Annotated in this window: 49 protein-coding genes and 1 pseudogene (2 of these 50 cut by a window edge); 19 read left to right on the forward strand and 31 right to left on the reverse strand. The window is 37.0% G+C overall.

Features of this window, described 5'->3' with window-relative positions:
* The 3 genes in view from LC457_RS11180 to LC457_RS11190 are tightly spaced (at most 22 nt apart) and all read left to right on the forward strand, a layout consistent with a single transcriptional unit that may run on beyond the window.
* Positions 1-268 carry the 3' portion of a sugar MFS transporter gene (locus LC457_RS11180; RefSeq protein ID WP_223599907.1) on the forward strand. 962 nt of this gene lie to the left of the window's left edge, so 268 of the gene's 1230 nt are visible here — the last part of the coding sequence; the start codon falls outside the window, past its left edge; it ends in the stop codon at positions 266-268.
* A 2-nt stretch (positions 269-270) separates the two neighbouring features.
* The gene (locus tag LC457_RS11185; protein WP_223599908.1) at positions 271-1752 is read left to right on the forward strand and encodes a trehalase family glycosidase; all 1482 of its coding nucleotides are present in this window, start codon (positions 271-273) and stop codon (positions 1750-1752) included.
* 22 nt (positions 1753-1774) lie between these two features.
* Positions 1775-4204 carry a TonB-dependent receptor gene (locus LC457_RS11190; protein WP_223599909.1) on the forward strand — a complete coding sequence of 810 codons (2430 nt, stop codon included), beginning with the start codon at positions 1775-1777 and terminating at the stop codon, positions 4202-4204.
* Positions 4205-4365: 161 nt separating this feature from the next.
* Here LC457_RS11190 and LC457_RS11195 read toward each other — a convergent pair whose 3' ends face one another.
* Complete coding sequence (locus LC457_RS11195) at positions 4366-5004, reverse strand: MBL fold metallo-hydrolase (RefSeq protein ID WP_223600108.1); 639 nt, start codon at positions 5002-5004, stop codon at positions 4366-4368.
* A gap of 70 nt (positions 5005-5074) precedes the next feature.
* Between LC457_RS11195 and LC457_RS11200 the strand changes: the two genes are divergently transcribed.
* Together LC457_RS11200 and LC457_RS11205 are read left to right on the forward strand one after the other, a co-directional pair.
* Positions 5075-6295, forward strand: coding sequence for a DUF5103 domain-containing protein (locus LC457_RS11200; RefSeq protein ID WP_223599910.1), 1221 nt, complete (start codon positions 5075-5077; stop codon positions 6293-6295).
* Between the two features lie 363 nt (positions 6296-6658).
* Complete coding sequence (locus tag LC457_RS11205) at positions 6659-8617, forward strand: M4 family metallopeptidase (RefSeq protein WP_223599911.1); 1959 nt, start codon at positions 6659-6661, stop codon at positions 8615-8617.
* Between the two features lie 82 nt (positions 8618-8699).
* Here the strand turns inward: LC457_RS11205 and hemH are convergent, their stop codons facing one another.
* From hemH to LC457_RS11220, 3 genes are read right to left on the reverse strand one after another with little or no spacing between them, the layout of a single operon-like run.
* Complete coding sequence (gene hemH / locus LC457_RS11210) at positions 8700-9728, reverse strand: ferrochelatase (RefSeq protein WP_047425872.1); 1029 nt, start codon at positions 9726-9728, stop codon at positions 8700-8702.
* Between the two features lie 15 nt (positions 9729-9743).
* Positions 9744-10271: an NADPH-dependent FMN reductase gene (locus LC457_RS11215; RefSeq protein ID WP_223599912.1), complete on the reverse strand. Its 528-nt coding sequence runs from the start codon at positions 10269-10271 to the stop codon at positions 9744-9746.
* A 12-nt stretch (positions 10272-10283) separates the two neighbouring features.
* Positions 10284-11162, reverse strand: coding sequence for a NifU family protein (locus LC457_RS11220; RefSeq protein WP_223599913.1), 879 nt, complete (start codon positions 11160-11162; stop codon positions 10284-10286).
* A 167-nt stretch (positions 11163-11329) separates the two neighbouring features.
* On the opposite strand from LC457_RS11220, the gene LC457_RS11225 reads away from it, so the two are divergent.
* A complete protein-coding gene (locus tag LC457_RS11225) occupies positions 11330-11866 on the forward strand; it encodes a gamma carbonic anhydrase family protein (protein ID WP_047378983.1) in 537 nt (178 codons plus the stop codon).
* Positions 11867-12042: 176 nt separating this feature from the next.
* On the opposite strand, the gene LC457_RS11230 is transcribed toward LC457_RS11225, so the two are convergent.
* Positions 12043-12495: a hypothetical protein gene (locus tag LC457_RS11230; protein WP_223599914.1), complete on the reverse strand. Its 453-nt coding sequence runs from the start codon at positions 12493-12495 to the stop codon at positions 12043-12045.
* An 82-nt stretch (positions 12496-12577) separates the two neighbouring features.
* Between LC457_RS11230 and LC457_RS11235 the strand changes: the two genes are divergently transcribed.
* Entirely contained in the window at positions 12578-14704 is a 2127-nt protein-coding gene (locus LC457_RS11235; RefSeq protein ID WP_223599915.1) for a helix-turn-helix domain-containing protein, read from the forward strand.
* A 34-nt stretch (positions 14705-14738) separates the two neighbouring features.
* Here LC457_RS11235 and LC457_RS11240 read toward each other — a convergent pair whose 3' ends face one another.
* Positions 14739-15587, reverse strand: coding sequence for a M12 family metallopeptidase (locus tag LC457_RS11240; protein WP_223599916.1), 849 nt, complete (start codon positions 15585-15587; stop codon positions 14739-14741).
* A gap of 264 nt (positions 15588-15851) precedes the next feature.
* Here LC457_RS11240 and LC457_RS11245 point away from each other — a divergent pair, with 264 nt between their 5' ends.
* A complete protein-coding gene (locus LC457_RS11245; protein WP_223599917.1) occupies positions 15852-16856 on the forward strand; it encodes an LLM class flavin-dependent oxidoreductase in 1005 nt (334 codons plus the stop codon).
* Positions 16857-16924: 68 nt separating this feature from the next.
* Entirely contained in the window at positions 16925-18046 is a 1122-nt protein-coding gene (gene ribB, locus LC457_RS11250; protein WP_223599918.1) for a 3,4-dihydroxy-2-butanone-4-phosphate synthase, read from the forward strand.
* Positions 18047-18208: 162 nt separating this feature from the next.
* On the opposite strand, the gene fmt is transcribed toward ribB, so the two are convergent.
* From fmt to folK, 6 genes are all read right to left on the reverse strand, one after another.
* Entirely contained in the window at positions 18209-19156 is a 948-nt protein-coding gene (gene fmt / locus LC457_RS11255) for a methionyl-tRNA formyltransferase (RefSeq protein ID WP_223599919.1), read from the reverse strand.
* Positions 19157-19290: 134 nt separating this feature from the next.
* Positions 19291-21198, reverse strand: a complete 1908-nt coding sequence (locus tag LC457_RS11260) for an ATP-dependent DNA helicase RecQ (RefSeq protein ID WP_223599920.1) — start codon at positions 21196-21198, stop codon at positions 19291-19293.
* 76 nt (positions 21199-21274) lie between these two features.
* Positions 21275-22714 carry an OmpA family protein gene (locus LC457_RS11265; protein WP_223599921.1) on the reverse strand — a complete coding sequence of 480 codons (1440 nt, stop codon included), beginning with the start codon at positions 22712-22714 and terminating at the stop codon, positions 21275-21277.
* Positions 22715-22925: 211 nt separating this feature from the next.
* Positions 22926-24452 carry an OmpA family protein gene (locus LC457_RS11270; protein WP_223599922.1) on the reverse strand — a complete coding sequence of 509 codons (1527 nt, stop codon included), beginning with the start codon at positions 24450-24452 and terminating at the stop codon, positions 22926-22928.
* 49 nt (positions 24453-24501) lie between these two features.
* Complete coding sequence (locus LC457_RS11275) at positions 24502-25617, reverse strand: OmpA family protein (protein ID WP_223599923.1); 1116 nt, start codon at positions 25615-25617, stop codon at positions 24502-24504.
* Positions 25618-25634: 17 nt separating this feature from the next.
* The gene (gene folK / locus LC457_RS11280; protein ID WP_047425898.1) at positions 25635-26051 is read right to left on the reverse strand and encodes a 2-amino-4-hydroxy-6-hydroxymethyldihydropteridine diphosphokinase; all 417 of its coding nucleotides are present in this window, start codon (positions 26049-26051) and stop codon (positions 25635-25637) included.
* A gap of 20 nt (positions 26052-26071) precedes the next feature.
* On the opposite strand from folK, the gene sppA reads away from it, so the two are divergent.
* On the forward strand, positions 26072-27829 hold the full coding sequence (gene sppA / locus LC457_RS11285; protein WP_223599924.1) for a signal peptide peptidase SppA: 1758 nt from the start codon (positions 26072-26074) through the stop codon (positions 27827-27829).
* A gap of 76 nt (positions 27830-27905) precedes the next feature.
* Here the strand turns inward: sppA and LC457_RS11290 are convergent, their stop codons facing one another.
* From LC457_RS11290 to rpmB, 6 genes are all read right to left on the reverse strand, one after another.
* Entirely contained in the window at positions 27906-28166 is a 261-nt protein-coding gene (locus LC457_RS11290) for a GlsB/YeaQ/YmgE family stress response membrane protein (protein WP_050019846.1), read from the reverse strand.
* Positions 28167-28238: 72 nt separating this feature from the next.
* Positions 28239-29192, reverse strand: coding sequence for a signal recognition particle-docking protein FtsY (ftsY, locus tag LC457_RS11295; protein WP_047425904.1), 954 nt, complete (start codon positions 29190-29192; stop codon positions 28239-28241).
* Positions 29193-29207: 15 nt separating this feature from the next.
* The gene (locus tag LC457_RS11300) at positions 29208-29675 is read right to left on the reverse strand and encodes a RidA family protein (protein WP_223599925.1); all 468 of its coding nucleotides are present in this window, start codon (positions 29673-29675) and stop codon (positions 29208-29210) included.
* Between the two features lie 89 nt (positions 29676-29764).
* The gene (locus LC457_RS11305; protein WP_002976755.1) at positions 29765-29917 is read right to left on the reverse strand and encodes a DUF4295 domain-containing protein; all 153 of its coding nucleotides are present in this window, start codon (positions 29915-29917) and stop codon (positions 29765-29767) included.
* A 20-nt stretch (positions 29918-29937) separates the two neighbouring features.
* Positions 29938-30120, reverse strand: coding sequence for a 50S ribosomal protein L33 (gene rpmG, locus LC457_RS11310; protein WP_027373683.1), 183 nt, complete (start codon positions 30118-30120; stop codon positions 29938-29940).
* Positions 30121-30126: 6 nt separating this feature from the next.
* Complete coding sequence (rpmB, locus tag LC457_RS11315) at positions 30127-30369, reverse strand: 50S ribosomal protein L28 (protein WP_002976757.1); 243 nt, start codon at positions 30367-30369, stop codon at positions 30127-30129.
* 243 nt (positions 30370-30612) lie between these two features.
* On the opposite strand from rpmB, the gene LC457_RS11320 reads away from it, so the two are divergent.
* Complete coding sequence (locus LC457_RS11320) at positions 30613-32322, forward strand: T9SS type A sorting domain-containing protein (protein WP_223599926.1); 1710 nt, start codon at positions 30613-30615, stop codon at positions 32320-32322.
* 139 nt (positions 32323-32461) lie between these two features.
* Here LC457_RS11320 and lnt read toward each other — a convergent pair whose 3' ends face one another.
* Entirely contained in the window at positions 32462-34096 is a 1635-nt protein-coding gene (gene lnt / locus LC457_RS11325; RefSeq protein WP_223599927.1) for an apolipoprotein N-acyltransferase, read from the reverse strand.
* 56 nt (positions 34097-34152) lie between these two features.
* Between lnt and LC457_RS11330 the strand changes: the two genes are divergently transcribed.
* Positions 34153-34566, forward strand: a complete 414-nt coding sequence (locus tag LC457_RS11330) for a VanZ family protein (protein ID WP_223599928.1) — start codon at positions 34153-34155, stop codon at positions 34564-34566.
* Here the strand turns inward: LC457_RS11330 and proC are convergent.
* The 4 genes from proC to LC457_RS11350 all read right to left on the reverse strand — a co-directional run bounded on the left by proC (position 34556) and on the right by LC457_RS11350 (position 38605).
* Positions 34556-35359 (reverse strand): pyrroline-5-carboxylate reductase, encoded by an 804-nt coding sequence (gene proC / locus LC457_RS11335; protein ID WP_223599929.1) that lies wholly within the window; start codon positions 35357-35359, stop codon positions 34556-34558. The two genes, LC457_RS11330 and proC, sit on opposite strands and share 11 nt — an antisense overlap.
* A gap of 528 nt (positions 35360-35887) precedes the next feature.
* Positions 35888-36907, reverse strand: a complete 1020-nt coding sequence (gene murB, locus LC457_RS11340; RefSeq protein ID WP_223600109.1) for a UDP-N-acetylmuramate dehydrogenase — start codon at positions 36905-36907, stop codon at positions 35888-35890.
* On the reverse strand, positions 36904-37389 hold the full coding sequence (locus LC457_RS11345; protein ID WP_223599930.1) for a hypothetical protein: 486 nt from the start codon (positions 37387-37389) through the stop codon (positions 36904-36906). Before LC457_RS11345 ends, murB begins: the two co-directional genes overlap by 4 nt.
* 10 nt (positions 37390-37399) lie before the next feature.
* On the reverse strand, positions 37400-38605 hold the full coding sequence (locus tag LC457_RS11350; RefSeq protein ID WP_223599931.1) for a pyridoxal phosphate-dependent aminotransferase: 1206 nt from the start codon (positions 38603-38605) through the stop codon (positions 37400-37402).
* 226 nt (positions 38606-38831) lie between these two features.
* Here LC457_RS11350 and LC457_RS11355 point away from each other — a divergent pair, with 226 nt between their 5' ends.
* The 4 genes from LC457_RS11355 (at position 38832) to LC457_RS11370 (ending at position 44564) form a co-directional block, all read left to right on the forward strand.
* Positions 38832-41324: a GEVED domain-containing protein gene (locus LC457_RS11355; RefSeq protein WP_223599932.1), complete on the forward strand. Its 2493-nt coding sequence runs from the start codon at positions 38832-38834 to the stop codon at positions 41322-41324.
* Between the two features lie 143 nt (positions 41325-41467).
* Entirely contained in the window at positions 41468-42652 is a 1185-nt protein-coding gene (locus tag LC457_RS11360) for a hypothetical protein (RefSeq protein WP_223599933.1), read from the forward strand.
* Between the two features lie 10 nt (positions 42653-42662).
* Positions 42663-44084, forward strand: coding sequence for a hypothetical protein (locus LC457_RS11365; RefSeq protein ID WP_223599934.1), 1422 nt, complete (start codon positions 42663-42665; stop codon positions 44082-44084).
* Between the two features lie 24 nt (positions 44085-44108).
* Complete coding sequence (locus LC457_RS11370; RefSeq protein ID WP_223599935.1) at positions 44109-44564, forward strand: DUF1801 domain-containing protein; 456 nt, start codon at positions 44109-44111, stop codon at positions 44562-44564.
* A 298-nt stretch (positions 44565-44862) separates the two neighbouring features.
* Here LC457_RS11370 and LC457_RS11375 read toward each other — a convergent pair whose 3' ends face one another.
* From LC457_RS11375 to LC457_RS11390, 4 genes and pseudogenes are all read right to left on the reverse strand, one after another.
* A complete protein-coding gene (locus tag LC457_RS11375; RefSeq protein ID WP_223599936.1) occupies positions 44863-46128 on the reverse strand; it encodes a TolC family protein in 1266 nt (421 codons plus the stop codon).
* Positions 46118-49213 carry an efflux RND transporter permease subunit gene (locus LC457_RS11380; protein ID WP_223599937.1) on the reverse strand — a complete coding sequence of 1032 codons (3096 nt, stop codon included), beginning with the start codon at positions 49211-49213 and terminating at the stop codon, positions 46118-46120. Before LC457_RS11380 ends, LC457_RS11375 begins: the two co-directional genes overlap by 11 nt.
* A gap of 26 nt (positions 49214-49239) precedes the next feature.
* A complete protein-coding gene (locus tag LC457_RS11385) occupies positions 49240-50340 on the reverse strand; it encodes an efflux RND transporter periplasmic adaptor subunit (protein WP_223599938.1) in 1101 nt (366 codons plus the stop codon).
* 106 nt (positions 50341-50446) lie between these two features.
* Positions 50447-50827 (reverse strand): annotated as a pseudogene (locus LC457_RS11390) (MgtC/SapB family protein); the annotation flags it as partial.
* 404 nt (positions 50828-51231) lie between these two features.
* Here LC457_RS11390 and LC457_RS11395 point away from each other — a divergent pair.
* Entirely contained in the window at positions 51232-52083 is an 852-nt protein-coding gene (locus LC457_RS11395; protein ID WP_223599940.1) for a DMT family transporter, read from the forward strand.
* Positions 52084-52171: 88 nt separating this feature from the next.
* Here the strand turns inward: LC457_RS11395 and LC457_RS11400 are convergent, their stop codons facing one another.
* The gene (locus tag LC457_RS11400) at positions 52172-53533 is read right to left on the reverse strand and encodes an ATP-binding protein (protein WP_223599941.1); all 1362 of its coding nucleotides are present in this window, start codon (positions 53531-53533) and stop codon (positions 52172-52174) included.
* Between the two features lie 24 nt (positions 53534-53557).
* Positions 53558-54262: a response regulator transcription factor gene (locus LC457_RS11405; RefSeq protein WP_223599942.1), complete on the reverse strand. Its 705-nt coding sequence runs from the start codon at positions 54260-54262 to the stop codon at positions 53558-53560.
* A 101-nt stretch (positions 54263-54363) separates the two neighbouring features.
* Between LC457_RS11405 and LC457_RS11410 the strand changes: the two genes are divergently transcribed.
* A complete protein-coding gene (locus LC457_RS11410; RefSeq protein WP_223599943.1) occupies positions 54364-55032 on the forward strand; it encodes a YiiX/YebB-like N1pC/P60 family cysteine hydrolase in 669 nt (222 codons plus the stop codon).
* 157 nt (positions 55033-55189) lie between these two features.
* Positions 55190-55501, forward strand: a complete 312-nt coding sequence (locus tag LC457_RS11415; RefSeq protein WP_047378941.1) for an NIL domain-containing protein — start codon at positions 55190-55192, stop codon at positions 55499-55501.
* Between the two features lie 222 nt (positions 55502-55723).
* Here LC457_RS11415 and murA read toward each other — a convergent pair whose 3' ends face one another.
* Together murA and LC457_RS11425 are read right to left on the reverse strand one after the other, a co-directional pair.
* Complete coding sequence (gene murA / locus LC457_RS11420; protein WP_223599944.1) at positions 55724-57031, reverse strand: UDP-N-acetylglucosamine 1-carboxyvinyltransferase; 1308 nt, start codon at positions 57029-57031, stop codon at positions 55724-55726.
* Positions 57031-57671: the 3' portion of a DUF4290 domain-containing protein gene (locus LC457_RS11425; RefSeq protein ID WP_149833446.1), read on the reverse strand. 31 nt of this gene lie beyond the right edge of the window; only the last 641 of its 672 coding nucleotides appear in the window; the start codon falls outside the window, past its right edge — the gene reads right to left on this strand; it ends in the stop codon at positions 57031-57033. The genes murA and LC457_RS11425 overlap by 1 nt, the downstream gene beginning before the upstream one ends.

The following is a 57671-nucleotide window of genomic DNA, read 5'->3' on the forward strand; positions in this document are numbered from 1 at the left end:
TCCCTTGATGGGAGGTTTGCTGGCACCGATCTATCCAAGCATTAATTCTGTGATTCTGGCATCAATCCCGAAATATTTACACAGTGCCATGTCAGGATTGATTGTTGTTTTCTCAGCAATCGGAGGAACTATAGGTTCTATCATTACCGGTTTTGTGTTTCAGGAGTTTAGTGGTCAGCAGGCATTTTATCTGTCTTTGATTCCGCTTTCATTACTGATCACTTCGGCAGTTTTCATGAATAAATTAAAAATTAATCCTAAAAAATAACAATGAGTAATCAGCTTTACATAAACGAAATTCAAAGTCTGTTTGATGAGGTGCAGAGATCTGAAATTTTTGAAGATCAGAAAATGATGACAGATGCAGTTCCCCTGTTTCCTGTTGCAAAGATTAATGAAGATTATGAACAATTAAAAAATACAGAAGGTTTTGATCTGAAAGATTTTGTGATGACCCATTTTGACTTTTTAGGGGCCAGAGTTTCGGTGCAGAGAGAAGATCATCTTCCTATCAAAGAACATATTGAAAAATTATGGGATGAATTGACGCGTATAGCCGATAAAGAAAAGGGAACTCTTTTAAAATTACCGAAACCCTATATCGTTCCGGGAGGTCGTTTTAACGAGTTTTTCTATTGGGACAGCTATTTTATTATGCTGGGATTAAAAGCTTCCGGCAGAATAGAAATGATGGAAAATATTATTGAAAACTGTTCTTACCTGATTCAAAATGTAGGATTTGTCCCGAATGCCAGCAGAACTCATTTTCTGAGCAGATCACAGCCTCCTTATTTTTCATTAATGCTGGATCTTCTTTTTGAAACAACGCGTGACGAAGAAGTTTATACAAAATACCATGATACTTTAGAAAAAGAATATGCTTTCTGGATGAATGGTGAAGAATGGCTGGAAAATAATTCCAGTGTAAAAAGAGTGGTTAAAACAATAGACGGAGATATTCTGAACCGCTATTACGATGCAGAAAATGCACCACGTCCCGAAAGTTATCTGATTGATATTGAGGATCATGAAAAAACTTCGGGAGATGAATTTTATAGAAATATAAGAAGCGCCTGTGAATCAGGCTGGGATTTTTCCAGCAGATGGTTTGCAGACGGAGAAAATATACAGACGATAGAAACGCTGAACTTAGCACAGGTTGATTTAAACTGCCTTTTATGGCATTTGGAAATGACTTTGGCAAAATCTTCAGCGCATCAGAATCTGAGTGAAAAAGAAAATTATTTTTCAGAAAGAGCAGCAAGCCGAAGACAGATGATCAATAAATATTTCTGGGATGGAAATACTAACAATTATAAAGATTATCACACTAAAAAAAACACAAAAACACCGTCTGAACATATTGCTGCTCTTTACCCTTTATTCCTGGGAATGGCAGATCAGGAACAGGCAGAGGCGGTTGCAAAAGCTATAGCTGAAAAATTTCTTTACAAAGGCGGGTTGGTTACCACCACTAAAAATTCGGGCCAGCAATGGGATCTTCCCAATGCATGGGCTCCTTATCAGTGGCTGGGCTTTAAAGCAATGAAAAATTATGGCTTTGATGAACTGGCAGAACAAATTAAAAATAATTGGTGTTCCAATGTAGAAAGAGTCTACAAAAACACCGGAAAACTAATGGAGAAATACAATGCATTAGACACAGAAACAATAGCAGGCGGCGGGGAATACCCTAATCAGGATGGATTTGGTTGGACCAATGGAGTGTATTTACAATTACAACAAAACTGAAACTAACAATAAAAATAAGGCTATGAAAAAAAAATCAATCTTTTTAATCGCCGCAACAGCTACGTTATATTTTAATAATGCTTATGCCCAGGAAACTCCGCAGGATTCTGCAAAAATTTCCTCTATCGATCAGATTGTCATCACAGGAAATTCAAATCCGAAGAAAAAAATAGAATCCAGTACAGCGATTTCCACATTCAGTTCCAAAGAAATCCAGAAGCAGAACCCCATTAGTGCCGCTGCTTTATTGCAAAGAGTTCCCGGATTTGCGGTGGAAACTTCAGGAGGTGAAGTAGGAAATAACCTTTTTGCAAGAGGAATTCCTTCCGCAGGAGCTTACGAGTTTGTGCAGGTACAGGAAGATGGTCTTCCGGTTTTTGAAGACGGAGCCCTTCAGTTTGCCAATGCGGATAACTTTTTTCGTGTAGATAATTCGGTCAACCGTATGGAAGCTTTGAGAGGGGGATCGGGATCCATTTTTGCAACCAATTCTCCCGGCGGGTTGATCAACTTTATCACCAGAGAAGGAACCAATGATTTCAGAGGTACGGCAAAATTGGAGACAAGTACATATGGATTGATGCGTACTGACGTGAATGTGGGTGGAGCTTTGGTTCAGGATAAATTGTTTTTTAATGTAGGAGGTTTTTACAGAACAGATGACGGGATCAGAAAAACAGGCTTCAAAGCTAATAATGGAGGACAAATCAGGATGAATCTGAAATACGTCTTTGATAAAGGCTACGTAAAAGTGTATTATAAAAAACTGGATGACAGAAATACATTCTTCCTTCCTATTCCTTTGGTACAAAACGGTAACAAGCTGAAAGGATTCCAGAATTTTGATCCTAATTATGGAACATATAGTTACAGAGCAATCAGCCAGCTGAATATCCCACAGGCAGGAGGCGGATTTTTCAACAGAAATCTTGAAGACGGAATTCATCCGAAAGTAGATGCACTGGGAGCTGAGTTTAAATATGATCTTGGAAATAATTTCAGCGTTTTAAATAAGACCAGATACACCAATATCAATATGAATTATACAGGGATTTTCCCTGCAGGAGGTCCACAAACAATGGCAGAATATGCTAAAAGTAACGGAATTGCCGGCAACAATTATCAGTATTCATTGGTGAGCAATGGAGCTGTAGTTAATCCTGAATATGTACAGAAACTGGGATTCTGGGCCATTGACAAGCAAATGAATAACTTCGTTAATGATCTTCAGTTCAATTATAAATTTGACAAGGGAAATGTTACTGCAGGTTTTTATAAATCCAACTGGAAATCCCGTCAATACTGGAATTGGAGTAATATCCTGACTACTGCTACAGACAGACCGGAATTATTGAATCTGGTAGATACTTCTTTAAGCCCTTCAGATGTTGGATATTCCAAAACATATAACGGAGTTGCCAATATGACATTTTTGCAGAGAGATACTCAGACTCAGGGAAGCTTGAATGATCTTTATGTAAACCTTGATTATAATATTACCGATGCTTTAAGTGTAAATGGAGGTCTTCGCTACAGCCATGATTATTATAAAGGAAATTTTGCCAATACAACCTCTTCCAATTTAAATAATTCAGGGTTAACAACGGATGGAACTCATGGTTTCGATACTACAACTGCTGATGATAATATGAGCGTTTTAGGAAACAAATACACATACTGGAATTATAATGTTGATAAAGTATCTTTCACGGTTGCGGCTAATTATAAAATCAACAGAGAGAATGCAGTGTATGCTCGTTTTTCTAACGGTTTCAGATCTCCGAATGAAGAAGCATATTACAATTATTTCTCCAATCCGAACCCTGATAAACCTTTAAAATCTGTAACAACCAATCAGTTGGAAGTAGGATATAAATATTACTCTCGTACTTTTGATGTAGCAGTGATTCCGTTCTATTCTACCTTGAAGAACCTTTCATTTACAGATGTTTTCTCTGATGGTACATCAGAAAATACATTCGCCAATACAGAAAACTATGGAGTTGAATTGGAAGGTTTCGCCCGTTTATTCAACAATACTTTAGAAGTAACATTCAACGGGACCATTCAGAGTCCAAAATATAAAAACCTTGAGGCCGGAAGCGTTCTTGAAGGAAATGTAGTAAGAAGAATGCCTAAGTTTTTCTTCAATATTTCACCGGCAGTCAATATTACAAAATCATGGAGAGCATATGCAAGCATGAATTACTATGGAAAACGTTTCCAGGATGAGAAGAATATGCAGACATTACCTTCATTCACCGAATTTGGAGCAGGAATGTCTTACCAACTAGGAAAAATACGTTTTGCCGTGGACGGAACCAATATCTTTAATACAATCGGAATCACAGAAGGTGACCCAAGAGCAGGTTCTCCAAACGGAGACGGAATCATTATGGCCAGACCTATTATGGGAGCTGCAGCCAGAGCTTCCATTATATTAGATTTCTAAACTCTATTTCTTTATAACAATGAAAAACCGTCGGAAGATTTTCTGACGGTTTTGTATTTTTATGTTCTCTCACAGATTAAGAGGTATTTGGCAGAATTAAGTTTGAATCCAGACACTTGCAAAGTTCTCAAACCCTCAAACCTTCCAACTCTGAAACTCTCTTACTTCAAAAACGGATTGTACTGCTTCTCAAAACCAATCGAAGTAGGATTTCCATGTCCTGAGAAAACCTGAGTATCATTATCTAAAACGAAAAGCTTTGATTTAATACCATCAATCAGCTGTTCATAATTCCCTTTATAAAGGTCAGTTCTTCCGATACTGCCTTCAAAAAGAACATCTCCTGAGATCATGAATTTCTGATTTTCGTGATGATAAACAACACTTCCCGGAGAATGTCCCGGAACATGATAAATTTTAAACTTTTCTCCATCCAGATCCAGTTCATCTCCTTCCTTAATATATTCTACATCTACTTTTACAGGATCTACCTGCATTCCGAATCTCATTCCGCTTGCCTGAAGCATATCCAGAACCTCCTGATCTTCCTGATGCATTACTACAGGTACTTTGAACGTATCAAAAGCCCATTGAAGCCCCAATACATGATCAATATGTGCGTGAGTCAAAAGAATTTTCTGAATTTTCAGTCCGTTTTCTGAAATGAAACTCTCAATAGCCTGAGTTTCCTGCCCTTTCATATTTCCCGGATCAATTAACCATGCATTTTTATTCCCGTTATAAATGATGTAAGTGTTTTCGCTCGCAAAGTTGAATACGAAACCTTGAATCTGAAGCATATCTGAATATTTTTTATTCAAAAATACGATATTATTAAGAAAATGGCTATTTTTCGTTATCTTCGTCATAATGAAAACTTTGCGAATACTCTTACTTACTTTGAGCGGACTGGTTTTTGGACAAAATATCCAAAGTGTTCAGCTGTTCAATCCTCAGACCAATGATGAAACCCCGGTAATCAGGATTGGTGAACAATTAGTTCTGGGCTTTGATGATCTTACCAACGGCAGCCAGATCTATAGATACACATTCAAACATTATGACAGAAACTGGAACGATGATAATCTGTTTTTTACAGAATTTGCTACCGGAAGTATGAACGCGCTTCTGGATCAGTTTCAGTATTCTTTCAATACCTTGCAGGCTTATACGCACTATAAACTTGTTTTTCCGAATGATAAAATCCAGTTGAAAATTTCCGGGAATTATGAACTGATTGTTTACAAAGATTCTGCAGATCAGCCTCTTTTCAAAAAAAGATTTTACCTGGTAGAAGATGCAACAGCTGTAGGGTTAAATATTTCAAGGTTTGCAGATGCTAAAAATCCCAATCTTAACCAGAGGGTAGAAGTGAATGTTACTCCGAAAGGAGGAGATATTTCCTCCAATGTCAATTCAATCACAATGAATGTGATGCAGAATAACAACCCGAATATGGTGATTTCTAATCTGAAGCCAAGCAGTGTTTTAGGAAATCAGGTGCTTTTCCAACAGATGAATCTTACCTTTCCCGGAGACAATGAGTTTTATTATTTCGATAATAAAAATATGAATATGGCGGCGGATATGGTGCGTGCAACCGAAATAAAAGATGATGTTAACCAGACCTATCTTCATCCGGTATGGGCGTTTCCTTTAAATTATCAATACCAGCCGGATGTCAACGGAGCATGGTATTACAGAAGAAATGATTTAGGCAGAGAAAGAGATGCAGAAAGAGAAGCTGATTACTCATGGGTACATTTCTATCTGGAATCGGATCCTGTGGATAAAGAGATTTATGTTTTAGGAGGATTTAATAATTATAAGCCAACTAAAGAAAATCAAATGCAGTATGATGCTGCTACGAAGCAGTATGTGGCTAAGATATTCCTGAAGCAGGGTTTTTATAACTACGTTTTAGTAACCAAAGAAGGAAATGGAGCGTTGAATTTTGGTGAGGTAAACGGTAATTTCTGGCAGACAGAAAACCTTTACCAGGCATTTCTTTATTATGCACCATTCGGAAGAAATTATGACGGGTTGATGGGTTATGGTGAATTCAGAACTCCAATAGCGAATAAACGGTAATGATTTGAGATCATTATTATTTTAAAATATTCTTATAAAATAGGACTGTCTTTTAAGATGGTCCTTATTTTTTATCCATTATTAAAAGAATTAAATCTTTCCGGGCTTTAATTATTACTAATTTATAAAATATAATGCACTGAATAGTGAAAAAAAATAATTCACAAAATTTTGATTTTTGTTAAATATATTAATGTAAAATCTATATTGCGGAAAAATTATCTTTAAATAATTATCTTTGTTTTAAAATCATTATTGTGTTTTCTTTATTGATTTATAAAATCAATTAGGTTTTTGACACTTTAATTATTGTTTTATTGCGAAAAGTTTATACATTCGTCATCACAATCAACCAATATTATTATGAAAACGAAATTTATCTTAGTGGCAAGCGTTGCCGCCTGCTCTTTTGTTTTTGGGCAAAACACACCATCAAAATTAAATCCGGGTAAAAGTGGATTACATGCAGATTTTATGAGATTTGATAAAAATGCACCTGCATTTCAAGGGAGTCCTGTTTTATTTGATGAAACTTCACAGAGACTTTCTCCTGGGCAAGCACTTAAACTGGGCTTGGAAAAAGATGCGCTGGGTTTTGAAACTCATAGATTCCAACAGACCGTTAATGATATTCCTGTAGAATACGGAATGATGGCGGTACAAACAAAAGGCGGTAAAATAGTAGGGCAATCAGGAAAATGGGTTCTTCAGCTTCCAAAAGGACTTGAGAAGAAAACCAATATTTCTGAAAGTATCGCTCTGCAGAGTGCTTTATCATTCGTTGGGGCAGAATCCTACAAATGGCAGAATAAAGAAGAGGAAGATTTTCTTAAAAAAGAATCCAATAATCCCAATGCAAGCTTTGCTCCTAAAGGTGAACTGGTATATTATTCAGATCCTACCGATGAAAAGCTGAATGATTTAACTTTAGCTTATAAATTTGATATTTACTCAGAAAAGCCATTAAGCAGACAATATGTTTTTGTAGATGCTAAAAATGGAAAAGTTTTGGGAACAGACGCTATTATCCACGAAGTGAATACTCCAGGAACAGCAACTACAGGATATAGCGGAAGCCGCAGTATTGTAGCTGATTCTTATAACGGAAGCTACAGATTAAGAGAGACCGGCAGAAATGCGGGTACAGCGGTAGAAACATACAATCTTAAAAAAGGTACTAGTTATTCTGCAGCAGTAGATTTTACAGATACAGATAATGTATGGAATAATGTAAATACCAACAAAGATCAATATGCTACAGACGCCCATTGGGGAGCAGAAATGACTGTTGATTATTTATATACAAAATTTGGAAGAAAGAGTATTGACAATAATAATTTTGCAATAAAATCTTATGTTCATTACTCTACCAATTATTTCAATGCATTTTGGGATGGCTCCAGAATGACCTATGGTGACGGAAGTTCCACAACTAACGGAGGAAAACCATTAACAGCTATTGATGTTTGTGGTCATGAAATTACCCACGGGATGACTTCCAAAACGGCAAACCTTGTGTATCAAAGAGAGCCGGGAGCATTAAATGAAGGTTTTTCTGATATTTTCGGAAATTCAATAGAACGTTGGGCAAGACCAACACAGGCAAGCTGGACATTAGGAGAAGATTTCAATTATGTCATCAGAGATATGTCTAACCCTAATGCTTACCGTCAGCCGGATACTTATAAAGGTACCTACTGGAAAGATGCTACAACTACAGGATGTGCAGTGCCGGGACAGACAACCAATGATTATTGCGGTGTTCATACCAATTCGGGAGTCCTTAACTTCTGGTACTATTTATTGGTAACAGGAGGTTCAGGTACAAATGATAACGGTTTTGCTTATAATGTTTCCGGAATCGGACTGGATAAAGCAGGTGCTATTGCTTACAGAACATTAACGACTTACCTGACTTCATCATCCAACTATGCGAACACAAGAACTTATTCTCTTCAGGCAGCAGCAGATCTATACGGAGCTGGAAGCAATGAAGTGACACAGGTTACCAATGCATGGAACGCAGTAGGTGTAGGAGGCGGAACTTCTGCGGCAGGACTTGTTGCAGCAACTTCAAATGTTTCAGCTTATACCATCAGCCCAAATCCTGCAACTGACAGATTCACTGTGAATTTTGAAGGTAAAGCCGGAAAAGGAATTGTAGAATTGGTAAGCCTTACAGGTAAGAAAGAGATTTCTGAAAAAGTTGATATTACAGAAGGTGCCAATAAACTGAACATCCAGCTTCCTTCCAATATACTTCCTGGGGTATACATTGTAATGGTAAACGGACAGAAAGCAGGAAACTTGATTAAAAAATAAACACCAAATTTAATTTTAATATATTTAGCAAAATGGCCACAAGAATTACTTGTGGCCATTTGTATATTTTGAATGAAGTAAATTATACCAAATAAAAATCATTCAGTTTTTCCTCACAAAGGATTTTTACGACTTCAATCCATCGGTCCTCATCATTCAGACATGGGATATAATGGAAATTTTCTCCGCCTCCATGCATAAACTGTTCTTTTCCTTCTACAGAAATTTCTTCCAGGGTTTCAAGACAGTCAGAAACGAATGCAGGACACACTATGGCCAGATTTTTTATCCCTTTTTTACCAATTGTTTCCAACGTTTCGTCGGTATAAGGTTCAATCCATTTATCTTTTCCTAATCTTGACTGGAAAGAAACGATTGTTTTTTCTTTAGGTAAATTCAGTTTCTCAATGACACGCTGTGTTGTGTTATAACATTGATGGCGATAACAGAACTGATGGCTCGGATTATCATCTCTGGAACAGCAGTCATTAAGATTGCAGGTTTTGGTAGGATCTGTCTTATAAATATGTCTTTCCGGAACTCCGTGATAAGAAAACTGCAGGGCATCAAAATTTTCAGGAAGTTTCTCCTTAATACTTTCTGCCAGACAGTTGATATAAATATCCCTGTTGTAAAAAGGCTGAATATAATTGATCTTTACTTTTGGAAACTTCTTTTTTCTTACTTCTTCTGCCTTTTCAATTACCGTTTCCGTAGTACTCATGGCATATTGAGGATATAAAGGGAAAAGAACGATCTCCGTGATTCCCTGATCTACCAGTTTCTGAATACCGGTTTCAATGCTGGGTTCAGCATATCTCATTCCTATTTCCACGGGAACATCTACCAGTTTCTGAAGTTTTTTCTGAATTTTTTCAGTGATGACAATCAGTGGTGAACCTTCATCTGTCCAAACCGTTTTATAGGCTTCAGCAGACTTGGCAGGTCTTGTTTTCAGGATGATTCCCTGTACAAGAAGAGCACGAAAGATCCAACGGTAATCAATTACTCTTTCATCCATCAAAAATTCATCAAGATATTCCTTTACGTCGTTTACAGAGGTTGATCTCGGTGATCCGAGGTTGACCAGTAAAATTCCTTTATTATTCAATATTCTAATTTTTAATTATGAAACAGACGTTGTAAAATCTGCTACTAATTTTGATACTTTAGCAAAGGTATTACTTTCCAGTAAGCCATTGCTGTCAAATTTGCCTTTTATCCCCTTTATTAATGCCTGATGTTTATCATCTGTTGTTGCTCCAAGAGTATTTAAAATCATCAATAACTCTTCATGGCCTTTTTCTCCACTGGCTGATGCGGTAATCACTGCAACCGGCTTATCAGAAAAGATCGTTGTAGAAACACACCATTCCAACATATTTTTTAATCTGCCGGGAATACTGAAAATATATTCCGGAGTGGAAAATATAACACCTGCTGAGTTCTTAATATCCTCTCTGATCTTCAGAACTTCAGCCGGAATATTCTCATCCGTTATTGCAGTATCAAAATAGGGAAGAACAGCAAGATTATCATACATCAGAAAATCTGTATTTTCTATCTTTTCCAGAACCTGCTCCATCAGTTTCTGATTGCTGGAGTTCTCCGAAGCACTTCCAATAATAACGACAATTTTCTTTTGGGGAGGCATTTTAAAACTGAATTATCCGTTTACAGCTTCTACTTTTTCTACCAGATTCGGAACGAATTGTTTTAAAATATTTTCAATTCCGTTTTTCAAAGTAGCCGTAGAACTAGGGCAGCCTGAACAAGCTCCCTGTAAAAGCATTTTTGCAGTTTTACTCTCCTGGTCATATTCCATCAATGAAATTTTTCCACCGTCATTTTCTACTGCAGGCGCTACATATTCATTTAGAATATCAGAAATTTTCTGCTCATCTTCCGTATAATCTCTGTTGATGATCTTTTCAACAGGGTTTTCATGTTTCTGAGGTTCTATTTTAGAAATTTCACCTCCGTTTTGAAGATACTCGGCAATAAGCGCACGAACAGTCATCATCATCTGGTGCCATTCTACAGAATTGTCTCTGGTAACCGCTACAAAATTATCAGAAATGAAAACTTCTTTTGTAAATTCAAATTCTTTAAAGATTGCCTGTGCCAAAGGAACTTCCTCAGCAGCTTCAATTGATTTTACTTCCACGAAACCTTCCATTAGCAATTTGTTTGAAACAAATTTCATTACATTAGGATTCGGAGTCATTTCAGCATAGATCTGATACATTTCTTTTTTCTTCTGAAGATAAATTCTTGGGTTGGCCAATAATTCATCCTCAATCACGTTTTTCAGACTTTCAGCTACATGTTCCCATTCTATGGTATCCTGTTTTGCTACAGCTACAAAATTAGCCGTAATGAAAATTCTTTCCACAAACGGATAATTGAAAAGCTCCTGTGCTAAAGGAATTTCTGAAATATCTGAAGTTCTGTCCAACTCTAAAGACCCCGGAATGAGATTGTAATCTGCAACAAATTTCATTACTTTCGGGTTTTCGGTAGGTTCTATAAGTACGGTACGCATTTTTTCGTTAAATTTGAGATACAAAAATACGCATTAGAAGTTAGAAGCTGAGAATTGAGAGTTAGATTTTTGCTATCGCTGTAATTTAGAAGTTAGATACCACAAATTATAAGGCAGAAGATAACTATTTTCAATTGGGCATATTTTCAAATTTTCAAATTAATATTATGGCACTTATAAAAGAACTTTTAGGAAAAGCACCACAGATCGGAGAGAACACTTTTTTAGCAGAAACCGCTACTATTATTGGTGATGTTACGATGGGAAGAGACTGCAGCGTTTGGTATAATGCTGTGATCAGAGGCGATGTTCACTATATCAAAATGGGTGACAAGGTAAATGTTCAGGATAATGCAATGCTGCATTGTACCTATCAGAAACATCCGCTGAATATCGGAAATAATGTTTCTATCGGACATAACGCAATTGTTCATGGGTGTACCATTAAAGATAATGTTCTGATCGGAATGGGAGCTATTGTAATGGATGACTGTTTGGTGGAAGAAAATTCTATTGTAGGAGCAGGTTCTGTAGTAACTCAGGGTACTCATATCAAATCCGGAGAAGTATGGGGCGGAGTTCCAGCAAAAAAAATCAAAGATATTAATGCACAGTTATTGGAAGGAGAAGTAAACAGAATTGCCGATAACTATGTCAAATATTCCTCATGGTATAAAGAGAATGTAAAAGATCATCAATTTTAGGTTGTCAAGTGAAGAGTGAATCGTCAATCCGCTGCGCTTGTCAATTATTTTTGGCAGTAAAAAATTCACTATTCACTTGCGAAGCACAATTCACCATTGATCTATTTAAAATAAATATAAAAGCTCTGTCGCAGGACAGAGCTTTTTCGATTTGATATAGAACCTTTGTTTTATTGTTAGTTATTATCAGGCGTGATCAGTCTGATTTTTCCATGAATACATTTCAAAGAGGTAGGAGGTGTGATGACTACACAGTCCGACATGATATTATATTTTTCATTAAAAGTTTTTACTTTATCCGTGTAATCATTCACTCTCTGTAAGAAGGCTGCTTCTATTTTCTTTGGATAAGCAATATATTGCTGAGGTCCGCCACAGGATTTTGCTCCCATGGGTGCAAACGCCCATTCACTGGCATCCGTACATTTTTCTCCGGACACTTCAGACTCAATAGAGGCTTTTAATCTATCCAGCTGTGCCTGCTCATACTTCTGGCTGTCTTCATCAGCAGGTCTGTCTGCGATATCTACAGGAAGATTGGTATTGGTATTTTTTGAGGTATTACAGGAAACCAGAGTTAATGTAGTACTTAATACTATCACCGGGAAATAGAAGAATATTTTTTTCACAATAAACTTTTTTCTTTTTAAGAATTTTCAAAACTTATGCCAAGGTAAGAAATTCAAATTCATTTCCGTATTTTTGACAACGATGAACAATCATTTTTTTGACTTAATAGAATATACGAACAGAAGTGTTTTTCTGACCGGGAAAGCCGGAACAGGGAAAACGACATTTCTCAATGATTTTGTAAGACGTACAAAGAAAAAACATATTGTAGTAGCACCCACGGGAATTGCTGCGATCAATGCGGGAGGCGTTACCATTCATTCCATGTTTGGGCTGCCGTTGAGAACTTTTCTTCCTACGACAGAAAGAATAGACACTAGTTTGGCTAATAATATTGCCGATCTGATGCCTCATTTCAAATACCGTAAAGATAAACTTAAGCTTCTGAGAGAAGTTGAGATCATTATCATTGATGAGGTTTCAATGTTGAGAGCTGATGTTCTGGATATGATGGATTTTTCTTTGAGATTTATCAGAAGGAATAATCAAAGATTCGGAGGGGTGCAGATGCTCTTCATTGGAGATTTGTTTCAGCTTCCGCCTGTGGTAAGGGATGAGCATATTCTGAAAATGTATTACAATTCACCTTTCTTTTTTGACAGCCATGCCATTAAGGAAATCCCGATTGTTACCATTGAACTGACAAAAGTTTACAGACAGTCTGATCAGGGATTTCTTTCGATTCTGAATGCTATCCGGGACGGTGATGTGGATAATATAGATTTTAACCACCTCAATGAAAGATACGATCCTGATTTTGACATGGGGAAAGAATCTTACGTATATCTGTGCTCTCACAATAAAATGGCTGATGAAATCAATCTGGAAAAACTGGCGGAGATCAAGGTAGATCCTCAGATTTATGAAGCTAAACTTGTAGGTGATTTTAAAGAAAACCAGTTTCCAAACGAACAGTTTTTAGAATTGAAAATCGGAGCACAGATCATGTTTATCCGAAATGATATTTCCGGAGAAAAGAAATATTTCAATGGGAAATTAGGAGAGATCATTGGATTGGATGAAAATGAAATTCGTGTTGCTCTGGATGGAAGTGAAAATGAAATTGTAGTTAAAAGAGAAACCTGGGAGCAGAAAAAATATTTCCTTGATACCGATAAAAATATCCAGGAAGAAGTATTGGGAAGTTTTGAACAGTTTCCGATAAAACTCGCCTGGGCTGTTACCATCCATAAAAGTCAGGGACTTACATTTGATAAAGTAATCATTGATGCCGGGAAAAGTTTCACGGCAGGTCAGGTATATGTGGCTTTATCCCGTTGCAGAACACTGGAAGGAATTGTTTTAAAATCAAAAATTACCCCTGAAGTTATTTTCAAGGATAACAGGATTTTACATTTTCATACCGATACTATTGCCAACGATCATGTGGAAGCTATTCTGAATCAGGAGAAATATGACTACAGCATCAGAAAAGTGCTTCGTACCCTTGACTGCACATGGTTTTTAAAAGAAGTAGAAGAGTGGAATAACCTTTCAATTGTTACCAAGAATATAGATCATGCCAAGACTAAGCAGCTTTATCTTCAGTTGAAACATGAAGCGGTAAATCTTGGGAAAATCTTTGAAAAGCTGGAACGAATCATTTTCCAGAAAGTCAATAATTTTATTGAGCAAAAAGAAGACTGGTCCGAAATTGAAAGTAAATCAAAAGGTGCCGTTAATTTCTTCTTTACAGAAACCAGAAATAAAATTTTCGATCCTCTGAAAGAATTTTATGCTGAAATAAAAGGAGCAAAAGGTTTAAAACAATATAACGAGGAATTCAAGAACTGGCTGGAAGATATTGAAGAATACCTGAATAGTTTAAGAGAAATTTATCTTCTGGAAACTAAACTTTTAGATGAAAAGAATGATAAAGAGATCAACCTGAAAATAGCTAAAGTTCCATCTCAGGTTTTAACGTTCCAGTTGTTTGAACAGGGAAAAACTATCGGTGAAATTGCTTTGGAAAGAGGTTTGGTAAAAGAAACAGTTATCGGACATCTTGCCAAATTTGCAGAACAGGGATTGCTGGATATCTCAAGAGTCATCACTTCAGATAAAATAAAGGCTTTTGAAGATGAATTCTACAAAAATCCGCACGAAACCCTCACAGAGTGGAAAAGTGCGCTTCCTAGTCATTTTGAATTCAATGAAATCAGGATTCTGATCAATCATTATAACTATAAAAAAGAAAAGAACTCATAAGAGTTCTTTTTTTATTTACACATGTTCCTGAAAATTAAGGATACATTGTGTTGATCGTATTAATATCTCCTGTTGTAAAACTGGTTCTGTTATACGTAAAGTTTGAATTATCCGCTCTTGTGATGGTTGGCAGTCCATTTTTAGAATAAGAAGTCGGCCAGTACATCATCACAGAATTAATATTAAAAGGGCCAATGTCCGTTCCTGAATTATAGATATTGAAATTATAAGACTGCCCGCTCTGGATATTGTTCCACAGGATTTTTACATATTGATCCCTGTCTTTACGGGTATGCTCATGATAAAGTCCTACTGTATGTCCCATTTCATGAATTACCGACCCTACAGAAATATACTGGTCCAGAGATACGGTTTGTTTTCCTCCCTGATAACCGATATGTGCCCAGCCATCCGATCCCGATGAACTTCCAAAAATAAATTCAACATAATTAGACTGATTGGTGCGGTAGATCCACTGAGTATTGGTTTTGTTGTTGTACTCGCTGATTGCAGAATTGATTTTATTGACATTGATAGAACCCATGTTACTGGCAATGGTGTAATAAATTTTACCGTTTGGCCATCTTGAAAAACTAGCGCCGCCCTTATTGGCTTCACTACCTTCTGCCAGTTGTTTGTCGGACAAAACAATATCTCCCTGGAAAAAATTCATTCCGTTTTTTCTTTCATAAGTGATTTCCTGACCATTCAATTGTCCTTTTTTAACGTTTTCAACATTGAAAGCATTGGTTTGAGCTTCTGAAGTGATTTCTTCATTATTTTTAGTACACGATGCTAGAACTGCAGTCATAATAATGCTCATAAGGACAGTTCTTTTTGGGAATATTTTCTGCGAAAAAAGCCCATTGGTTTTTTTGTTCATATTAAAGTTTTTTTAATGATTTGGTATACGAATATAATAAATATTTCTCTTTTTATTGAATTATTGTTGTTAAAGTATATAGATTTTAGTAAAGTATTTATTCAAAAATCATATAACTAAAATCAACTAAAGAAAATTTTAATTCCAATAGTTTTTCCCTGAATTAACCGATCGGTTTTATTAATTACAAAAAGTAACTAATGCAGTTTTTATGTTTTAAATTTGTATGGTTTTTTCAGATCAAAGAAAAATTAACATCTCAATATGAAAAATTTTGAAATTTCTGTTTTAGATCTTGCGCCGGTAAAGCAAGGCAAAAGCATTCACGATACTTTTCAGGACAGCTTATCATTAGCGAACCATGCTGAAAATTTAAACTATAAAAGATTCTGGCTGGCAGAACATCACAATATGGAAAGTATTGCGAGCTCTGCTACTTCAGTTCTGATCGGTTTTATTGCCAACGGAACGAAGACAATCAGAGTGGGATCTGGCGGTGTTATGCTTCCGAACCACAGCTCTCTGATTATTGCAGAGCAGTTCGGTACTTTGGAGTCACTTTTTCCTGGAAGAATAGATCTTGGGGTTGGAAGAGCGCCAGGAACTGACGGATTGACAGCTCAAGCTTTAGGAAGAAATCCTGCTATTATTAATGAACAGTTTCCAAGACAGATTCTGGAACTTCAGCGTTATTTTTCTAAGGAAAATTCAGATGCCATGGTTCGTGCTATTCCCGGAGAAGGGCTGGATATTCCCATTTATATTCTTGGATCAAGTACAGACAGCGCATGGCTGGCTGCGGAACTGGGCTTACCTTATGCATTTGCAGGGCATTTTGCTCCGGAGCAGATGGAAATGGCTTTTAAAATATACAGAGAACATTTTGAGCCTTCAAAATATCTGGATAAACCTTATATTATTGCCTGTGTAAACGGTGTCGCAGCAGAAACGTCTGAGGAAGCACATAAAATCTCTACTACTTTATTCCAGGCGTTCATCAATATTGTAAGAAACGACAGAAAGCCTTTCGCTCCACCTGTTGATGATATGGACGAAATCTGGTCACCAATGGAAAAATCCATGGTTCTGCAGAAACTGAGATATACTTTTATCGGAGATCAGGTTGAAGTTCAGGAAAAGCTTAAAAATTTCCAGGAAAAATTCCAGGTGGATGAACTGATGATCAACTCCCATATCTACGACCATCAGAAAAGATTGAGATCTTACGAAATTTTCAGAGAGGCAGCGAACTCTTTATCCGAAGCGTAATAAACCCTTCATAATTAATTGGCAGATGCTTATTTTTATGAGTATCTTTGCAAAAATAAAAAGTAAAAATGTCCGATATTAAATTAAATACTATTCCAGAGGCTATTGAAGACCTTAAAAATGGTAAAATAATCATAGTAGTAGATGATGAAGACAGAGAAAATGAAGGAGATTTTCTTTGCGCAGCAGAGTTGACAACACCGGAAATTATCAATTTTATGGCTCTTCACGGAAGAGGGCTTATTTGTATGCCGCTTCCTGAAAAAAGATGTGATGAGCTTGGGCTTGAAGTGATGGTAAGCAGAAGCAGCGATCCTAAAGAAACTGCTTTTACCGTATCGGTTGACCTTTTAGGAAACGGAACATCTACCGGAATTTCTGCAGGAGACAGAGCAAAAACAATTTTGGCACTGATGGATGAAAAATCCAAACCTACAGACTTTATGAGACCTGGCCACATTTTCCCGCTTCGTGCAAGAAAAGGAGGAGTATTGAAAAGAGCCGGACATACTGAAGCTGCTATCGATCTTACGAATTTAGCAGGGCTAAAAGAAGGTGGAGTAATCTGTGAGATCATGAATGAGGATGGTACTATGTCCCGTCTGCCTGAACTTCATGCATTCGCTCAGAAACACGATATGAAGATTGTTTCTATTGAAGATCTGATCCATTATCAGCTTAAAAAAGGTAACCTGGTTGAAAGACTTGAAGAGAAAAAAGTGAAAACGCACTACGGTGAGTTTGATTTTTATGCTTTCAGAGAAACTTCTAATGACCAGATCCACTTTGCATTGACAAAAGGAGCATGGACTGTAGATGAGCCTGTTTTGGTAAGAGTACAGTCTTCAGATTCTTATTTTGATGTACTGACAAGATTGAACAACGGTGAAAAACCATTGCTGGAAAAAGTAACCGGTATGGTAAATGAAGCTGGAAAAGGAGCAATCATTTTTATCAATAACGTTTCTAACTCTGAAAATACATTGAGAAAACTTCAGCAGTTCCTGAACTATCAGGACGGTCAGGAGCAGCATCCTACTTTAGCGTACAATTACAGAGATTATGGAATTGGAACGCAGATCTTAAAGAATTTAGGAATCAATAAGTTCAAAGTAATCACTCAAAACCCTAATATCAAACCTCAGGTTGGAGGATATGATGTAGAGGTTACCGAGATGGTTCAACTATAATAAATTGAATAGTTAACGATAAGTTTTGACTGTTTACAATATAAAAGGTTTAGGATTTCCTAAGCCTTTTTTAATGATATAAAATTTTAAAAGGCACAAAAGTTTATTTTTTTAAATACTTTTGTGCCTTTTATATATTGTAAGATAATCTGAATCCTATTCTTAGTTTAATGTGATTCCATCAAAATTCCTGAAACCATTTAAGAAATCCTTTACTGTCATTCTTTTTTTACCTTCCAGCTGAAGTTCCAGAGGATAATAAATTCCGTCCTGAGTATAGATTTTAAATTCATTTTTGGAAATATCTAAAGTTCCTGCCGGTTTTCCATGGTCAGAAAGTTCAAATTTACCACCGAATATCTTTAATCCTTTTTCTTCGTTTTCAATTTTTAAAGTTGTGAAAGCTGCAGGATAGGGAGACATTCCCAGAATAAACTGATGAATGGTTTTTGAAGACTGATCCCACTTGATTCTGGTATCTTCCTTGAAAATTTTATAAGCATTTTTAGGATGTTCTACCTGTGGCTGAGGTTTTTCTTCAATAGAGTTTTCAGCAAGACCATCCAATGTTTTCACTACGAGTTTTGAACCCATTTCCATCAGTCTGTCATGAAGGCTTCCTGCATTTTCGTCAGGTAAAATTTCTATTTCCTGCTGAAGGAGAATATTACCTTCATCAATTTTTTCATTGATAAAGAAAGTTGTTGCTCCTGATTTTTCTTCACCGTTGATTACTGCATAATTGATGGGAGCAGCGCCTCTGTAATCCGGAAGTAAAGATGCATGAAGATTGAAGGTACCCATTTTAGGCATTTCAAAAAGAACTTTAGGCATCATTCTGAAAGCTACTACCACAAAAACATCGGCGTCCAGTTTTCTAAGTTCTTCCAAAAATTCAGGATTTCTCAACTTTTCCGGCTGAAAAACAGGAATATTGTTTTCTTCAGCATAGACTTTTACAGGGGATTGGTGAATTTTCTGTCCACGTCCGCTTGCTTTATCAGCTACAGTTACAACACCTACCACCTGATGGTGAGATTGATGGATTGCCTCCAAAGATGTTTTTGCAAACTCAGGAGTCCCTAAAAAAACGACTTTCAATGATTTCATAGTACAAAGATAAGTTTTTGATCTGAGAGTCGAAGGGTGTTAGAGCCTGAGGGTAGCAGAGTTTTAGAGATAGGATGAGTATATTTTATCTTGTAATTAAAAATCATTCTATGCTTATTATTACTCATTGCTCATTATTCATTATTGAGCTCATACGTTCTGAAGTTCAGCATTCTTACCTTTCCGGAATCTAAAAGGAAAATAAGGTTTTCTAAGATGTTTTCTTTAGAATGATAGCTCAACTGTATAGAAAGCTCTTCAATTGTTGCCGGCTTTTTAGCTAATAAATTGATGATCTGCTGAGAAATATTCTTACCAAACATTGACTGTTTGTTTTTTTCGCAAACAGAACATTGTCCACAGTTTTTTGAATTTTTTTCACCAAAATAGGCCAGGATGAGTTTCATTTTACAGTATTCGTTATTTTCTGAGTAAAACTTCATTTCCTCCCATTTCTGGATTTTGTTTCTCTGAATATGTTCAAATAATTTCCAATAAGCACTATTTACTGCTCTTTCATCGCGGGGTTTCAGGAATTTAATACTGGATAACGCGCCATCAATATATTCAAGGTAATTCTTTTGCTGCAGCTCCTTAAGACGTTCTTTGATCAACGGGACACTGACATTGATTTTATTGCTTACCTGCTGCTCACTGAACATTACCTTATGGGTCGTGATACCGGATACCGTACGGAAAAGAAGCTCCATAAAATGAGCATCTTTTTGTGGTAACTGATCTATCTCGTCTGCTTTGATAAATAGTTCGAGAGAAGACAGGCTTTTGTTTTCATTATAGTAGATAATTTCCTGGTTGTGCAGAAAATTAAGTATGTTATTGATTTTTGCTTTCGACAGCTTTGTGAAATTCTGTATCCCAAGAGTATTCAGCTGAAATGTTTTCTCAGGAAGTTCAAATTCTGCTACCTGAAAAATAGAGTAGAGGTAGCTGATGATCTTCAAAAATTCTGCTTTGTTGGGTGTTTGGTTTTTTAAGATCTGATCAAAATTCAGGAGTTCCTGTTTATTCCAAAGCATGAAGGCAAAACTGTCTTTTCCGTCTCTTCCGGCCCTTCCGATTTCCTGGTAATAGTTTTCCAGAGAGGCGGCAGGAGAGTAGTGGATTACAAAACGTACATTGTCTTTGTCAATACCCATTCCAAAGGCATTGGTAGAAATAAGAACATGATTGTCACTGTTGTTCCAAAGATTTTGTCTGGTGTTTTTTTCTTTAGTTGTTAAACCTGCATGAAAATAATCTACATTTTTCAGTTGATTTTTTTTCAAAAATTCTGCCAGCAGTTCAGCTTCTTTTCTGGTTCTTACATATACAATTCCAGAGTCATTACTATATTTTAAGATATCAAAAACGCGTTGAAATTTATCAGATACTTCATCTGTAAATATTTTGATATTCTCTCTTTTGAAACTTTTTTGGAAAACAAAAGGTTTCTTCAGTTCCAGCTTATTTTTGATTTCTTCCAGAACTTTTGGCGTTGCAGTGGCTGTAAGAGCAAGACAAGGGATCTCGGGATTGTTACTTCTGAATCCTTTAATATTCTGATAACTTGGTCTAAAATCCTGCCCCCATTCTGAAATACAGTGGGCTTCATCAACCGCAATAAAGGATAACTGAATTTCCTGCATGTTCTGAATAAACTGAGTGTTGGTAAGTCTTTCAGGAGAAACATAAAGCAATTTGGTAAGACCTTCTTTACAGCGGTCGTAAATTGCTTCCGCATCATATTCATCCAGTTCAGAAGAAAGATATTCTGCTTCTATACCATGGGATTTAAGCTGATTTACCTGATCTTTCATTAGTGCAAGTAAGGGAGAAACTACCAGGCAGGTTCCTTCTTTCAGTAAAGCGGGCAATTGATAGCATAAAGATTTCCCTGCTCCTGTGGGTAACAGAACCAGAGTATCTTTTTCATTGATGACAGCATTAATAATTTCTTCCTGAGCATCTCTGAAATCGGTATAACCCCAGAAATACTTAAGAGTATCATATTTGAGCTTTTGAAAATCCTGCGGCGAAATCATGTTGTAAAAATAAGGAAAGTATTATGACAAAAAAAGTCACGCCAGGCGTGACTTTCATATAATATAAATAAGTTTATTATTTAGCTTCAAAGTAAACTCTTCTGTTGGCTCTGTTTTTCCACTCAGGGCACTTCGTTGCTGGCTCACACTCAGGATATTTAAGGTCTTTTTCACCTTTTCCTATTGCCTGTAATTTACCAGTTTGAACACCGTTTTTGATCAGATAGTTCTTAACGTTGTTTGCTCTTCTTTCAGATAGTTTTTGGTTGTAAGCATCAGTACCTCTTGTATCAGTAGCTCCGATTACACTATATGAACCATTTGAAGAATTGATATAGTTTACAGCATTATTTAAGATTGGAGTGTTTGAAGGTAAAATTCTGTCAGAATTTAAGTCAAATTCAATTCCTTCCAATTTAGTTTCTGTTTCTACTACAGGTCCTGTTGTTGCTACAGGACATCCGTTGTTTTCAACAGGTCCAGGAACCGTTACACACTTGTCGTAAAGGTCAATTACACCATCAAGGTCAGTATCAAGAGCAACTCCGGCACCATCTACTCTTGCTCCTGCAGGAGTGTCAAGTTGTCTGTCCCAATCGTCACATACCCCGTCGTTATCAGCATCTCCTTTTTTACATACTTCGATATCCTGGTTTTTATTAGCCAGTACATCCAGTTTGTAATAGATTTCCTGAAGCGGGTCATGCCACATTACATGAGACTCATGTTTTCCTAATTTTAGAGAAACACCTAAAGTCGCATTGAAGAAGTTGTCAGAAACCTGCTCAGAACGTTTGTTAATAGCGCTGTAAGCATCACCTCCACCATCAAATTCATCATCACCGGTTACTACATACATTAATCTACCTTCAATATCGATTCTTCTGTTCACTTTAAACTTCAGACCTGTACCAGCCTGCATGAACATAGATCCTAATTGGAAAGGTTTTACTTCTGTCATCAATCTCTGTTTGTTGTTTCCGTCCTTCTGGTATGCTCTGTATGCGATAGTACCGATACCTGCATATCCATGAAGAGCCCATCTGTAAGGAGAATGGTTATCAACTCTTCTTAGTAAATTAGAAAAGTTAATGTCTCCTAAGATTGAGATAGCATCATACTGAGTTCTTGCTCCCACTGCTGTTGCATCGGGTGCTGAATCTTTAGTATTGAACCATCCTTGTCTTGTTTCACCTTTGTCATACTGTAGATTGATTCCGAAAGCATGTGTAATTGCTTTGTCAATACTTAGATAGGCTGAATATCCAAAAAGGTTCTTACCGTTACCATTTTTGATTGATGTCAAATCTGCTGACTGAAGAAGTGGAACTCCAACCCCTGCAGAGATAGACCAATCGTTAAATCTTTTAGATTGGCTGGTGAAAGGGGAAACATTAGCAGATCCCGAAGAAAATGTATTAGGATATTCTCCTTTTGAAACTGCCGTTGAGTCTTGTGCATAAGTGGCAGAAGGAATTGCCAAAGCAAATGCTACAATTGCTAAACTTAATTTCATAGTGTTATTTTTTTAAGTTAAGTTATTTTAAATGATTTTTTACGCCAAAAAGCGATTTTATGTTATTTTTTTTCAAATCAAACTAGTTGATTTTTAATGTGTTTCATACTACTATCCTGAAAATAATGATAAAGGTATGTAAAATAATTCGTAGTAGAAAAAAAATAAACCGAAAAGAGTAATTCTTTTCGGTTTTGGTGTATTATGAAAATTATTTCTTCTTTTTCTTAGCAGGTACTTTTTTTACTGCTTTCTTTACAGGTGCATCTTCATAGTCTTTCTTTTTGATAGAATCCCATTCAGATGTTTCTATAAATCTTACTGTAACTTTTCTGTCTGCCATTCTCTCAGCATCTGAAGCTGATGCAGGAATCGTAGCTTCTGCTGAGCCTACTCCTCTTGATTTCAGTACATTTTCATTGATACCTCTGGTTTCCAGAGCTCCTACAACAGCAGCTGCTCTTTCTTTAGACAGTCTTAAGTTGTAAGCTGCATTTCCTTTGATATCGGTATGTCCTGTCAATAGATAGTTTCCTCCGTTTTCTTTAATAATTGAAGCAGCCAGATCCAATTTTTCATTAGATTCAGGTCTGATAGTCGCTTTATTAAAATTGAAGTAAATATCTTTAAGGGTTTTCTCTACTTCTACAGCAGTTTCCTTGTTGTCTTTTTTGATAGGACATCCGTTGTTTTCAACAGGTCCAGGAACCGTTACACACTTGTCGTAAAGGTCGATTACACCATCTAAATCAACATCAAGAGCAACTCCGGCACCATCTACTCTTGCTCCTGCAGGAGTGTCAAGTTGTCTGTCCCAATCATCACATACTCCGTCGTTATCAGCATCTCCTTTTTTACATACTTCGATATCCTGATTTTTATTAGCCAGTACATCCAGTTTGTAATAGATTTCCTGAAGCGGGTCATGCCACATTAAGTGAGACTCATGTTTTCCTAATTTGAAAGTAAGACCTAAAGTCGCATTGAAGAAGTTGTCAGAAACCTGCTCAGAACGTTTGTTGATAGCGCTGTAAGCATCACCTCCACCATCAAATTCATCATCACCGGTTACCACATACATTAATCTACCTTCAATATCAATTCTTCTGTTCACTTTAAACTTCAGACCTGTACCAGCCTGAAAGAACATAGAACCTAATTGGAAAGGTTTAATTTCAGTCATCAATCTCTGTCTGTTGTTTCCGTCCTTCTGGTATGTTCTGTATGCGATAGTACCGATACCTGCATATCCATGAAGAGCCCATCTGTAAGGAGAATGGTTATCAACTCTTCTTAATAAATTAGAAAAGTTAATGTCTCCTAAGATTGAGATAGCATCATACTGAGTTCTTGCTCCCACTGCTGTTGCATCGGGTGCTGAATCTTTAGTATTGAACCATCCTTGTCTGGTTTCACCCCTGTCATACTGTAGATTGATTCCGAAAGCATGTGTAATTGCTTTATCAATACTTACATAGGCTGAATATCCAAAAAGATTTTTACCATTACCATTTTTGATAGAGGTTAAATCTGCCGACTGAAGAAGAGGAACTCCAGCTCCTACTGAAATAGACCAATCGTTAAATCTTTTAGATTGATTGGTAAATGGAGCAACATTAGCAGATCCTGAAGAAAACGTATTAGGGTATTCTCCTTTTGAAACTGCCGTTGAGTCTTGCGCATAAGTGGCAGAAGGAATTGCCAAAGCTAATGCTACAATTGCTAAACTTAATTTCATCGTGTATTATTATTTGATTTCTTTTGAGAAAGAATTTTTAGATTTTTAATTATTTGATAGGACATCCGTTATTTTCAACAGGTCCTGGTACAGTTACACACTTATCATAAAGGTCTATAACTCCGTCAAGGTCCATGTCTAAAGCAACTCCGGCGCCGTCTACTCTTGCTCCTGCAGGAGTATCAAGCTGTCTGTCCCAATCATCACATACTCCGTCATTGTCAGCATCTCCTTTTTCGCAAACAACAAGATCTGTTGATGCATTTTCAAGAACACTGGTTCTGTAGTAAGCTTCCTGAAGTGGGTCATGCCAAGCAAGATGAGATAATTGCTTTCCTAATTTGAAAGATACTCCTAAACTTACTGTCCAGGCATTATCTGATCTTCTAGGGTTTAGCATATTATATTTTGAACCTGGCGTTGAAGGATCATAGTCATTAGGATCAGCCCATCCGCCGCCATCAAATTCATCATCACCACTGATGATGTACATGGTTCTTGCTTCAACATCAATAAGTTTTGAGACATTATATTTAATTCCTACACCTCCCTGGTAGAAGATAGAATTGATATCAATGTCCTGCTTAATGAATAAAGGAGTTCTTCTTGGAGTAGTGCTCCATCTGAATTCATCATTATCATGTAATGACGTTCTGAATCCCTGAACTCCAATTCCCATATATCCATGGAATGCCCATCTGTATGGGGAATGGTTGTCTACTCTTCTGAATAAGTTCGAGAAGTTAATATCTCCTAATAAAGAGATGTTGTCAAACTGTGTTGTTGCAGTAGCAATTCCTGATTTTACACCTGCAGCACCGGGAAGCTGTGCTGTCTGTTTCGTTTCTCCTCTCATATACATAACGCTTAGAGCGAATGCATGTGTGATTTGTTTGTCTACGCTTACATAGGCATTGTACCCCCAATTGGTCTTATCCTTGCGGATAGATTTTAAATCGGAGTGAACCATAAATGCAGGACCTCCACCGACAGAAATAGACCAGTCTCTGAAGCGTCTGGCTTTATTGTCGAAAGGTTGTACATTAGCGGAGCCTGAGGAGAATGTATTAGGATACTCTGTGGAAGAGTTTACTGTAGTGCTGCTGTTCTGTGCGAAAGCTGCAATTGGCAATGTCGTAGCCAATAATAATAAACCTAATTTCATACAATATGTTTTATGTTTTAAATAAAATCTTTTAATAATACTCTGGAAAAATCCCTTTCAAAAAGATGTTTTTTATGAGGGATTTCTAATCTTTCTGATTGAAAATTTAATTCATTATACTTAATGATATCAATGTCTATTATCCTGTCAGTATAGCCTCCAGATACTTTTGAATCATTAATTCTTCCCATCTCAACTTCTATATTCTTAATACAATCAAGCAGTTGAATTGGTGAAAGAGGAGTGAATATTATTGCTGCAATATTACAAAAAATATTGGAACTGACAAACTCTACAGGCTCAGACATTAAATATTCGCTGGTTTGTGAAATGTGATTTCCAGCATCTTTTAGCTTCTTTAATGCAAGCTCTACATTTTTTTTTTGCTCTCCTAAGTTACTTCCTAGTAACAAAACGACCTTATGCTGCGACATATTAGAAAATTGATTGATTTATGAGAAGTTTCTTCAAAAATGTTTTGGCAAATATAGTAGCAATTGTCATACTTTGCGCTTTATTTTTCATCTTTTTCATTATGATGCTCGTGTTCAGTTCTATGGGAAATGATAAGTCGGTGGCGGTGAAAAAGAACTCGGTTCTTACGATTAATTTAAAGACAAATATAATCGATAGTCCTACTGAAGAGGAGATGGGATTGTTTGGTATAGGTGCTCAAAATAAAAGTGTTCTTTTATATGATGCATTGGAAGCTATTAATAAAGCAAAGACCGATGATAATATCAAAGGAATCAGTATTGAGGCAGATAATCTGAATGCAGGTCTTACTCAGATTGATGATCTTAGAAATGCTATTGAAGATTTTAAGAAGAGCGGAAAATTTGTGTATGCTTACGGAAACGGAGTATCACAATCAGCTTATTATTTAGGATCGGTAGCGGATAAATATTATCTGCATCCTGCTGGAGGTATTGAATTGAAAGGTCTTTCCACTGAAGTTACTTTCTTTAAAGATTTTGCTGATAAATACGGTATTGGGATTGAAGTGATCCGTCATGGTAAATTCAAATCTGCCGTAGAGCCCTTTTTAAGAAATGATATTTCTCCTGAAAATAAAGAACAGTTAAGTACTCTCTTGAATGATCTTTGGAAAAATACGTCCAATAAAATGGCTGCTTCAAGAAAAATTGATACCGCTCAGTTCAGAACAATTACAGATAGTTTATACGGAATGATTCCTGAGCAGAGCTTGAAATATAAGCTTGCGGATAAACTTATTCAGAAATCAGAATATGAAGATCTTCTTAAGGCGAAACTGAGTGTAAAAGAAAAAGAAAAACTGAATAAGGTTTCTTTGACAAGCTATATCAATTCTTACGCTGATGAAGACAAATCCGGTGAAAAGATCGCGGTGCTTTATGCTTCAGGATCTATCAACAACGGAGACGAATATAATGATATTCATTCTGAGAAATATGTGAAGTATATTAAAAAGCTTCAGGATGATGACAAAGTGAAGGCAGTAGTTTTCAGAATCAACTCTCCTGGAGGAAGTGCTAACGCTTCAGATGAGATTTTATTTGAATTGCAGCAGCTGAAAAAGAAAAAGCCATTGGTAGTTTCTTTCGGTGACTATGCCGCTTCAGGAGGATATTATGTTGCCATGGCAGCTGATAAAATTTATTCAGAGCCTAACACACTTACCGGTTCTATCGGAGTATTTGGGGTAATGCCTTATTATAAAGATATAGCGAACAAAAACGGAATCCGTGCAGATATTGTTTCTACGAATGCTAATTCTATGTATTATTCAGGACTAAACGGAGTGACTCCTTATGGGGTAAATATGATGACGAGAAGTGTGGAAGGTACTTATAAAAGATTTGTACATTTTGTAACGCAGAACAGAAAGAAAACTTTTGAGCAGATTGATAATGTAGGTGGCGGTAGAGTATGGAGCGGAGTTCGTGCCAAAGAGATCGGTTTAGTAGACGAACTTGGTACTTTGAATGATGCTGTGAAATTTGCTGCACAAAAAGCAGGACTGAAGTCTTACCAGGTAGACGCTTTCCCTAAGAGAATGTCACCATTTGAGCAAATCTTCAAGGATCTGAATGAAGAGGACGTTTCTGCCAGAATTATTAAAAACAAGATCGGTAAATCCAACTATGAGATTCTACAGCAGATTACAGACAAAAAGCTGCAGTCTGAGGTAAAAATGGAAATGCCTTACCAGATCAGAATCAACAACTAACTAAATTTATATTGTATACAAAAATCCCGGATCTGAAATTTCAGATCCGGGATTTTATTTTTTATCAGCGTTAATATTAGCTTTTCTTGGTAGCCATTCCGTAAATCCAGAGGATGATTAAAGCTCCCCCAATTGAAAGAATCCAGCTTCTCGGATTCCAGAATGAAGTAACATCTCCCCAATGGAGAATGTAAACTCCTATAGCTCCTCCTATAAATGCTCCCAGAATCCCCAGGATAATAGTGATTAGCCATCCTCCTCCCTGAGTTCCGGGCATGATCATTTTAGCGATTGCACCTGCAATAAGACCGAATAAGATCCATGTTAGTATTCCCATAGTTGCAAATTTTTTTAATTGTTAATATTTAAAATTGATTTGTTGCTAATATAAGGGAAAACATGATATAAATCATCTTTTCTTGAAGAATGAGTCTACAAATTCCGTACCATTAAAAAGCTGTAGATCCTGCATTTTTTCGCCTACACCAATATATTTAACCGGAATCTGGAACTGGTCAGAGATACCAATTACCACACCTCCTTTTGCTGTTCCGTCTAGTTTTGTAACTGCCAATGCATTTACTTCCGTTGCTGCTGTAAACTGTTTTGCCTGTTCAAAGGCATTCTGTCCGGTAGAACCATCAAGAACCAGCAGGATCTCATGAGGTGCATCAGGAATTACTTTCTGCATAACTCTTTTGATCTTGGAAAGTTCGTTCATCAGGTTGATTTTGTTGTGAAGTCTTCCTGCTGTATCAATGATCACAACGTCTGCATTTTGTGCTACAGCGCTTTGTACAGTATCAAATGCCACGGAAGCGGGATCAGATCCCATTTCCTGTTTTACGATAGGAACGCCCACTCTTTCGCTCCAGATCACCAGTTGATCTACTGCTGCGGCTCTGAAGGTGTCAGCAGCTCCGAGAACTACTTTTTTACCCTCTGATTTGAACTGGTGAGCCAGTTTTCCGATAGTCGTTGTTTTTCCCACTCCATTTACTCCTACCACCATGATGACATAAGGTTTTTTGGAGGTATCAATATTTCCTGTACCGGCGTGAGGATTTTCAAGCAATAATCCTGAAATCTCATCACGAAGAATTTTATCCAGTTCGTTTACACTTACATATTTGTCTCTGGCAACACGTTCTTCAATTCTTCCTATGATTTTAATAGTAGTAGAGGCGCCTACATCGGATGCAATAAGTACTTCTTCAAGATCATCAAGAACTTCGTCATCTACTTTGCTTTTACCGACTACGGCTTTCGTCATTTTTTCAAAGAATCCCTGGCTGGATTTTTCCAATCCTTTATCTAAGGTTTCTTTTTCTTCTTTTTTGAAAATATTTTTAAACCAACTCATAGTTTTAGTTTATTCTTATTTATTTTTAATCACTGCTGTGGCTTCTACTTCTATAAGCACATCATCTCTGAAAAGCCTGCTTACTTCCATAAGGCTGCTTACAGGAGGGGTTTGAAGATTGACATACAAATCTCTTACTTTTCTGAAATCAGGTGTTTTTTTGATGTCTGTGGTAAAGATTCCCAGTTTAATGATGTCTTTTCCTGTTCCTCCATATTCTTTCAGAATGTTCTCGATATTTTTGAAAACCTGCTGAGTCTGCTCCTCTATCGTATTTCCCACAAGGTTACCTTCCGGATCCAAAGGCACCTGTCCGGATAATAAAATCATTTTGGAACTCCCGCAGTCAATACTTACTGACTGTGACAGTCCTTTGATGTTGAAAACTTTTGGCGAACTTTTATATTCTACAGGGTTCATTGTTTTCTGACTGAATGAAAATAGAAAAGTTGCTGTGCAAGCCAGAACAAGTATCTTTTTCATACTTTACTGATTAATAATCTGGTGCACAAAGATAACAAAAAAACTACCCAAAATATGAGTAGTTTTTTATATTGTAAACAAAGTACTGATTATTTTTTCAAATAACCGTCTACTTCGTCAGCATTCATTACTTTTTCTTCGAAAACGTAAGCTCCTGATTTAGAAGACTTAACCATTTTCACCACTTTCGTCATTTTCTTAGACTGACCGCTTTGTAGGGTTGCTACTACTTTCTTTGCCATGGTAAGTTATTATTTATAAATTACTTAATTTCTTTGTGAAGGGTAGATCTCTTAAGAACAGGATTGTATTTTTTCAATTCCAATCTCTCTGTAGTGTTCTTTTTATTTTTTGTAGAAATGTATCTAGACATTCCTGGCATACCGCTTTCTTTGTGCTCTGTACATTCAAGGATTACTTGAACTCTATTTCCTTTTTTTGCCATGATTTATTAATTCTTTTTAATCAATCCGTTTCTAGTAGCTCTTTCAATAGCTTCCTCGATTCCAATCTTGTTAATCACTCTCAATCCATGAGCTGATACTTTCAGTGTTACGTGCTTATCTTGCTCTGGAAGGTAAAACTTCTTCTCTAATAAGTTAATTTCAAAACGACGCTTCGTTTTGTTATTAGCGTGAGAAACGTTGTTACCAACCATTGCACGCTTTCCTGTTATTTGGCAAATTCTTGACATATCTCGATGTTCTTATTTGTATAATATTTGAGAGTGCAAAATAACGAAGAATTTTTTAGATAGACAAATCTTTTGGAAAATATTTGCAAATAAGTGACTGATTAATAATCATGAATTTTTAAAATAGCAGAATCCTTGGGATACAGCAGATAATCAGTGCTGATATAATTCATACAGCCTTTTTTTTAAGCAAAGAAGTTAATATTCTATCTTTGTTTTTAATTAATCTAAATAAAAACAACTATGAAGAGGATTTATATTTTATTGTCTATGTTGCCTGTAAGTCTGATGGCCCAGAATTTTACAGAGGTACAGACCAGCATGAATAATTTTTATTATTCAGCGGCAGATATTGCTGATATAGACAACAATGGTACAATGGATATCGTGCTGAATGGAGCAATAGATTCTGATGGTGATGGAAATGTAGACAGTACTTATAATGAAGTATATCAGAACAATGGAACGACATTATTGCCTTATGCCGGATTAGGAGCTGATGTGACCCATCTGGGAGATATCAGATTTATTGATTATAATAATGACGGGTTGATGGATATTATTTCCACAGGACTTAGTTATATGGATGTTGTGAATTATAAACAATACAGATTCAAAAATACAGGAACAGGGTTTGTAAAAGAAGCTGAACTTCCCGGGAAAATTTATGGATCTGTAGAAGTTTTTGATTTTAATCATGATGGAAAATCGGATTATGCGGTCAACGGAACTCAATATGCCCATGGAGGAGGGTTTGGAAATACATTGGATTATTATAAAAATACAGGTGCCGGTTTTGATCTGACTGCAAACTGGGTGGACGGAACTCAGAGCGGAAGCTTTAAAGTAGTAGACCTTAATAATGACAAGCTTCTTGATCTGGTCATTATCGGATCAGATATCAATGGTGATCCGGTTTCTAAAGTATATATGAATCAGGCAGGAGTTCTTACTCCTACGCAGGACCTAGCGCCTGTAGCGGTAGGAAAAATAGATTTTGCAGACTTCAATGCGGATGGTTTTCAGGATGTTGTGGTGATTGGGAGAGACGGAAATGATGAAGGATATTTTGCTGTTCTGATGAACGATGGTACAGGTAATCTGACCCCTCAAACAATTACCGGAACTGATATTTCAGATCTTTCGCTGAGTGTGGGTGACCTTAATAATGACGGGTATTATGACTTTATCATTTCAGGAAATGAAAACTATAATGCTGTTGTGAAGACATATATTTATGATGTTTCTAATAACAAGTTTAATGAAGGAGCATTAACGGGTATAACTGCGCTTGGAGGTCCGGGACTGGTACAGCTGTTTGATTTTAATAATGATCATCATCTGGATATCCTGTTGGGTGGATTTGACTGGGTTGCTTCTGATCTGCCTTCACTGACTAAAGTATTTAAAAATAATTCTACTGCCGCAAATGCAAAGCCTACACCGCCGACTCAACTGAATCTGACGAAAAATGGAAACCGTTTCAATTTTGCATGGAGTGGTGCTTCGGATGACAAAACCCCAGTAAGTGCATTACGTTATGAAATTACGGTAGGATCTACACAGGGCGCTCATGATATTGCTAAATATGTCGTGACGACCCCATCATGGTTTCTGGATCTTGATCCGGCCATTCAGAATGTGTACTGGAGTGTAAAATCTATTGATGCTTCAAAGGTATATTCTGATGCTTCCGTGCAAAGTGTACTGGGAACAGCAGAAATTAAATCTGATAAAAATGTTGTGATCTATCCGAATCCTACATCAGATAAAGTGTATATCAAAGGAGGGAAGGTTTCAGAAGCTGAAATGTATTCAATGGATGGAAAAAAACTGAATATCAGTGTAAATGGAGATCAGTCTATTGATGTTTCTCATTTACCTAAAGGAGTGTATTTATTAAAACTGAAGATAAAAAACGAAATAACCACAAAGAAGCTTACGATTAAGTAATTGAATCAATTCTATCTTCTATCAATGAGAAAAGCCAGACGTCCAGCTGGCTTTTCTCTTTTTTTTATGTTTAAAATATTTTTTAAATGTCGCAGATTGTGGTATTCGTGCGAAAATTTGTGTAATTAGTGTTTAACAATTACGCTTTCTTCGTTTTCTTTTTGAACCATTCAATCAGATAATAGAACAATAAAAAGCCCAGTGCAAATATGGAAAATCTTGAAAGAAGATCACCCGCCCTTGTATAAAATGTCATTGTATCATACAGGTTCACTTTTGCAAATAAGGCTGTTTTGTCTCCATAGAAAGTATCAGCGGTCACCTCACCTTTAGCATTGATATGGGCAGAAATTCCACTGTTTGCAGCACGGGCAATTTCTCTTCTGGTTTCAATAGCTCTCAGTTTAGCATAAGATAAAAGCTGTTTGTGGCCTTCTGTAACACCCCACCAGGAATCATTGGTCATAATGGCTAAGAAATTGGCTCCTTTTTTTACATAGTCAGTTACAAATTCGCCATAAATACTTTCATAGCAGATAATAGGCGCCAGTTTCCCTTTGTTGTAAGGATTTGAAAAAGCAACTCTTTCTTTGTCTGTTCCCAAAGAGGCTACAGTTCCTCCGAGGTTAAGCATAGCATCTCCTAAAAGTGGTTTTAAAACATTCATATAAGGAAATATTTCAACACCCGGTACCAGTTTTCCTTTGTGGTAGGCTTGTACTTTCTGATTAGGCACAAGTTGAATCGCCGTATTATAACTGCTTACCCAAACACCGCTATTGATCTGGTAAGCTTCTTTAGGTAAATCAGCAGGATTATAAAAAAAACGGTGCGAAGAAATTCCGGTTGCAAAAACAGATCCCGGATGATTGGATAGAAATCCTTTGATATTGTTTAAAAGTAAACTTTTTTCAAAAGCTGTTTCAGAAATAGAACCTCTGCCGGGAAGAGCAGTTTCCGGAGCAATGTAATAATCAATCTTACCGGTAGAATTTTTTTCAGCAAGTGCAAGTAAATCCTGCTCAATGGTAAGGCTGTCCTTTGAATATTTTTCGGCATAAGGATCAAGATCCGGCTGCAACATCAGAATGCTGACCTGTCCGGCTGGTTTTTCGTCAAAATTATTGTATTTGATCATTGAAATAATCATCGGAAGAATAATTAAAGCTCCAACAATGGCTGAATTTTTAATCAGGTCTTTTCTCTTTCTTCCAGCTTCCCAGGTTCTTACAGTATAAAAAATAAGAACATTGATCAGAAGGATCCAGAAACTTCCTCCGGTAGCTCCTAAAGTGTCATACCATTGGATCAGTTTTGGGTAGTCGGCAAATACATTCCCCAGATTCAGCCATGGCCATGTCAGTTCCCATCCCAAATGAAATTTTTCAAAGCTCATCCAGATCGCGATCAGAAATCCTAATCCCCAATACGTTCCCTGAGCATTTTTGTACCAGTGATAACATTGGAATACTAATGAATATAAAAGAGAGTTGACCAATACCGGGAATACTACAGCCATCAGAGAATGGCTTCCGTCAGGATTCTTAGAGCCATACAGCCATCCTGTAGTGACTATGTTCCAGATCACAAAACATAGATAAGACAATCCGAAGACGACCCAGCTTTTCCTTTTATAATCTGAGAATTTTGAAACTCCATGCTCCATCATCAGAAGAGGAACAAGGGCAAAAAATATAAAAAACGGAACTCCATAAGTTGGCCATGAAACCGACAGCAGCATTGCTGAAATAAGTGTAAGTAGAACGTATTTCATTAAATTATTTTAATACACAAATTTAATGTTTTTGAAATGAATATATTAGCAGTTCAATGTTAAAGAAAATATATAAAATTAGTATTGTTCCATACACTCTGTTTCTGCTTTACCTGATGTTTTTGGGAATGGGCAGGTTTCAGTATGAAGAAAATCTCCTTACGTTAGAACCTGTTTTTTCTACAATAAGATTTATCCAGGGCCCGAATAGGACAATAGATATTGTAATGATTGTCCTTGGAAATATTATCATGTTTATTCCTTTTGGATTTTTGGGCTGGGTTTTGCCTGATCTGAAAAAACTAAAACCATTACTATTTAGCTTTATCTCGTGCATAGTTATTGTCGAAGCACTGCAATACTTTACAAGAATGGGAATATTTGAGGTAGACGATATCATCCTGAATACATTTGGGGTGTATCTGGGATGGGTATTTTGCAGGATTTTTGAAAAAAGATTTAATTATTAAGTTCCTTGGCGCGTTTTTCGGCATTCAGAATTCCCTTTTTCAGAATTTCTTTGAAACTGTTGTCTTCAAATGTTTTTAAAGCAGCTTCAGTAGTTCCGCCTTTAGAGGCAACATCTTTAATAAGTTCTTCAAGGTTTTTTTCTGAGTTGTTGATCAGGTGGTAAGCTCCCAGCATTGTCTGTTTTACAAAAAGTTTAGAGAGGTTTTCTTCAATTCCCATTTCAATACCAGCCTTAATCATTGCATCAATGATGTAATAAAAGTAAGCAGGGCCACTTCCTGAAAGCGCCGTAACACCGTCTAAAAGTTCTTCTTCTTCCAGATAAACCGATCTTCCGGTGCTGTTCAGTAATCTTTCTATACTTATCAGTTGACTGAAAGAAATTCCGTCTGCAGCAGTATATCCCGTAATTCCCATTCCCAAAAGGGTAGGGGAGTTCGGCATTGCTCTTACAACGAGCGGATGATTCAGTAATTTTTGAATTTTTTCAATATTGATTCCCGCCATAATGGATAATACCATCTGGTTTTCTTTTAAAGTAAATTGAATATTTTGGGCAACGGACTGAAAATCCTGAGGTTTTACAGCGATGATAATCAAATCAGCATCGAGTTCCTTTACTTCTTCAAAGGTGGAAATTTTAGATTTGGGAAATTCTTCAGCTATTTTGGAGATTTTTTCCTGATTTCTGATAATCAGATGCAGATGTTCAGGTTTGATCAGCTCGTATTTCAAAAATGATTTCGAAAAAGAAAGTCCCATGTTTCCGGCTCCAAGAATAGCTATTTTCATCACAAATTGTAATTTTTAAGCTAAAATAATGATTTTTTGGAAACCTGTGATGAGTTATTGTTGGAAAAACGCAAAGGCGCAAAGATTTTGAATGACATGCTGTTTTAAGGCGCAAGAACGTTTCGACTCCGCTCAATGTGAGATTTTCTGCAAGGGTGAGAATGAAATAAGATAAGGTTAATCCTTTTTGTCGCACAAAGATCGAACAGCATTGAATTTTATCGGAGATAAATCTTAGCGCTTAGAAAATAACTTGTGTCCTTGTGTTTTTCATTCCATCTATGCATAGATTCCTACGGAATGACAAAGTGTACGGATAAGCTAGGCGTTGTGTTTGTCATTCTGAAAGAATCCAGCCTTACAATTTTCCAGCTATCATGCAGCCATAACGCATTTTATCTGAGATAAAATCCTTGTGTCTTAAAAACTCAAAGAAATTAATACCCCTGCGCCTTTGCGTTTACCAATATTTTTAGAAATAGTGTATAAAAAAAGACTGTATTCACCAGCCTTTATATATTTTTTAGATTAAATAATATTAACTTCCCTTTCAAGTTCAATTCCGAATTTTTCTTTTACAGAATTAATAATCTCTGTGGAAAAATCAAAAATTTCTTTTCCAGTAGCATTTCCGGTAGCATTGATGATCACCAGGGACTGCAATTTGTGTGAAGCTACATTTCCGATCTGCTTTCCTTTCCAGCCACATTGTTCAATCAGCCATCCTGCAGGAACCTTTACCACATCACCATTAGGATAACCCTGAATATTTTCAAACTTTTGCTTTAAATCTTCAAATTGAGCTAGAGGAATAGTTGGATTTTTGAAAAAGCTTCCGGCATTTCCGATTTCTTTAGGATCCGGCAGTTTGCTTTGTCTTATATTGATAACTGCTTTTGAAATATCCTGAATGGTTGGATTTTCAATGGCGAGATTTTCCAGTTCAGATTGGATCGCGCCATATTCTGTTTTGATCGAATGGTCTTTTCTGGTAAGCTTAAAAGTGACTTCGAGAATAACATATCTGCCTTTTCCTTCCTGTTTAAAGATAGAATCTCTGTAACCGAACCTGCACTGTTCAAGATTGAATGTTCTCAGTTCAAGATTTTCTAAATCCAATACCTCACAGCTTACAAAAATATCTTTGATCTCTGTCCCATAAGCCCCGATATTCTGCATCGGAGAAGTACCTACATTTCCCGGGATTAAAGAAAGATTTTCTAATCCTCCAAAATTCTGCTGCAGGCAGTACATTACAAATTCATGCCAGTTTTCACCTGCCTTAGCTGTTACCAATACTTCATTTTCATTGATGTTCTCTTCGGCAATTCCTTTTAAATTAAGTCTGATGGCAAGACCGTCAAAATCTTTGGTAAGAAGAATATTGCTTCCTCCTCCTAAAAACAGAAGCTGAAGAGATTGGTTTTTCGAGAAAATAAGAGCCTCTTTTAGTTCATCAATTGTATTGACTTCAGTAAAATAGCGGGCTTTGGCTTCAACACCGAATGTGTTATAAGGTTGTAGTGAAAAATTTTCCTGCATGTTTATTTGTATTCTTTGGGAAGAATTTTGTCTATTTGTTCTTTAAGTTGTTGTAATTGCTTGTAATGTAAAGTGTCTACATAAGCATTAACGTAGATGTGTGATTTTTTTGGAGTCCGGATCTGGAAAGTTTCATCTGTTCCGTCTACCGATTGTAGGCTGGGAGAGCTTTTAATATGGTCGAGATCTACAATCCTTACTGATGATACAAGCTGTTTCCATGTGTTGGAACTGATGGCAGATGTCCATTTTTTATGGGTTTGATTGGCCGTCATTCCTTTTTCTGCAAAAACGGAATCTTTTGTGACTTTAACAATTCTGTAATTCCCAAGATGTCCTCCGATGTCGGAAACACTGATGAAAGTAATCTCGTGCGGATTTTGATGAGAAATAGTCTGTTCCGTTTTTTTGGAATCACAGGAAAAAAATGCCGACAGCAAAAGAATCGAAAACGGTATTTTCAGATGTAGTTTTTTTGTTGTCGGCATAGGATATATTTTACAGACTGAATTCTTCTCTGTACTTCTTTAAAGCTTCTTTCAGAATTTCAGCACTTCTTTTTAAATCTTCTTCTTTCAGAACGTAGGCAATTCTTACCTGTTTTTTTCCTAATTCAGGATCACTGTAGAATCCTCCTGCAGGAGCTACCATGATGGTTTCGTTGTTAAGAGAATATTTTTCAAGCAGCCACTGTGCAAATTTTTCAGTATCATCTACCGGAAGTTCAGCAACACAGTAGAAAGCTCCTCTAGGTTTTGGGCAGATTACGCCTGGGATAGCATTCAAAAGATCTACCAATACATTCCTTCTGTGAGTATACTCTTCTCTTACTGCTCTGATGTAGGCACCATCATTCTGGTGTGCTGCTGTTGCGGCAATCTGTCCTAAAAGAACCGGGCTTAATCTCGCCTGTGCAAAAAGCATGGCAGCATTACGGATTTTATTAGAACGGGTAACCAGACATCCAATTCTTACTCCACACATAGAATAACGTTTGGATTCAGAATCAATGATGATACAGTTTTCAGCTAATTCAGGGAAATCAAACATGGAGATCTGCTGTTTTCCGTCATATACATATTCTCTGTATACTTCATCAGAAATGATTACAATATCATATTTCAAAGCAATGTCTGCAAGCTTCTGAAGTTCCTCGCGGGTATACAGATATCCGGTAGGGTTTCCTGGGTTACAGATAATGATTGCTCTTGTTTTTTCTGTGATTTTTTTCTCGAATTCTTCAATAGGAGGCAAAGCAAAACCAGTATCAATAGTAGAAGATACGGCTACTACATTCACATCAAATGTGCTGGTGAAACCATTGTAGTTGGCATAGTAAGGCTCAGGAATAATCACTTCGTCACCCTCATCACATAAAGTAGAAATGGCAAAGTTCAGGGCTTCAGAACCTCCATTGGTAACAATGAAGTTATCAGGAGTAAGATCTGAAAAACCTAAAGAATGATAATATTCTGTAAGGGCCTTTCTGTATTCTATATTTCCTTCAGAAAGCGCATATTCCAATACTTTTAAATCGATGTTTTTTAAAGCATTTAAAGCTGTTTCCGGAGTTTCAATATCAGGCTGTCCGATATTAAGGTGGTATACTTTTATTCCTTTCTGTTTTGCTTGTAATGCAAAGGGAACCAGTTTTCTTACCGGCGATGGCGGCATATGCAGTGCTCTGTTTGAAATATTCGGCATTGTTCAAAAAATTTGTATGACAAAAATAGGATTTAATTTCTCAATAATAAAATTAAGAATCAATAAGAAGATGTTTCATTAAGTTTTACGTTGTCTTTGAAAGTTGCTTATTTAAATGATGTTTGGTATTAATTTTTCACACTTTTTGAATAAAGTTTAAGATTTTGTTAAAAATAACATTTTCGTATTATTATTTTTACTAAATTTCGCCTCAAATGTGATTAAAATGGTAATAAATTTATTTTCTAGAGTGGTACCTGCTATCGCTCTCTTTTCTGCCAGTGTACTCATGGCTCAAAATTATCAAACTATGCCGGTTTCTTCAGGCTTTACAGCTGATGTAATTGCCAACGGGATAGGTTCTTCAACAGTTACTACAAATAATGACGTAGACGGAGTTTCTTACGCTTTTATAGCGAAAGATTTTCAGCTGACCTCCACAAGTGCAGCGATTACGTATGGTATTCCTGTTGATGGAGTTATTAATTCTGTAGTGGGAACTACTCCCGGATTGAGTTTTCAGTTAGCAAGTTTGAATGCGAATAATTCTTTAAGACTGGCTGCAACCAGTGATAACGGAACTTTGGCATTTACAACATCAAAGGCGGCGACCAAACTCTATATGCTTGCTGTAAGTGGAAGTGGGACTTCTACAGTAAGTGTAGTGGTCAATTTTACAGATGGGAGTTCACAGACGTTTTCAAGTATCAGTCTCGCAGACTGGTATAATGGATCTAATTTTGCCATCCAGGGAATAGGAAGGATTAAAAAGCCGGGAGCTACTCCTGGAGCTGGTGATGATGTTCCTTCTCCTGAAGGCGGAACCAATCCAAGATTATATCAGATTGAGCTGGCAATAGATGCAGCAAATCAGACAAAACTGATACAAAGTGTAACAGTAACTAAGGTAAGTGGTTCAGGAATACCAAATATTTTTGCTTTTTCAGCAGACGCTTATTCGGATTGTATGCCTCCTGTATTGCAGGCGGTTTCAGGCATCACAGCTAATTCTGCTTTAGTGTCATGGACAGGTAGTGCTGCCAGTTATGATGTATACCACAGTACATCAAACACAACACCGGCAAGCACAGTAACACCTACTTATCCGGGAGTAACAGGGACAAGTACAACGATTGGAGGTCTTAACTCCAATACAACCTATTATTATTGGGTAAGATCCAATTGTAACACGGCGACAGGCCAAAGTGTATGGTCTTTTGCAGGAACATTTAAAACAGCTTGTTCTACTTTTACAGTTCCGTATACAGAAAATTTTGATACAACAAATACAGGTTCCTCATCAAATACTAATGCACCAAGCTGCTGGGCATATCTGGAAAGTGCATCATTTGCAGGATATGGGTATGTAACTACAACAAGTAACTATTCAGCACCTAATGCGTATTACATGACCAATTCAACTGCTACTACGGGTAGCCAAATGCTGGTTGCACCTCCAACTGTAAACCTTTCAGATGGTACCAAGCGTGTAAGATTCTATGCAAAAGGAGGAGGAAGTAATTACACATTATTAGTGGGGACATTATCAAACCCTGCTGATCCTGCTTCTTTTACACCAATTGGTTCTCCTATTGCTCTGACAACTACCCACACACAATATACTGTTAATATTCCTGCGGGTTCTGATTTACAGTTAGCATTTAAACATGGTTTGGGAGGTACTTCACGTTCTATTTATATTGATAATATTACCGTTCAGAATATTCCTTCTTGTCTTGAGCCAACAGCAGCTACTTCATCAAACGTGACAACTAATGCTGCAATGATAGGTTGGACAGCACCATCCTCAGTTCCTGCAAACGGATACGAAGTATATTACAGTACAACCAATACCGCACCTGATGCTACAACTGTGTTGAATGCTACCAATTCCGTAACTTCTACCACAACTTCAGCACCATTAAGTTCACTATCTGCTGACACGAATTACTATGCATGGGTAAGATCTGTATGTAGTGGCAGTGACAAAAGTATCTGGAGTGAAGTTACTGCATTCAGAACAGGATACTGTCTGCCTTCATCTGCTTCTCAGAACTCGTGGCTTTCTGACTTCAGTTCTACCGGAGGATTGATAAATATGGCTTATTCATCTGGCTCAAGTGTTGCAGGTGGATATCAAAATTTAATAACAAGCAATAACAAGATTATAAATGCTCCAGGATCCGACACTTCAGTGTCTTTCACTGCAGGAGGTCCAACATGTGGAATAGCGGTTTGGGTAGACTGGAATAACAATTTAACTTTTGAAGCTTCGGAAAGAATGTTTGTTACTAATACTTATATAACAAATACTTCCGGAACTATTACTGTACCTGCGGGAACTCCTCTGGGAACTTATAGAATGAGAGTAGTAACTGATTATAACAGTACAGCGCCATCAAACCCTTGTGGAGCTATTTCAAGAGGAGAATTTATTGATTTTACCTTTGAAGTGGCTACCTCTTTATCAACTTCAGAAACAAATTTGAAGAAAAAAGAAGTGAATGTATATCCTAATCCTTTCAAAGATGTTCTGCATGTTGCAGATATCAAAAATGTTAAATCTGTAACGGTTACTGATGTGGCAGGAAGAGTAGTGAAAACTATTGACAATCCAACAACAGAACTTCAATTAGGAGAATTAAATACTGGTTTATACTTAGTGACAATGAACTTTAAAGATGGTTCAACATCTACTGTAAAAGCCATTAAAAAATAAAATTTTTTGAGTTAATAATTTCTGTAGGCAGTTGCATTCGTGTGGCTGCCTTTTTTATGATCCATTACATAATAACTGGACAAATTATTCTTAAAAAATGTTGATGAAATTATTATACATTTGCACTGAAAACTATAACATCCATGAATAAATTAAAACTACTTTTTTTACTCCCATTATTTTATTCCGAATTTTCACAGGCTCAACGAATTGATAAAGAAATGATCAGTTTCCAGCTTTTGAAAGAACCGGTTTTTCCTACAGACCTTTCCAGCAGAAACTATACGATTACGATAAAATCTCCCTATAACATTACAAAAAATGATGTTATAAGATTATCAAAAGAAGATCACCAGAAAAAAGTGGATAATTATCAGGCAAACGTTGAAAATGCCAAATATGAACATGGAGAAAGATTGAAGGATTATGATGCTGAAGTGAAAAAGCTTCAGGAAAAGTACAAACTTGAGTCTGCAGAATACAGCAAGTTATCAGCAGTTGAAAAAATTGCGGCAACTAATGGCGCTCCTACGCTGAGATTACCTTCAAGACCTATCCTTAATATTCCGCCGGTTCCGGTGTATCAGCAGCCAGATCTTAGAGATGCCTTAATTGTGGATAATAAAATTCTGTCTTCACAAATAGATGTGATCGGTTTTTCAAAAGGCGGAAATTATCTTGATATTGTCATTGAAATGGAAAGAACAAATTTTCAGGACAATCAGGGAAAAACTTTCGCCAATCAGCCTACAAAAATTATAGCGAAACAGGGAGGAACTGTAAAACTGGATAAGACTTATTTCTCAGATTTTGCGGAAATAGCAAGCGTTCCGACCAATGAAATTAATCTGAATGCTCAGGAAAAAAGATTCCTGCAAAGAACCATTGATCGTACAAGGAATATTATTAATGAAAATTTTGGGTATCAGACCATTAATTCTACAGTGACTTTGGCAACTGTAAAGAACAAAGGAGAGTATGACGATTTGGAAAAAGCATACATCTACGTTACGACCAATCTTAAAAAACTTCAGGCAAAATCAGATTATGCTCCGAATAAAGTAGCCATGGAAAACATGCAGAAAGGGATTGATCTTTGGAAAAGTGCTTTGACAAAAGTAAATTACAACGATAAGAAAGCTGTTTACAATCAGAAGATCGGGGAATATCTTTATTTTAACCTGATCAGATTAAATATCGCATTAGGCAATTACCAGGAAGCAGAGAAATATTTAAATGAGTTACAGGAACACTTAGTAGATATTAAACTATCCTACGATGCTAATTTTGAACTGAAAAGATTAGAAGAAAAAATTTATAATAACTAAAGAAAACGATATGATTAAACAGATTATTGCTTCGGCATTAATTACAGCTTCTGTGTACTCTTATGCACAGACGAAAGTGACTGAGGGAACAAAATTCACAGTGGATGCCAATCTTGAAACGGATGATAAACTGGTACTGGCAGATGATTACAATTCTTATATGTTCAGTGCCATCAATATTGACGGACTGATGAGAAATGTTTTCCCTCACAAGAAATTATTGATGAGAAAACTGGATCAGAACGGAAGTCTTGTGGATACTTATGTGAAAGATTACGCCAACAAAACGAATGGTGTTCTTCACAACTATTTGGGATCACAGCAGATTGATGATGATAAATTTATAGCATTTACAGAAGAATATTTCGGAAAAGAAAACAGAAAGGAAGTTTTTCAACATGTTTTCAGCAGAAAGGAAGGCACTTTTACAACAAAGAGTATTGCAAAATACAATATTGAATCTACCAACAGATCGGGTACAACGTATGTTCTTTTCTCAGAAAACGGAAAATATGCAGCCATCTTCAATGACAGATTTGCCAACAAAAAAACAGAGAATATAAATGATGTTCTGGTATTAGACCTGAGAACTCTTTCTCCGGTTTGGAACAAAGAAATTACATTGAGCAGTGATTATGTTGAAAAGTCTTTGACATTAACGAATTCAGCAAAAATTGTTGTATTGCGTAAAGCGTCAGGATGGAAAGAATCTTATAAGCTGGAACTGGTTTCCAATACGGAAGATAAAGACCTTCTGTTCGATGATAAATATATTCCTGAGAAGTTATATGCTTTCAGCAAAAACGATAACGATTATCTGGTAACTTTTGGAAGAAAAAATGCGGCGGTTACTATCGGAGCAAGTACTTTCGGAACGGTAATGTACTACGATATGAAATCCGGAAAAGCGGTGATCAGCAATACCAATTTAGCGGGAAGCAAAGATATGAACGATGTGAAGGTTATCAAAACCATTGTGAAAGGGGATGAAACTTTAATGGCTGTTCAGCAGGAGACGGTGACAAGACCGATGCCTACCACAATGAATCGTTTCCCGGATCCTGTATATTCACTGGATGCAGGAATGCTGATTAAATTTAATAAAGAAGGGGAAGTAAAGCAATTTGTGGCAGCTGGAACTTCTACAGGAAAAAGAATTCACGTGGTTGAAGCCGGAGATAAACTTTATATTTCTGCATTTTACCCTAAAGGAGCATTTGGAAATACAGGATTTTCTATGAAAGTTTTTGATTTTGCCAACCTGAAACCTCAGGAAGTAAGCCTTGATTATAAAGGAAGAAACTTCTTCCAGAACTACGGTTTTGCAGATGGAAATATGATTCAGTATGTTCCGAATGTCAACAAAATGATGTTCCTTCAAAAGAGCAGCAAAGATGTTCAGATGTTCAGTGTATACAATTTTATAAAATAATCGTATTTTAGAAAAAATTACAATATGCAGATTCAGTCAGTTTCCATAGAAGATTATATCTCAAAGATTCCTGAAGAAAGACAGGAAGCATTCAAAAAACTTTACGATGCGGTAAATGATAATCTCCCAAAAGGTTTTGAAGATGCTACAAATTATGGGATGATAGGTTGGGTAGTTCCTTTGGAAACATTTCCTGCCGGATATCACTGTGCGCCCGGAACACCGCTGCCGTTCATCAATCTAGCTTCTCAGAAGAATTTTATAGCACTGTATCATATGGGTCTGTATTCAAAACCGGAACTTCTGGATTGGTTCGTAGGAGAATATCCTAAACATTCCAAAAAGAAGCTGGATATGGGTAAATCCTGTGTCCGCTTCAAAAAAGTGGAAGATATTCCTTTTGAACTGATTGCCGAGCTGAGTCAGAAAATGACTCCTGATGACTGGATCGGAATTTATGAATCTCAGTATAAAAGATAAAAAAGGCCCTGAAATCAATAGATTTCAGGGCCTTTTTTATGCTGGAAGCTGGAAGGATGAAGCCATATTTGTGTTTTTAGAATTATTGATATTTATATACAATTTTACATTAATCTTGCTACCGTCTGTCATTCTGAATGTAACGTAGTGAAATGAAGAATCTAAGCTTTACGTGGGATTCTTCCTTTGTCAGAATGACAATGGTGTAAAATTGTATATAGTCTCCAAATTAATAAAATGATTTTCATCTATCCATCGGCTTCCGGAAACTTCCATCCTCCAGTTTCCCTCTTCCTTTCTAAAAATGAATATCCCAGATTCCCACTTTACGTTCTAGCTCAATCAAAGCAGCTGCATTATCTGCAAGAGCCTGATAATAATCTTTTCTTACATTGTTATACGTTCTCTGGGCATTCAGTACTTCAAGGATAGAGCTTTCTCCTCTTTTGTAGCTGTAGGTGATTCCTTCCAGAATACTTTGTGCTTCCGTAAGCATTCCGTTATGAAATTGTCTGAGCTGTTTCTGAGTGGCTGCATATTGCTGATAAGCCTGAATGACTTCAGCTTTTATCCCTTGTTCGATTTGTTTGTACTCAACTTCTGCCTGAGAATGAGCCATTTCTGCAATTTTCAATCCTGCATTTCTTCTGTTGGAAAATTTCAAAGGAATGCTAATGCCCATTTTAACAGCATTTACAGTGGGAGAAGGGGCAATTTCATTCGTAGCTTCGGTATGCCGCTCTGCTCCGGCACTGATGCCTAAATCTATAACTCTATTAGCTTTTTCAAGGCTGATCTGACTTTTGGCAACCTCTGTATTTTGTCTGGCTGCCAATAAATCTGCTCGTTCATTTAAGGCCTGAAGAGTGAGATCATCAATACTAAAATACCTGTTGAACGCATTAAAATCTCCGGCAACATCTCTGTCTGTAATTTTGCTTTCTCCAAGAAAAACCGATAAACTGGTGAGCGCCTGCTGTTCTGCACTTTCAGCCTGATATACTTCATTGAGAAGGGAAGCAGCTTCCAGCTTACTTTGTTTGGACGTCACAAGTGATATAGTTCCCAATCTATAACGGATACTGTCGGACTTTGCCAATTGCTGCATATTTTGATAAGAATCCTGTTGTACTTCAAGCAAAGCCCTGGATTTTAAAGCGTCAATATATCCTAAACTTGCATCTGCACGAAGGTTTCTGAAAAAATCCTGCAATTGTATTTTGCTCAGCTCCGATTGATTCTTTGCCAGATTTACCCTGGCTTTTCTTTTACCACCCAATTCAAGGGTCCAACCGAGTGATGCACCATACACATATCCCATATTCTGATTCACACCGTTATTGGTGGTTTCCATTTCCAGTTGAGGGTCAGGAAACATATTGGCGGTCTGGATAGCAGCTTCGGCCATACTTACATTGTATTTTTGAGAAGCATATCCCAGATTTTTATTTCCGACAAGGCTCAGGTATTCTTCGAATGATAAAAGTTCTTTTTTCTGTGCCTTCATCCCTGTGATGCTAAGCAATACGAGAGATAATATGATAAAACGAACTCTAATTTTCATCTGATTCTAAATTTTGTTTTTCGTTTTGGCGTTCAGCCATAAAATAAATAGCCGGCAATACGAATAGGGTTAAAATAGTGGAGAACATCAGTCCATAAACAATGACAGTTGCAAGTGGACGCTGTACATCAGAACCTATTCCTGTAGCTAATGATGCCGGAAATAATCCGATTACAGCAACTGTTGCGGTCATCAATACAGGTCTGAAACGGTCTTTTGCTCCCTTGATGGCGGCCTCTTTCAGTTCATACCCTTTCTTACGCAGATCGTTGATATGAGAAATCATAATGACTCCGTTCTGGATGGCAACTCCGAACAATGCAATAAATCCTACGGCTGAAGATACATTCAGAGACATTTCCCGGATATTGAGCGCCAGCATTCCGCCAAATAAAGCCAGTGGAACAATAGACATCAGTACCAAAGCCTGTCTGAAATCTCCAAATGCACCATATAATAAAAGAAACATGATTGCCAATGCCAGCGGAACGATAAATGCCAGTCTGGAATAAGCCCTGTTTTGATTTTCAAACTGCCCGCCCCATTTGATCTGGTATTTTTCGTGATCGTATCTGATATCTTTTTCAATTTTATCCTGTGCTTTTTTCAGGAAAGAAGAAAGATCAGTTCCTCTCAGATTCAGCTTTACGGTAAGATGACGTTTGTTCATTTCTCTGGTAATGGTACTTTCTCCTGTGCTTAATTTTACTTCTGCCACCTGAGACAGTGGTATTTTTGCTCCTGAAGCTGAAGTCAGCATCAGATTTCCGATTTTATCCGGCGTATCGCGGCTGTCTTCTGTATAACGGCAGGAAATATCATACACTTTATTGCCGATAAAGATCTGAGAAATGGCTTTTCCTCCCAATGCTACTTCAATAAGGTCGGCAACATCTGCTACATTCAGTCCATATTGAGCAATCTTGTCTCTGTTGGCAATAATCTGCAGTTGAGGTAACGGCGGTTCCTGATCGATAGCAAGATCTGCAGAACCTGGAATGGTATTTAATGTGGATAATACATTTTCTGCAATACGTCTGGTTTCCTTGAAATCTTCTCCATATACTTTTACTACAAGTTCGCTGTGTGCTCCTGAGATTTTATCCATTACTCCGTCAATCATCGGTTGTGAAAAGCCAACGGTGAATCCCGGCATGTCTTTATAATCTGCGGCAAGTTCTTTGATGAGGTCTGCTTTTGTTTTTCCTGAAGGCCATTCGCTGTAAGGCTTTATTCCAATGGATACTTCAAAGTGGGAAGCGGTCCATGGGTCAGTACCATCATCATTACGTCCTGCCTGAATCATCATATAAGTGATTTCAGGATGCTTCAGGGTACGGGCACGCAAAGTATCACTCATTTCTTTTGATTTGGCTAAAGAAATTCCAGGAGGTAACTGTACCTGCAGCCAGATGGAACCTTCATCCAATTCGGGAAGAAAATCTTTTCCCACATGCCAGGAGAGAATTCCGGCAGAAATCAGAACTATCATAATAGGAATGATTACTCTTTTAGGAGTCTGCATTATTTTTTCAATGCTTTTTCCATAGGCTGTGCTTATTTTCTCCAGCCATTTATTGTGATAGATTTTCTGTGGTTTCCGATAGATCACATAAGCTAATCCAGGAATTAGAAGCAGTGCAACGGCAAGGGCTCCCAATAGAGCATATCCAACAGTAAAAGCCATAGGGGTAAATAATTTTTTCTCTACTCTTTCAAATGCAAACAAGGGCAGATAAGCGGTAATGATAATAATGGTTGAAAAGAAAATAGGTTTTGCTACCTCAATCACTCTTTGGGTAATGGTCTTTTCTTCCAGTGTTTCTTCCGAATTTTCTTCCCGTTTCTTGAGAATGGTTTCCAGCATGACGATAGCTCCGTCTACAATGATCCCGAAATCAATCGCTCCCAATGAAAGGAGATTGGCCGGAATATTGGTAAAATGCATGAGTATAAAAGCGAATAATAAAGAAAGCGGAATGGTAATCGCCACCAGCAATGCTCCCCGCCAGCTTCCAAGAAATACAATCAGAACGATAATAACCAGTACAATTCCTTCGGTAAGGGTATGGGAAACGGTAGTAAGAGTAGTTTTTACAAGATCTGTTCTATCCAGAAAAGGATGAATTTTTACTCCGGGAGGAAGTGTTTCGTTATTCAGTTCTTCGATTGCTTCATGCACACCCTCCAGGACCTGTGAAGGGTTTTGTCCTCTTAATAAAAGTACAATTCCTTCCACACTCTCAGAATAATTTCGTTTTCGATCTGTATAGCCAAGAATTCCTTTTCTTTCCAGATTTCCGTATTTCAATGTTCCTACGTCATTAAGAAAAACAGGAACTCCATTTTGAGTTTTTATCACAATTTTTCCAAGATCATCCAAGTCTTTTACCAAACCTATTCCACGGATAACATAGGCAAGATTTCCTCTTGGAAGCATGCTTCCTCCTGCACTTACATTGTTTTTGGAGATTGTTTCGGTAACTTCAGACAGAGATAATCCGTATTGTTCAAGCTTATGCGGATCCAGCTCGATCTGAAACTGAGTGGTAATTCCTCCGAAATTAGTTACATCAGCAATTCCTGACAGCTGTTTGATACGGGGAATGATGACAAACTTTTGTAAATCCGTCAATTCCCGCAGACTGTGGTTGTTGCTTTCGATAATATAACGATAGACTTCGCCAATGGGAGAGGTGAGGGGATCTAATCCTGGCTGTGCACCATAAGGAAGCTCCACATCCGTCAGTCTTTCCTGAATACGTTGCCTTGCCCAGTAATCATCTATCCCGTCATCGAAAACCATAGTGATAATGGAAAGTCCGAAGGTACTTTTGCTTCTCATCACATGCATTCCGGGAAGTCCGTTCAGAGATCTTTCCAAAGGGATTGTGATTTGCTGTTCCACTTCTTCAGCAGCGAGTCCGGGAACCTGTGTTACCACCTGGGAAGTTACGTCCGCAATGTCAGGATAGGCTTCTATGGATAATCTGGTCCAGGAATAATACCCGAAGAATCCCAGTAAAAGGAAGAGAGCCAGCATCAGCCATCTTTTCTGTATAGAGATTGTTAGTAATTTTTTCATAGTTCTTGATTTCGCATCATTTTACATTATTTCGCATCCAGCATATAAATTCCTCCTTCAGTCATGATGGTTTCTCCAGGTTTTAATCCTGATATAATCCTTACTGTTTTCTGATCTGTTTCTCCCGTGGTCACAGGACGTCTGGTAAATTGGCTCTTTCCTGTTTTTACCCAGATATATTGAGAACTGTCCTGTTGCATCAAAGCGGTTACGGGAATCATCACTGTTTTTTCAGGAGTTGTTGAGAAGTTCACGGTAGCGTACATTCCAGGTTTTAATTTTCTGTCAGGATTATCGCATTCAATAAGTACTTTGATACTTCGGGTATCTTCGTCTACAATTTCATTGATGTGGTATACTTTTCCGGTAATATTTCTGTCCGGATAAGCACTTACCTTTACAGAAACCTGATCTCCGGTGTTGACAAAGCGAATGTCTTTTTCCTTTACATCACCGGAAATCCAGACTTTTGATAATTCTGCGATAATCATTACCGGATCTGCATCTCCCTTCAGATATTGTCCGTTTACAATTTTGTTGGAAATAATTTCGCCGTTGATAGGAGCTCTTACAATGAGAGGACTTCCTATCCCTCCTCCTTTGCTGTTATAAACCTTTAAAGCTGAAGATGCGTTGGAAAGAGATGTTCTTTTATTTTTAAAATCGGTTTCTGCCTCGTCCAGTTCCTTCTGGATGCCTACTCCGTGTTTAACGAGGTCCTGCTGGCGTCTGTAATTTTTTTCAGCAAGCTGTACATCATTCAGAGCATCCGTATAATCTTTCTGAACTGAAAAATAATCTGAAGAAAGGATCTCGAAAAGAGGGCTTCCGGCAGAAATATTTTGTCCGAGCTGAATAAATGACCGGGTAATTCTTCCGGAAAAAGGGCTGGCAATTTCTGCATAATGATTTGGAATCGCCTGAATAGTTCCTGCTGAGATTACGCCATCACTGTGTTTCTGTTCGGTAACAACCTGTGTTTTAATTTTTTTGAAAATGGGATTGTTTTCCGGAACAGTGACGTGATCGCCCTTTATTACTATTTCCGGTTCTTTGTTTTGCTGAGGTGTATTGTCCTTACAGGAAACTGCAAAGAGAATAAGACTACTTACGATTATCTTTTTCATGATCTTAATACAATTGTGTGCTATTGCTGATTTTTACTTTTTCTTTGTTATTTTTCTTAGTGCTGAGCCATTTTTTGCCCCTTGTTTCCTTCTGAGAGGATAAAGCAGGTCTCAGGAATATATTGGTAGAAACAATAAAGAGAACTGTGATGAGAGCTTCCACAGGATATCCCAAAGCACACAATGCGCCTATGGCTGCGGAACACCATAATGTGGCGGCAGTATTTAATCCTCTTACGGTAAGACCGTCTTTCATGATGACACCGCCACCTAGGAAACCTATTCCGCTGACAATATAAGAGGTGATTCTTCCGGCTGCATCGCCACCAATTCTGATAGCAATCAATACGAATGCAGCAGAACCGATACATACCAGAGTGTTGGTTCTGAGACCGGCATTTTTTTTGCGCCACTGTCTTTCAAAACCTATACCGGCTCCCAGACAGAAAGCGGTCAGTAAACGAAGGGTAAATTCAAATGTATTCATAACTTTTCCTGTTTTTATAAAGCTTTTCAGCTGTACGGGAAAAGTGAGTACAACTAAAGCTTTTAAGATTGATAATTACTGTAAGGATCTGCGTCCATATGCTTTATTTTTTACTGTGCAAAAGTAAATAGTAACACGTTTTTTTACCGTTAGAAAAGCTTTAGAATATTATTATAAAATCATTAGAGAAAATGTTTTCCTGTTTTTTTAATGATGAAATGAGAACTGATTATTTTTTAGATCTTATTAATAAATGCAAACTGTATCCATTGTAAAAGATAAAATTTCAATACATTTGGGGCAGTTAGTTTTATATGATGAATTTCACGATTTATCGTATAAAAAAAAGTCTGTTGAATCTCGGAAACTTCTTTCCAAAATCTTTAGAATTATATATTTTAGAAATGAAAAAATCAAACATAGCAATACCAGCTACGCTTTTAGCGATCATTTGTGTACAGGGAGGAGCTTCCATTGCGAAGCAGCTTTTTCCGGCCATTGGAGTTATTGGTACGGTTACTTTAAGAATTGTACTTTCTGCTGTTTTGCTTACGTTGATTAACCGTCCGAAATTTTTACAGTTTGACAGACTGAAATGGAAATACTGTGCGATGTACGGAATAGGTCTAGCCGCTATGAATCTTATTTTTTATATGGCGATTCAAAGGATTCCGTTGGGATTGGCGGTTACTGTGGAATTTGCAGGTCCATTATTTCTTGCCCTGGCTTTGTCCCGGAAATTGCTGGACGTTGTATGGGCATTACTTGCCTGTGTTGGAATTCTGTTGATTGTGCCATGGCAAAATGATCACGTTGATTTGCTGGGACTTGGGCTTGCTTTTCTTGCGGGAATGTTCTGGGCTGTTTACATCATCATGGGTGGAAAGGTTTCAAAAATAATGGATGGAAAAGATGCGGTAACGACCGGGATGATATTTGCGAGTATGGTAATTATTCCCTTTACGATTTGGGATGGAGCGGTTTTTAATCTTACGCCCACTATTTTTGTTAAAGGACTTGGTGTGGCTATTCTTTCGAGTGCTTTACCTTTTTCGTTGGAAATTATGGCTTTGAAAAGACTTCCTGCTAAGACTTTCAGTATTCTGATGAGCCTGGAACCAGCATTTGCAGCACTTTCGGGATTGATTTTTCTTGCTGAAGAATTATCTTTTTTACAGTGGATTTCTATCGCATGTGTGATTGCTGCCAGCATAGGAACTACAGTTTTCAATAAGAAATCTCTTGCTCATGAGTAGAGAGGTATGGAATTTTTTTAACCATTAAGCTAATTAAGGTTTTAAAGGAAATTAAGATTCAAATAAATTTGAATGAAGTGTTGATACATCAACTAATCATAAACTCTACCGTGAAAATAGTTTCGTTATGATCCGATATTGCTGTCACTTTTGCATTGTGGAGCAGAATAATTTTTTTGGTGAGGAACAATCCTATTCCGTGGCCTTTTTCCTGTCTGGTTGTTTCACTTCTGAAAAATGGCTCGAAAATATGCTGTAAATCTTCCTTAAGAATCATATTCCCTGAATTGATAAAGCTTATTTTAAGACATTCAGAATGAGATCTGACATCTATAAGGCAACTATGTTCCGGAGAATATTTACAGGCATTGTCAATAAGATTATTAAAAGCAACCTGCAGCAGATATTCATTTCCCTGAATGACCAGCTGGTGTTCTTCTATTGAATCTTCGATGTTCAGTGATACTTTATATTCTGAATTTTCTCTTATTATTTTGCTGTAAGATTCCAGAAGAACTTCATCCAGGCGCACTTCAGAAAAACTGATTTCATTGGGGTCATAGCTTGCTTTGGCAAGATCCATTAAGCTGTTGGATAGTTTTACCATATTTCGGGCGTCATTCAGGGCATATTGAATGGTTTCCTTGTATTCCTCTTTGGTTTTATCCTTCTCGGAAGCCAATTCCAGTTCAGTAATAATCGCAGATAATGGCGTTCTCAGTTCATGTGAAATGTTTGATACGAAATGCTTTTGTGAATCAAAAGAGTTCTCAAGTCTTTCCAGCATTCCGTTAAAGTTCTGGGCAAGCTCATTGAGTTCGTCTTTCTCTTTCGTTGTTTTAAGTCTTAATTGTAATTTTCCGGCTGTGATTTTTTTGATTTGATTGACCATTTCACTCAGTGGGCTCAATGCTTTTTTAGAGAGAAATATCCCGGCCAGATAAATCAATATTAAAATACTGAAGAAGGCGATAATGCTGATGGTAAGAAGATGAGTGAGATATTCATACCCATATTGATCATAAGCGGCTGCGGTGACTGCGTAAGTTTTTCCTTCATAATGATACACCATTCCAATCACTTGTAAATCGTTTAAAAAGAAATTGATTCTCTTTTTCTGGAATATCTGCGAAAGCATTTCCGGAGTTTCCTTTACATAATCTACTTTGGCATCGTCATGATAAACGAGTTGCTTATTAATATCATAAATCGCTACCTGAACTTCATTAAGCGTTCTGGTATTGTTTTTATAAAGCTTGTGCATTTCCTGTTCAGGCAATGAACTCCGGAAAAATAAATCCGCTTTGGCAATGGCTTCGTTCTGAAGTTCGCTGTAAAAAGATTTCTCTCTGGCTTCTTTGGATGAATAATAGATCGAAACGCTGTAAACCCCCAAAAGCATTGCAGTGATTAAGGTAAAAAGCAGCGTAAGTCGGGTTCTTATTTTCATCCGGGTATTTTTAGTTCATAATGCTTACTGTACAAGGCCTGATTCGTAGTCTTTTTTCAGAATAAATCCCATTCCGGCTTTGGTGTGGATCAGTTTCGTTTCAAAATCTTTATCTATTTTTTTTCTAAGGTAATTGATATAGACATCAATAAAATTAGTGCCCGTGTCAAAGTGGGTCTCCCAAACTTTCTCTGCAATTTCACTTCGGGAAAGCACTCTTTCGGAATTCTCCAGCATGAATTTTAAAAGATTAAATTCTTTCGGAGTCAGTTTTATAGGAGTATGATCCCGGCTTACTGTTTTCTGTTCCAGATTCATTTCAATACCCTCATATTTCAGAGCGGAAACTTTTTGCTGTCTCTGTTGCGAAAAGCGTTTCAGAAGCACTTTGATTCTTGCTACCAGTTCACGCATTTCAAAAGGTTTGGTCAGATAATCATCGGCTCCGGCATCAAAGCCTTCCAGTTTGTCATCAGTGGTTCCCAATGCCGTAAGCATAATGACCGGAAGATCAGGTTTCAGAGTTTTGATTTCATTACAAAATTCCAGACCGTCTTTTTTAGGTAATACAATATCAGTCACTACCAGATCAAAATTCGTCTGCAAAGCCAGCTTCATGCCTGTGTTTCCATCATAAGCCACGGTTACCTCAAATTCAGCTTCCTGAAATCCTTTTGCAATCAGTTTGGAAAGTCTGTCATCGTCTTCAACTAATAAAATATGTGGCATAAGAATCTTGGAAATGTTTGGGTTGATGTGAAGAATAGATCAATATTCCCACAAATGTAATGAATTCTATTTTGTAATTTTGGTCCCGAAAGTATAATCGAATGTCTGAATTTAGAATTAAAAAAAGAATAAAGCAAATTACTGTTGTTGGCCTTTTATCCTGTCTGATGATATTATTGATGCAGTGTAAAAGTTCTTATTCCGGTAATGTACAGCTCAAAAACGGGGATCTGCTTTTTGTAACAGCTAAAGAATCGGGGCTTTCTGGTGCTATTAATAATGTTACTCAAAAACAAAAAACTGCTTCATTTGATCATATAGGAATTTTGGAAAAAGAAGGCAGCAAAATGTTTGTTTTGCATGCTGCTCCGAAAGGAGGTTCTCAAAAACAGGATCTGAAGGATTTTATAAAAGATCAAAAAGAAGACGGGCAGGAGGTGATTATTTATCGTTTAAAGCCGGAATATCAGAATAAAATTCCTGAAGCTATTAAAAAAGCGCATTCCATGTTGGGGAAGCCTTATAATTTCAATTATATCCTGGATGAAAATTCGTATTACTGTTCAGATTTTGTGGAAAGATCTTTTCGGGCAGGAAATATTTTCAAACTGGAACCTATGACATTCATTGATCCCAAAACAGGAAAAACAAATGCATTCTGGGAAGAATTCTATACCAAAAAAAGTCTCAAAGTCCCTGAAGGAGAGCCAGGTTGTAACCCTAACGGACTTGCCGGGTCTGATAAATTAGAAAGACTAGGAAACTATTAAAATACTGAGAGAAGCTGGACAGGCTTCTTTTTTTATGTTAAATTTTTAAAAATATTAGTCTACTAATTTGGTGGACTAATATTTTTTTATATTTTTGTCACAGATTTAATGCAGAACGCAATATGATCATAGAAGTTTAACCAAAAAATGTTTAGCGATGATTACACCTAATCCGGGCCTGCAGGTTTTACAAAATAAAATTAACCTGCCTAAAAAAGAATTGTTATTGGAAATAGAGTTGAATGGCAAAATGAAATTTGAGCATTTAATGAATACCATCTACAATCAATTGGGCATCTGTCATAGAGTGTTATCCGCTAATGTAGAGTATGTGAACGGATATAGTTTTGGTTCAGTACAGTTATATATTAATGTAAGTTCAGAAGATTTTCAGCAGCTTGAGATCTATCTGAATAAAAATAAACTTATGAATACAACGGTGGAGTATATCTGCAGAAAGTATTTTTAAGTGAGATTCATATAGTTTTAATTACTCAAAGTGTCCGGTTTATTACCGGGCACTTTTTATTTTACACTAAAAGTAAATTAAAACAGAATAATTATTGGCCGGGACAAAATTCCCCTCCTCCGGAGGGGTGGCGAAAATTCAAAGAATTTTTGACGGGGTGGTAAAAAAGAAAAAAACGTTCAGAGTAATCTGAACGCTTTCCTATTATTAAATAAAATAATTTTAAATTCTTTCGATATCAGCACCAATTGCTTTCAACCTTCCATCAATATTCTCATATCCTCTGTCGATTTGCTCGATATTGTGGATAATTGATTTCCCTTCTGCAGAAAGTGCCGCAATAAGAAGTGCATTTCCGGCTCTGATATCCGGAGAAACCATTGTTGTTCCTCTTAAAGGAGCTTCCTGGTTCAACCCGATTACCGTAGCTCTGTGCGGATCACATAAAATGATCTGAGCACCCATATCAATTAATTTATCAACAAAGAATAATCTGGATTCAAACATTTTCTGATGAACCAGAATACTTCCTTTTGCCTGAGTAGCTACCACTAAAATAATAGATAATAAATCCGGTGTAAATCCTGGCCATGGAGCATCCGAAATAGTAAGGATAGATCCGTCAATAAACTTCTGAATTTTATAATGTTCCTGAGCAGGAATATAGATATCATCACCACTCTGTTCAAGTTCGATTCCTAATTTTCTGAATGTATTCGGGATAACACCAAGCTGGTTCCAGTTTACATTTTTGATGGTAATTTCAGATTTCGTCATAGCTGCAAGACCAATCCATGATCCGATTTCTACCATATCCGGAAGCATTGTATGCTCTGTTCCTCTAAGATAATCTACTCCTTCAATGGTAAGAAGATTAGATCCGATTCCTGAGATATTAGCCCCCATTCTGTTCAGCATTTTACATAATTGCTGAAGGTAAGGTTCGCAGGCTGCGTTATAGATTCTTGTTTTTCCTTTTGCTAAAGCTGCTGCCATTACAATATTAGCAGTTCCGGTAACAGAAGCTTCTTCCAATAAGATGAATTTTCCTCTTAATTCTTTAGCCTTTAAAGAATAGAAATATTCATCTTCATCATAATTGAATTCAGCACCTAATTCAACAAGTCCCTGAAAGTGGGTATCCAGTCTTCTTCTTCCGATTTTATCACCTCCCGGAGTCGGCATATAAGCTTCTCCATAACGGGCAAGCATCGGCCCCATCAGCATAATGGATCCACGTAATTTTGCTCCGTCTTTTTTGAACTCGTTAGATTTTATGTAATCAAAATTTACCTGATCAGCCTTGAAAGTATAATCTCCCTGTCCGTTTTTAGTAATTTTTACCCCAAAATCTCCAAGAATTTCAATCAGTCTGTTCACATCATGAATATCCGGAATATTTTTGATTCTTACTTCTTCGTCCGTAAGGAGTACCGCACATAAAATTTGTAAAGCCTCGTTCTTGGCCCCTTGTGGAGTTATTTCGCCCTGCAGTCTTTTTCCTCCTCTTATTTGAAATGTTCCACTCATTATTTTCTGTTTTTATGATTGTTATTATGCCTTCTTTTGTTTGGCTGGTTGCTGTTGTTATTTTTATTACTGTTGTTATTCCTGTTGTTATTGTTATTATTCCTGTTGTTGTTATTGCTGGTGTAATAGATTTTACTTTTTTCAAGAGAATCTATTCCGGTAAGGTCCAGCCTGTTTTCAGACAGTTCTTTCAGATGGCGGAAAATAACATCATCCGTCACATGTTCTTTATTATAGACATTATAAGATTTCTTCATATTGTTGGCAATTACCTCGATAAGGGCTTCTTTTTCATCACCCGTTTCCAGTTCAATTGCTTTTTCTATCAATTGAAGAATACTTTTTCCATAAAACTTAAAGTCACCCTGAAGTTTTGGATATTCCATTCTTTTAGGTTTTTCTGCCAATTGTTCCGGAGTAGGGAACGGATATGGAGAATCTACATCCAGATCATGATTAGCAAGAATATAAAGATGGTCCCAAAGTTTATGTTTATAATTTTCCTCGTCGCGAAGTTGTGGGTTTCTCTGACCCATAAAATCGATGATTGCCATAGCCATTTCGTTCCTTTCCTCTTTGGTAGGAAGTTCTTTGCAGCGCTCAACCAACTGTTGTATAATTCTGCCGTATTCCGGCATAT

The organism is Chryseobacterium sp. GVT01B, assembly GCF_019970045.1.
GTDB lineage: Bacteria > Bacteroidota > Bacteroidia > Flavobacteriales > Weeksellaceae > Chryseobacterium.

Excerpts from the sequence above, each read along its gene's own strand:
- LC457_RS11185 (WP_223599908.1), top strand. The coding sequence starts at position 271 with ATGAGTAATCAGCTTTACATAAACGAAATTCAAAGTCTGTTTGATGAG.
- LC457_RS11190 (WP_223599909.1), top strand. The coding sequence starts at position 1,775 with ATGAAAAAAAAATCAATCTTTTTAATCGCCGCAACAGCTACGTTATAT.
- LC457_RS11195 (WP_223600108.1), bottom strand. The coding sequence starts at position 5,004 with ATGCTTCAGATTCAAGGTTTCGTATTCAACTTTGCGAGCGAAAACACT.
- LC457_RS11200 (WP_223599910.1), top strand. The coding sequence starts at position 5,075 with ATGAAAACTTTGCGAATACTCTTACTTACTTTGAGCGGACTGGTTTTT.
- LC457_RS11205 (WP_223599911.1), top strand. The coding sequence starts at position 6,659 with ATGAAAACGAAATTTATCTTAGTGGCAAGCGTTGCCGCCTGCTCTTTT.
- LC457_RS11215 (WP_223599912.1), bottom strand. The coding sequence starts at position 10,271 with ATGCCTCCCCAAAAGAAAATTGTCGTTATTATTGGAAGTGCTTCGGAG.
- LC457_RS11220 (WP_223599913.1), bottom strand. The coding sequence starts at position 11,162 with ATGCGTACCGTACTTATAGAACCTACCGAAAACCCGAAAGTAATGAAA.
- LC457_RS11225 (WP_047378983.1), top strand. The coding sequence starts at position 11,330 with ATGGCACTTATAAAAGAACTTTTAGGAAAAGCACCACAGATCGGAGAG.
- LC457_RS11235 (WP_223599915.1), top strand. The coding sequence starts at position 12,578 with ATGAACAATCATTTTTTTGACTTAATAGAATATACGAACAGAAGTGTT.
- LC457_RS11240 (WP_223599916.1), bottom strand. The coding sequence starts at position 15,587 with ATGAACAAAAAAACCAATGGGCTTTTTTCGCAGAAAATATTCCCAAAA.
- LC457_RS11245 (WP_223599917.1), top strand. The coding sequence starts at position 15,852 with ATGAAAAATTTTGAAATTTCTGTTTTAGATCTTGCGCCGGTAAAGCAA.
- ribB (WP_223599918.1), top strand. The coding sequence starts at position 16,925 with ATGTCCGATATTAAATTAAATACTATTCCAGAGGCTATTGAAGACCTT.
- fmt (WP_223599919.1), bottom strand. The coding sequence starts at position 19,156 with ATGAAATCATTGAAAGTCGTTTTTTTAGGGACTCCTGAGTTTGCAAAA.
- LC457_RS11260 (WP_223599920.1), bottom strand. The coding sequence starts at position 21,198 with ATGATTTCGCCGCAGGATTTTCAAAAGCTCAAATATGATACTCTTAAG.
- LC457_RS11265 (WP_223599921.1), bottom strand. The coding sequence starts at position 22,714 with ATGAAATTAAGTTTAGCAATTGTAGCATTTGCTTTGGCAATTCCTTCT.
- LC457_RS11270 (WP_223599922.1), bottom strand. The coding sequence starts at position 24,452 with ATGAAATTAAGTTTAGCAATTGTAGCATTAGCTTTGGCAATTCCTTCT.
- LC457_RS11275 (WP_223599923.1), bottom strand. The coding sequence starts at position 25,617 with ATGAAATTAGGTTTATTATTATTGGCTACGACATTGCCAATTGCAGCT.
- folK (WP_047425898.1), bottom strand. The coding sequence starts at position 26,051 with ATGTCGCAGCATAAGGTCGTTTTGTTACTAGGAAGTAACTTAGGAGAG.
- sppA (WP_223599924.1), top strand. The coding sequence starts at position 26,072 with ATGAGAAGTTTCTTCAAAAATGTTTTGGCAAATATAGTAGCAATTGTC.
- LC457_RS11290 (WP_050019846.1), bottom strand. The coding sequence starts at position 28,166 with ATGGGAATACTAACATGGATCTTATTCGGTCTTATTGCAGGTGCAATC.
- ftsY (WP_047425904.1), bottom strand. The coding sequence starts at position 29,192 with ATGAGTTGGTTTAAAAATATTTTCAAAAAAGAAGAAAAAGAAACCTTA.
- LC457_RS11300 (WP_223599925.1), bottom strand. The coding sequence starts at position 29,675 with ATGAAAAAGATACTTGTTCTGGCTTGCACAGCAACTTTTCTATTTTCA.
- LC457_RS11305 (WP_002976755.1), bottom strand. The coding sequence starts at position 29,917 with ATGGCAAAGAAAGTAGTAGCAACCCTACAAAGCGGTCAGTCTAAGAAA.
- rpmG (WP_027373683.1), bottom strand. The coding sequence starts at position 30,120 with ATGGCAAAAAAAGGAAATAGAGTTCAAGTAATCCTTGAATGTACAGAG.
- rpmB (WP_002976757.1), bottom strand. The coding sequence starts at position 30,369 with ATGTCAAGAATTTGCCAAATAACAGGAAAGCGTGCAATGGTTGGTAAC.
- LC457_RS11320 (WP_223599926.1), top strand. The coding sequence starts at position 30,613 with ATGAAGAGGATTTATATTTTATTGTCTATGTTGCCTGTAAGTCTGATG.
- lnt (WP_223599927.1), bottom strand. The coding sequence starts at position 34,096 with ATGAAATACGTTCTACTTACACTTATTTCAGCAATGCTGCTGTCGGTT.
- LC457_RS11330 (WP_223599928.1), top strand. The coding sequence starts at position 34,153 with ATGTTAAAGAAAATATATAAAATTAGTATTGTTCCATACACTCTGTTT.
- proC (WP_223599929.1), bottom strand. The coding sequence starts at position 35,359 with ATGAAAATAGCTATTCTTGGAGCCGGAAACATGGGACTTTCTTTTTCG.
- LC457_RS11345 (WP_223599930.1), bottom strand. The coding sequence starts at position 37,389 with ATGCCGACAACAAAAAAACTACATCTGAAAATACCGTTTTCGATTCTT.
- LC457_RS11350 (WP_223599931.1), bottom strand. The coding sequence starts at position 38,605 with ATGCCGAATATTTCAAACAGAGCACTGCATATGCCGCCATCGCCGGTA.
- LC457_RS11355 (WP_223599932.1), top strand. The coding sequence starts at position 38,832 with ATGGTAATAAATTTATTTTCTAGAGTGGTACCTGCTATCGCTCTCTTT.
- LC457_RS11360 (WP_223599933.1), top strand. The coding sequence starts at position 41,468 with ATGAATAAATTAAAACTACTTTTTTTACTCCCATTATTTTATTCCGAA.
- LC457_RS11365 (WP_223599934.1), top strand. The coding sequence starts at position 42,663 with ATGATTAAACAGATTATTGCTTCGGCATTAATTACAGCTTCTGTGTAC.
- LC457_RS11370 (WP_223599935.1), top strand. The coding sequence starts at position 44,109 with ATGCAGATTCAGTCAGTTTCCATAGAAGATTATATCTCAAAGATTCCT.
- LC457_RS11375 (WP_223599936.1), bottom strand. The coding sequence starts at position 46,128 with ATGAAAATTAGAGTTCGTTTTATCATATTATCTCTCGTATTGCTTAGC.
- LC457_RS11380 (WP_223599937.1), bottom strand. The coding sequence starts at position 49,213 with ATGAAAAAATTACTAACAATCTCTATACAGAAAAGATGGCTGATGCTG.
- LC457_RS11385 (WP_223599938.1), bottom strand. The coding sequence starts at position 50,340 with ATGAAAAAGATAATCGTAAGTAGTCTTATTCTCTTTGCAGTTTCCTGT.
- LC457_RS11395 (WP_223599940.1), top strand. The coding sequence starts at position 51,232 with ATGAAAAAATCAAACATAGCAATACCAGCTACGCTTTTAGCGATCATT.
- LC457_RS11400 (WP_223599941.1), bottom strand. The coding sequence starts at position 53,533 with ATGAAAATAAGAACCCGACTTACGCTGCTTTTTACCTTAATCACTGCA.
- LC457_RS11405 (WP_223599942.1), bottom strand. The coding sequence starts at position 54,262 with ATGCCACATATTTTATTAGTTGAAGACGATGACAGACTTTCCAAACTG.
- LC457_RS11410 (WP_223599943.1), top strand. The coding sequence starts at position 54,364 with ATGTCTGAATTTAGAATTAAAAAAAGAATAAAGCAAATTACTGTTGTT.
- LC457_RS11415 (WP_047378941.1), top strand. The coding sequence starts at position 55,190 with ATGATTACACCTAATCCGGGCCTGCAGGTTTTACAAAATAAAATTAAC.
- murA (WP_223599944.1), bottom strand. The coding sequence starts at position 57,031 with ATGAGTGGAACATTTCAAATAAGAGGAGGAAAAAGACTGCAGGGCGAA.